The following is a 45,097-nucleotide window of genomic DNA, read 5'->3' as shown; positions in this document are numbered from 1 at the left end:
GGGTGCCTCGCGGCCCGCCGCCCCCAAGCCTGCCCCGCAGGCCCCCGCGCAGCCCGAGGCGCCCGCCGCCTCGGCCGCGCCCTCGCGCCCCGCGGCGCCCCGGCCGGGTGCCCCGACGCCCGGTCCGCGCCCGTCGCGTCCCGCCCCGGCGGACGGCGGTCGCCCCGGTGGCCGTGGTGACCGCGGCGAGCGCGGCGAGCGCTCCGGCCGCCAGGGTGGCGGCCAGCCGCGCCCGGGCAACAACCCGTTCGCCTCGAGCCAGGGGATGCCGCGTCCCGGCGCCCCGCGCCCGGGCAACAACCCGTTCGCGTCCAGCCAGGGCATGCCGCGCCCGGGCCAGCGCCCCGACCGGGGCGAGGCCCCGGCCGCGGCCTCCGGCGAGCGTCCCGGCGGTCCCCGTCCGGGCGGACCCCGTCCCGGCGGGCCGCGTCCTGCGGCGCCGCGTCCGGGCGGCCCGCGCCCGAACCCCGGCATGATGCCCACCCGTTCCTCCATGCCGCGTCCGGGCGAGCGCCCGGCCGGTGCCGGCGGCCGCGGCCGTCCCGGTGGCGGGGGCGGTGGCGGCGGCTTCGCCGGCCGTCCGGGTGGTGGCGGCGGCTTCGCCGGCCGTCCCGGCGGCGGCGGCCGCGGTGGCGCCGGTCGTGGCTCCACGCAGGGCGCCTTCGGGCGCGCCGGCGGTCGTCCGGTCCGCGGGCGCAAGTCGAAGCGTGCGAAGCGGCAGGAGTTCGAGCAGATGCAGGCGCCGTCGCTGGGCGGCGTCACCGTCCCGCGCGGCAACGGCGAGACCGTCGTGCGCCTGCGTCAGGGTGCGTCGCTCAACGACTTCGCCGACAAGATCGACGCGAACCCCGCGTCGCTCGTGACGGTGCTGTTCCACCTGGGCGAGATGGCCACGGCCACGCAGTCGCTCGACGAGGCGACGTTCGGCGTCCTCGGCGAGGAGCTCGGCTACAAGATCGAGATGGTCTCGGCCGAGGAGGAGGACCGCGAGCTGCTCGGGTCCTTCGACATCGACCTGGACGCCGAGCTCGAGGCGGAGTCCGACGAGGACCTCGCCCCGCGCCCGCCGGTCGTCACGGTCATGGGTCACGTCGACCACGGAAAGACGAAGCTCCTCGACGCCGTCCGGTCCACGGACGTCGTCGCGGGCGAGGCCGGCGGCATCACCCAGCACATCGGTGCCTACCAGGTGCGCACGGAGCACGAGGGCGTCGACCGGGCCATCACGTTCATCGACACCCCGGGTCACGAGGCGTTCACCGCCATGCGTGCCCGTGGTGCACAGGTGACGGACATCGCGATCCTCGTGGTCGCGGCGGACGACGGCGTGATGCCCCAGACGATCGAGGCGCTCAACCACGCCCAGGCGGCCAACGTGCCGATCGTGGTCGCGGTGAACAAGGTGGACAAGGAGGGGGCCAACCCCGCCAAGATCCGCCAGCAGCTCACCGAGTACAACCTGGTGGCCGAGGAGTACGGCGGCGACACCATGTTCGTCGACGTCTCCGCCAAGCAGCGGATGGGCATCGACGACCTGCTCTCGGCGGTGCTGCTCACCGCGGACGCCGCGCTCGACCTGCGCGCCAACCCGGACAAGGACGCGCGCGGTGTCGCGGTCGAGGCCAACCTCGACCGCGGCCGCGGTGCCGTGGCCACGGTGCTGGTCCAGTCGGGCACGCTGCACGTCGGCGACGCGATCGTCGCGGGCACGGCCCACGGCCGCGTCCGTGCGATGTTCGACGAGCACGGCAACGCGGTGACCGCCGCCGAGCCGGCCCGCCCGGTCCAGGTGCTGGGTCTGTCCTCGGTGCCGAGCGCCGGCGACACCTTCCTGGTCGCGCCGGACGAGCGCACCGCCCGTCAGATCGCCGAGAAGCGCGAGGCCGCCGAGCGTGCCGCCCTCCTGGCCAAGCGCCGCAAGCGCATCAGCCTCGAGGACTTCACCAAGGCGCTCGAGCAGGGCAAGGTCGAGACCCTCAACCTCGTCATCAAGGGCGACGTGTCCGGTGCCGTCGAGGCGCTCGAGGACTCGCTGCTCAAGATCGACGTGGGCGACGAGGTCCAGCTGCGGGTCATCCACCGCGGCGTCGGCGCCATCACGCAGAACGACGTGAACCTGGCCACGGTGGACAACGCCGTGATCATCGGCTTCAACGTGAAGTTCGGCGAGCGCGTCGAGGACCTGGCCGACCGCGAGGGCGTCGAGGTCAAGTTCTACTCGGTCATCTACCAGGCGATCGAGGACGTCGAGGCCGCGCTCAAGGGCATGCTCAAGCCGGAGTACGAGGAGGTCCAGCTCGGGACCGCGGAGATCCGTCAGGTCTTCCGCTCCTCGAAGTTCGGCAACATCGCCGGTTCGATCATCCGCTCGGGCACCATCCGACGGAACTCGAAGGCGCGCGTCCTGCGGAACGGCACGGTCATCGGGGACAACCTCACGATCGAGTCGCTGCGCCGCGAGAAGGACGACGTCACCGAGGTCCGCGAGGGCTTCGAGTGCGGTATCGGCCTCGGCGCGTACAACGACATCACCGAGGGCGACATCATCGAGACCTTCGAGATGCGCGAGAAGCCGCGCGTCTGACGCCGCCCTGACGCCCCGTGGCCCGGGTGCCCTGCCAGCGGCAGGGCGCCCGGGCCACGGGCGTCCACGACACATCCCCGGGAGGGAACCCACCCATGGCCGAGAACCCGCGCGCCCGCCGGCTGGCGGACCGCATCAAGGTGATCGTCGCGCAGCTGCTCGACACGCGGATCAAGGACCCGCGCCTCGGGTTCGTCACGATCACCGACGTGCGCGTGACCGGCGACCTGCAGAACGCGTCGATCTTCTACACCGTCTACGGCGACGACACGGAGCGGGCCGGCACCGCGGCGGCGCTCGAGAGCGCCAAGGGCCTGGTGCGCTCGGAGGTCGGCAAGCAGACCGGCGTGCGCCTCACCCCGGCGATCGAGTTCCACCTCGACGCCGTGCCCGAGACCGCCGCGCACCTCACGGCCGCGCTGGACGAGGCCCGCCGCCGCGACGCGGAGCTGGCCGCCCTGCGCGAGGGCAAGGCGTACGCGGGCGGGGAGGACCCCTACCGCAAGCCCGCCGAGCCCGGCGACGCGGACGCCGACGAGGACGACCTCGACCTCGAGGACGACCTCGGCGCCGACGACGACCGCCGCGCCTGAGGCCGGCGACGCCGTGCGCACCGACACGCCCGCCACGCCGCGACCGCCGCGCCGGCCCACCGCGCCGGACGGCCTGCTCGTCGTCGACAAGCCCGCCGGGTGGACCAGCCACGACGTCGTCGGGCGGGTCCGGCGGCTCGCCGGCACCCGGAAGGTGGGGCACGCCGGCACGCTCGACCCCATGGCGACCGGCGTGCTCGTCGTCGGCGTGGGCCGGGCCACGCGCCTGCTGACCTACGTCGTCGGGGCGGACAAGGCCTACGACGCCACCGTCCGCCTCGGCGTCGGCACCACCACGGACGACGCCGAGGGCGAGGCGACCGCGCGCCCCGGCGCCGCGGGGCTGACCGACGCGGCGATCGCCGCGGCCGTCGCCGATCTCACCGGGGACATCCACCAGGTGCCCACCGCCGTCTCGGCGATCAAGGTCGATGGCCGGCGCGCCTACGCGCGCGTCCGGGCGGGGGAGGAGGTCGAGCTCGCGGCCCGCCCCGTCACGGTGCGCCGCTTCGAGGTGCTCGCCGCGCGCGCCGGCGACGCCGACGGCGTCCCGGTGCTCGACCTGGATGTCGAGGTCGTCGTGTCGTCGGGCACGTACGTGCGCGCGCTGGCCCGCGACCTCGGCGCGGCGCTGGGCACGGCCGGGCACCTGACGGCGCTGCGCCGCACGCGCGTGGGCGGGCACACGCTCGCGGCGGCGCGCACGCTGGAGCAGCTCGAGGCCCAGGCGGACGCCGACGGCGTGCTCGCCACCCTCCCGCTCGCCGACGCCGCGCGCGCCACCTTCCCCGTGCGCGAGCTCTCCGCGGCCGAGGCCGTCGACCTCGGGTTCGGGCGGTGGGTGGCGCCCACCGGGGCGCCGGGCACCGTGGCTGCGATCTCGCCGGACGGCGAGCTCGTGGCCCTGCTCGAGGACGCCCGGCGCCGCGGGGAGGACCTGGCGCGACCGGTCCTGGTCCTGGCGCCGGCCGGCGGCTGAGCGCCGGGACCGCCCGCACCGGCCCGCCCCGCCGGGCGGGCTACCCTTGACGGTCGACAGCCGGCGCCCGGCCGGACGAGGACGAGGAGCGACGCGCGTGCAGGTGTGGCAGGACCTGGCCCAGGTCCCCGACGACCTCGGGTCGTCCGTCGTGACGATCGGCAACTTCGACGGCGTGCACCGCGGCCACCAGGCGGTGCTCGGCCGCGTCGTGCAGCTCGCCCGGGCCGACGGCCGGGCTGCCGTCGCCCTGACGTTCGACCCGCACCCGGCGCAGGTGCACCGCCCCGAGCAGGCGCCGGAGCTGCTCACCGGCCTCGACGACCGCCTGGAGCTGCTGGCCGCCACGGGCCTCGACGGGGTGCTCCTGGTCCGCTACACCCTGGACCTCGCGGCGCTCACGCCGGAGGAGTTCGTCACGCGCTACCTCGTCGAGGGGCTGCGGGCCCGCACCGTGGTGGTCGGCCACGACGTGCGCTTCGGCAAGGACAACTCCGGCACGCTCGCCACGATGGTCGAGCTCGGCGGCCGGCACGGCTTCGAGGTCGTCGCGGTCGACGATGTCGGCCGCCTCGAGCGGCCCGGCGAGGGCGCCGGCGACCGGGGGAGCGACCGCTGGTCGAGCTCCGCGGCCCGCGCCCTGCTCGCCGAGGGCGACGTCGAGGGGGCCGCCGCCGTGCTCGGCCGGGCCCACCGCGTCCGCGGCGTCGTCGTGCACGGCGACGCGCGGGGGCGCACGCTCGGCTTCCCCACGGCGAACCTCGGGGCGATCCGCGGCATGGTGCCGGCCGACGGCGTCTACGCCGGACGCCTGCTGCGCCCCTCGCTGCCCGCCGACCACCCGGACGCGGCGCTGCCGGCCGCTGTCTCCGTGGGCACCAACCCGACGTTCGACGGCGTGGAGCGCCGCGTCGAGGCGTACGTGCTCGACCGCACCGACCTCGACCTGTACGACGAGGAGGTCGTGCTCGAGCTGGTCGCCCACCTGCGGCCCACGCTGCGGTTCGACGGCGTCGACCCGCTCGTGGCGCAGATGCGCCAGGACGTGGCCCGGGCCCGGGCGATCCTCGGCGCGTGACCCGGCGCTCGTCCCGGCGGGCGCGTCGGCGCTGTTAGACTGCTGGGGCCGTCAGAACGGCCGCGGAACGAGAGCGCCCGGCGGAACAGCCCCGGAGCACCGCGCAACGACACCGAGGAGAGCCATGCCGCTCGACACTGCCACCAAGCAGCGCATCATGACCGAGTACGCGACGCACGAGGGCGACACGGGCTCGCCGGAGGTGCAGATCGCGCTCCTCTCGCAGCGCATCAAGGACCTGACCGAGCACCTCAAGACCCACAAGCACGACCACCACAGCCGCCGCGGGCTGCTGCTGCTGGTCGGCCAGCGCCGTCGTCTGCTGGGCTACCTGCAGAAGATCGACATCCAGCGCTACCGCTCGCTGATCGAGCGCCTCGGCCTTCGCCGCTGACACTCCCGATCCAGCCCGGTCCCTGCTGCAGGGGCCGGGCTGGTCTGGTGAGATAGTCCCGTATACCACCACCGCCGCGCCGGCGCTCGTCCGGTCCTCGGTAGTGGCTCCCCGAACCTCCGCGCGGCCTGCGCGCCGCCGCGGACAGGGCCGACGGCCCGGTGTCGGAGGGCCTCGATCGAAGACCGCCGAGGCCCGGCGCCCTCGCAGAACGGAGGGCACCCCATGGAGGGTCCCGAGATCCAGTTCGCCGAGGCCGTCATCGACAACGGCCGCTTCGGCACCCGCACCGTCCGCTTCGAGACGGGCCGCCTCGCCCGCCAGGCCGCCGGCTCCGTCGCCGCCTACCTGGACGGCGAGACCATGCTCCTGTCGGCCACCACGGCCGGCAAGCAGCCCAAGGACCAGTTCGACTTCTTCCCGCTGACGGTGGACGTCGAGGAGCGCATGTACGCCGCGGGCCGCATCCCCGGCTCGTTCTTCCGCCGCGAGGGCCGCCCCTCGACCGAGGCGATCCTGGCGTGCCGCCTGATCGACCGCCCGCTGCGCCCCCTGTTCGTCAAGGGCCTGCGCAACGAGGTCCAGGTCGTCGTGTCCGTCCTGGCCATCCACCCGGACGACGCCTACGACGTGCTGGCGATCAACGCCGCGTCGCTGTCCACGCAGATCTCCGGCCTGCCGTTCTCCGGCCCCGTCGCCGGCGTGCGCGTCGCCCTGATCGACGGCCAGTGGGTCGCGTTCCCGAAGTTCTCCGACAAGGAGCGCGCCGTCTTCGAGATGGTCGTCGCGGGCCGTGTCGTCGGCGACGACGTGGCCATCGCGATGATCGAGGCCGAGGCCACCGACGACGCGTGGAAGCTCATCAAGGAGGAGGGTGCCCAGGCTCCGACCGAGGAGGTCGTCGCCGAGGGCATCGAGGCCGCCAAGCCGTTCCTGCGCGCGCTGTGCGAGGCGCAGGCCGCGCTCGCCGAGCAGGCCGCCAAGGACGTCCAGGAGTTCCCGCTCTTCCCGGACTACCAGGACGACGCCTACGCCGCCGTCGAGGCCGCCGTGTCGGCCCCGGCCGCCGAGGCCCTGGCCATCGGCGACAAGCAGGCCCGCGAGAGCCGGCTCGACGAGATCAAGGCCGGCCTGCTGGCCGACCTCGGCCCGCAGTTCGAGGGCCGCGAGAAGGAGCTGTCCGCCGCCTTCCGCTCGCTGCAGAAGAAGCTCGTGCGCCAGCGCGTGCTCACCGAGGGCGTGCGCATCGACGGCCGCGGCCTGCGCGACATCCGCACCCTCTCGGCCGAGGTCGAGGTCATCCCGCGCGTGCACGGCTCGGCGCTGTTCGAGCGCGGCGAGACCCAGATCCTGGGCGTCACCACGCTGAACATGCTGCGCATGGAGCAGCAGATCGACTCGCTCGGGCCGGTCACGCGCAAGCGCTACATGCACAACTACAACTTCCCGCCGTTCTCCACGGGCGAGACGGGCCGCGTCGGCTCGCCGAAGCGCCGCGAGATCGGCCACGGCGCCCTCGCCGAGCGCGCCCTCGTGCCGGTGCTGCCGAGCCGCGAGGAGTTCCCCTACGCGATCCGCCAGGTGTCCGAGGCCCTCGGCTCCAACGGCTCGACGTCGATGGGCTCCGTGTGCGCCTCGACGCTGTCGCTGCTCAACGCCGGCGTGCCGCTCAAGGCGCCGGTCGCGGGCATCGCGATGGGCCTCATCTCCGACACCGTCGACGGCGAGACCCGCTACGCGGCGCTCACCGACATCCTCGGTGCGGAGGACGCCTTCGGCGACATGGACTTCAAGGTCGCCGGCACGCGCGAGTTCGTCACCGCCATCCAGCTCGACACCAAGCTCGACGGCATCCCCGCCTCGGTCCTGGCCGGCGCGCTGACCCAGGCCCGTGACGCCCGCCTGACGATCCTCGACGTCATCGCCGAGGCCATCGACACGCCGGACGAGATGTCCCCGAACGCCCCGCGCGTCATCTCCGTGAAGGTGCCGGTCGACAAGATCGGCGAGGTCATCGGGCCCAAGGGCAAGATGATCAACCAGATCCAGGAGGAGACGGGCGCCGACATCACGATCGAGGACGACGGCACCGTCTACATCGGCGCCGTCGACGGCCCGTCGGCCGAGGCCGCGCGCGCCGCGATCAACGCGATCGCGAACCCGCACGTGCCGGAGGTCGGCGAGCGCTTCGTCGGCACCGTCGTCAAGACGACGTCGTTCGGCGCGTTCGTCTCCCTCGCCCCGGGCAAGGACGGTCTGCTGCACATCAGCCAGATCCGCAAGCTCGTGGGCGGCAAGCGCGTCGAGAACGTCGACGACGTGCTGTCCGTGGGCCAGAAGGTCCAGGTGGAGATCGGCGAGATCGACCCGCGCGGCAAGCTCTCGCTCGTCGCCGTGACCGAGGACGACGCGAAGGACGCCGACGCGGCCGACGCGATCGCCACCGAGCCGGCCGACGCCTGAGGCTGATCACCACATGACCTGGCACCTCCCGCTCGTCCCCGCGGGCGAGCCCGGTGCCGAGCTGACCGCCGGGCAGGACGGCGCGACGATCCGTCGCTCCGTCCTGCCCGGCGGCGTCCGCGTGCTCAGCGAGCACATGCCGGGCCTGCGCTCGGCGACCGTGGGCGCCTGGGTCGGCGTCGGCTCCCGGGACGAGACCGACGGGCACCACGGCTCGACGCACTTCCTCGAGCACCTGCTGTTCAAGGGCACCCGGCGGCGCACCGCGATGGACATCGCCGAGGCCTTCGACGCCGTCGGCGGCGAGGCCAACGCGGCCACCGGCAAGGAGCACACGTGCTACTACGCGCGCGTGCTCGACTCCGACCTGCCCATGGCCGTCGACGTCATCGCCGACATGGTGACCTCCGCGCGCCTCGACGCGACCGAGCTCGAGACCGAGCGCGGCGTCATCCTCGAGGAGCTCGCCATGACCGACGACGACCCGGCGGACGTGGTCCACGAGGAGTTCGCGGCCGCCGTGCTCGGCACCCACCCCCTCGGGCGGCCCATCGGCGGCACGCCCGAGACGATCAAGGCAGTGCCGCGCGACGCCGTCTGGGAGCACTACCGCTGGCACTACCGGCCCGAGACCCTCGTGGTCGCCGCGGCCGGCGGCGTCGACCACGACGCCCTGGTCGAGCAGGTGACCGGCGCCCTGCGCGCCGGCGGCTGGGACCTGTCCGGGGCGGTCGTCCCGCGCGAGCGGCGTCCCGAGGTCGTCGCCGACGACGAGGCCGCCGCGATCCCCGCCGAGGGCGTCGAGCTCACCGTGCGCCGCCAGGTGGAGCAGGCGAACGTCATCGTCGGCTCCACGGGCCTGTCGGTCACCGACGAGCGGCGCTTCACGCTCAGCGTCCTGAGCGCCGCGCTGGGCGGCGGCATGAGCTCGCGCCTGTTCCAGGAGATCCGCGAGCGGCGCGGCCTGGCCTACTCCACCTACTCGTTCGCGTCCGGCCACGGCGGGGTGGGCACCTTCGGCCTCTACGCCGGGTGCGCGCCCGCCAAGGTCGACGTCGTCACCGAGCTGCTGCACGCCGAGCTGGACCGGCTCGCCGACGGCGGCATCACCGACGCCGAGCTCGAGCGCTCGGTGGGACAGCTGCAGGGCGGCCTCGTGCTCGGGCTCGAGGACTCCGGCTCGCGCATGTCCCGCCTCGGCAAGGCCGAGCTCGTCTTCGGCGAGCTGCTCAGCCTCGCCGAGTCGCTCGAGCGCATCCGCGCCGTCACCGTCGAGGACGTCCGCGAGCTCGCCGCCGAGCTGGCCGCGCGCCCGCGGTCGGTGGTGCGCGTGGGCCCGTTCGGCGACTGACCACCACCCAGGAGGACACGTGACCGAGCCGATCTCCCCGGGCGCCGCCCCGATCCGCGTCGCCGTGCTCGGCGCCGCCGGGCGCATGGGCGCCACCACCTGCGCGGCGATCGAGGCCGCGGGCGACCTGGAGCTCGTCGCGCGCGTGACGCGGGACGACGACGTCGCCGCCGCGGTGCGCGAGGCCGGCGCGCAGGTAGCCGTCGACTTCACCGTGCCGGGCGCCACCGAGGCCAACGTGCACGCGCTGCTCGACGCCGGCGTGCACGCCGTCGTCGGGGCCACGGGGTGGACCGACGCCTCGCGCGGCCGCGTGAGCGAGCACCTGGCGCGCGCGAACGCCGACCGGCCCGACGACGCCGGGCTGGGCGTCGTCATCGCGCCGAACTTCGGCCTGTCGGCGGTGCTCGCGATGCGGTTCGCGGCGCAGGCGGCGAAGTACTTCGAGTCCGCCGAGATCGTCGAGCTGCACCACCCCGACAAGGTCGACGCGCCGTCCGGGACGGCCCGGCACACCGCGGCCGCGATCGCCGCCGCGCGTGCCGAGGCCGGCCTCGGGCCCATGCCCGACGCGACGGCGGCCGGGCACGAGGCGCGCGGCGCCGACGTCGACGGCGTGCGCGTGCACGCCGTGCGCCTGCGGGGCCTGGTGGCGCACGAGGAGGTGCTGCTCGGCAACCCCGGCGAGCAGCTGGTGATCCGGCAGGACTCGTTCGACCGCGTGTCGTTCATGCCGGGCGTGCTGCTGGCCGTGCGGTCGGTGGTCTCCCGGCCGGGGCTCACGGTGGGCCTCGAGCACCTGCTGGACCTGGGATGAGCGCCCCCCAGACGGGCGCCCGCGGGCGCCGGCGGGTCCCCGCCGGCCTCGTCGGCGCCGTCCTGGTCACCCTGCTGCTCGCCCTGTACGTGTGGCAGGTGGCGGGTCGGGGGGTCGCGATGGTCGCCACCGGCCGGCCGGTCCTCGTGGCCATCGGCCTGGCCGTCCTGGTCATCCCGCTGCTCGTGCTCGGCCTCATCGCCGCCGAGTACCGGCTCGCCACGCGGGTCCAGCGGATGGCGGACACCCTGGCGGCCGACGGGCAGCTGCCGGTCGACGACCTGCCGCGCTCGCCGGGCGGCCGCATCGACCGCGCAGCCGCCGACGCGGCCTTCGGCCCCTACCGCGAGGCGGTGGAGCGCGAGCCGGAGAGCTGGCGGGCGTGGTACCGGCTGGCCTTCGCCTACGACGCCGCGGGGGACCGCCGGCGCGCCCGCGCGGCCCTGCGCAAGGCGTCGAGCCTGTTCTGAGGCGGGCCGCCGGGCAGCGAGGCCCCGCTCAGGCAGGATCGGCGGCGCCGCGCGCCGTCGAGGCCTGCGCGGCCGACCCCTGCACCGCTTCACCGGCGTCGAGCACCGCCGCGACCTCGGTCGCACCGCCGTGCGTCGGCACCCACGTGCGCCACGTGAGCACGACCCCGACGGCGAGCAGCGCCGTCGTGAGCCAGAACGGGTAGGTGCGGTCGATGCCCGAGAGTACGCCGGAGATCCAGCCGAAGGGCGCGGCGGCCAGCATGACGACGGTGCGCTGCAGCGCCATGAGGCGCGAGCGCTCCGCCGGGTCCACGTGCAGCGCCACCAGCGACTCCGAGAGCATGAACATCATGCCGCCGCCGAACGCGTCCAGGAGCAGGCAGACGCCCAGGAACGCGTACGTGCCCGCGGTGGCCGACCCCTCGGCCGCCGGGATCACCGCCAGCAGGAGCTGGCCCAGCAGGTAGACGCCGAAACCCCACAGGGTGGGCCGCTTGAGGTCCACCGCCGTCGTCAGGCGAGGGATGAGGGTGAAGAACAGCAGCACCGAGAGCAGCGAGCGGATCATGGGGAAGACCGGCAGCACGGCGTCGGGCACGTGCAGGCGCTGGCTGACCAACAGCTGCCAGAACGTGCCGTTGACCAGCGTCACCGCCGCCACGAGCGCCATGATGCCGAGCGAGAGCAACGAGCCGCGCGAGCGCAGGAGCATGCCGGCCACGCCCCGGTAGCCGGACAGCAGCGACCACAGGCTGTGGCCTCGGGTGGCAGCGATGCGCAAGGCGCCCTGCCGGGTCTCGTGCGACCAGGCGTACAGCCAGACGACCTTCGTGGCCATGACCACCGCGGCGTTGACGAACAGGATGCGCACCGCCACCTCGAGGCCGAGCTGCGCGACGAGCACCGCGGCGATGGGGGCGAAGAGCGCCGAGCAGTCTCCGGCCACCTTGACCAGCGAGTAGATCCGGGTGAGCTGGCCCCGCTCGGCGTCCTCGACCATCAGGGCGTCCCAGGAGTTCTGCGTCACCTGCAGGGCGCCGTTGACCACGGACGCGGCCAGGAAGAACCAGAAGTCCTGCGCGAGCGACCACAGCACACAGGGGATCACCCAGGCGACCACGTCGAACCACGCGGTGGTCGGCCGGCGCCCGAGGCGGTCGGTGATGATCCCGCCGGCGAGGCCGAATCCCACCTGGGCGACCATGCCCACGGTGGCGATCAGACCGATCTGGGCGTCGTGCACGCCGAGGGTCAGCATGTACACCGACAGGTAGGGCAGCACCAGGGCCATCGACAGGCCCCAGAGCGGCTCGGTCCACACGCAGGCGCGCGGGTTGCCGCGCAGGTGCACGAGGGTCTGCCAGAGCGATTCGTGGGCCACCGGCCAAGTCAAGCAGAGCGGTGGCCTCGTCCGCCGCGACGCGGCCTCAGAGACGCGGCATCAGAGCAGGGCGGACCATCGGCGCTCGACGACGCTGCGCACGCCGTCCTCGTCCATGCCGACGGCCAGGGCGCGCTCCGCGCCGTCAGGGCCGAGCCCGGCCTCGCCCAGGAAGCGCTCGCGGCCGTCGTCGCCCTCCAGCACCCAGGTGACCATGTCGTCCGCGCCGTCGGCGCGCAGCCGGTCCACGGCGGCGGCCAGCAGGCGCGACCCGTGCCCGCCCCGGCGGTGCTCGGGGTCGACCTCCAGGACCAGCAGGGTCCCGGGGGCGACCGCGGCGAAGCCGACGACCGCAGGCCCGGCCAGCGCCACCAGGACCGCGAACCCGGGGCCCGGGGGAGCGGTGATGGCGTCCCGCCAGCGCCGGCGCACGGCGTCGGGGTCCACGAGGTCCACGACGGCGTCACCCAGCGCGCGGGCCCCTCGCCAGGCCGCGAGCTGCACGCGCGTGACGGCGTCCTCGTCGCCGGGGACGGCGGGGCGCACGGAGACGTCGGCGCTCGCACCGTCGGAGGAGCTGAACAGGGCCACGCCGCCAACCTAGCGCCGACCGGCCGGCCTAGCCCCAGCCGAGCGCCCGCAGGCCCGCCGCCGTCGCGGCGGCCAGCACCACGACGAGCACGAACGGAGCCCGCAGCGCCAGCGCCACCGCCGCCACGGCGAGCGCCGGGAGCCGCGCGTCGACCGTCAGGCCCTGCCCGTCGCCCACCGTCTGGGTGACGACCAGCGACGCGAGCAGCGCGACGGTCACCAGCGAGCTGAGTCGTGCGACCCGCGGGTCGGCGAGCCAGTGCTCCGGCACCAGGTGCCCGGCGATCTTCAGCGCCAGGCACGCCAAGGACGCCAGCACCACCGTTCCCCACAGGACGCCCGTCGTCATGCCTCCCCCTCTCGCGTCAGCACCTGCCGCACACGCGTCGCCTCACCGGGACCGGCGCGCCGCCCGGCCCACAGCCCGACGACGATCGCGGAGGCCGCCGCGGCCAGCACCGGCACCCCCGGCGGGACCACGGGGATCAGCGCGGCCGAGACGACGACGGCCACCGCTGCGGCCACCTGCGCCGTGCGGGGCGCCAGGCGCGGCCACACCAGGCCGAGGAACGCGGCCGCGGCCGCGGCGTCGAGTCCCCAGCGGCGGGGGTCGCCGAGCGCGTCCCCGGCCAGGGCGCCCGCGAGCGTGAACAGGTTCCACAGGACGAAGACGCCGATGCCGGTCGTCCAGAACCCCACCCGGGCGGCCTGCCGGTCGGGCTGGGCGACGCCGACTGCCGTCGACTCGTCGATGGTCACGTGGGCGGCCGCGAGGCGCAGGGGCCCGCGCGCGCCCAGCAGCGGCGAGACCACCGTCCCGTACAGCGTGTTGCGCGCCCCGAGCAGCGCCGACGTCGCCACGGCGGCCAGCGGGGAGCCGCCGGCCGCGACCACGCCGACGAGCGCGAACTGCGAGCCGCCGGAGAACATCAGCAGGCTCAGCACCATGGTGGGAAGCACGCCGATGCCCGCCGCGACGGACAGCGCGCCGAACGAGACGCCGTACAGGCCGGTGGCCACCGCGACCGAGACACCCTGGCGGGTCGCCGCCCGGACGGCCGGGGAGGGGGTGGTGCGGGTCATCCGGCCACTGCACCACAGCCCGAGGCCGCGGCGCACGCACGTCTCAGCGGGCCGGCCCCTCACAGGGCCACGTACACCGTCTCCAGGTACTCCTCGAGCCCGGCCTCCCCGCCCTCGCGGCCCAGGCCGGACTGCTTGAGCCCGCCGAACGGCGCGCTGGCGTCGGACACCATGCCGCGGTTGATCCCGATCATCCCGGCCTCGAGCTCCTCCGAGAGCCGCACGGCGCGGTCCAGCGACGTCGTGTAGGCGTAGGCCGCCAGGCCGTACTCGGTGCCGTTGGCCAGCTCGATCGCCTCGTCGTCGTCGCCGAACGCGACGACCGGCGCCACCGGCCCGAAGATCTCCTCGGTGACGACGCGGGCGTCCCGGTCGACGCCGGACAGCACGGTGGGCCGGTAGAAGTAGCCCTTGCGGCCGGGTCGCTCGCCGCCGGTGAGCACCTGGGCGCCGTGGTCGGCGGCGTCGGCGACGAGCTCGTCGACCTTGTCGACGGCCTTCGGCTCGATCAGCGGCCCGAGGTCGACGCCGTCCTCGGCCCCGTGGCCGAGGCGCAGCGCCGCGAAGCGGTCGGCCAGGCGGTGGGCGAACGCGCGGGCCAGGGACTCGTGGACCACGAACCGGTTGGCCGCGACGCAGGACTGGCCGGCGTTGCGCAGCTTGGCCACCATCGCGCCCTCGACCGCCGCGTCCAGGTCGGCGTCCGCCATGACCACGAACGGCGCGTTGCCACCGAGCTCCATGGAGGCCTTGAGCACCTGGCCGGCCGCCTGCTCCAGCAGGGTGCGCCCCACGGCGGTCGAGCCGGTGAACGAGACCTTGCGCAGCCGCGGGTCGGCCAGCAGGGGAGAGGTCACGTCGGCCGCCCGGGCGGTCGGCACCACGTTGACGACGCCGGCGGGCAGCCCGCGGTCCTCGAGCTCGGAGCGGATCACCTCGGCCACGAGCATCGTGGTCATCGGCGTCAGGTGCGCCGGCTTGATCACCACCGGGCAGCCCGCCGCGAGCGCGGGGCCGATCTTGCGCGTGGCCATCGCGATCGGGAAGTTCCAGGGCGTGATGAGCAGCGCGGGGCCGACCGGTCGGCGGTGCACGAGCTGCCGGTTGCCGCCGGCGGGCGCCGTGCGCGCCAGACCGTCGAAGCGGACCGCCTGCTCGGCGTACCAGCGCAGGAAGTCGGCGCCGTAGAGCACCTCGGCGCGGGCCTCCGCCCGGGTCTTGCCGCACTCGGCGGTGATCAGCGCCGCGACGTCGTCGGCGCGGGCCACGAGCCGCTCGTAGACGGCGCGCAGCAGCTCGGAGCGCTCGCGCGGCGCGGTGGCGCGCCAGGCGGGCGCGGCCTGCGCCGCCGCGGCCAGCGCGCGGCGGCCGTCCTCGGGCGTGGCGTCGGCGACGTCGAACAGCACCTCCTCGGTGGCCGGGTCGACCACCTCGAACGTGCGGCCTCCCGTGGCCGGGCCCCAGTGGCCGTCCACGAGCATCCCGGTCGGCAGGTGGGACACGAGGGCGGGGGAGAGCGTCGTCGCAGTCATGGTCCGAGCATGCCCCGCGTCCTGCACGCTCGAAAGCCCGCAGCCGGTACGGTGGTGCCATGGCACTCCCCTCCACCCCGGCTCGTCCGTTCGGCGCGGTCCTCACCGCGATGATCACCCCGATGACGGCGGACGGCGAGGTGGACCTGGCGGCGGCGCAGCGCCTGGCCACGTGGCTCGTGGACCACGGCAACGACGGCCTGGTGCTGAACGGCACGACGGGCGAGGCGCCCACCACGCACGCGCCGGAGAAGGCAGCGCTGGTGCGCGCCGTCGTCGAGGCGGTGGGCGACCGCGCCGCGGTCCTGGCCGGCGCGGGCTCCAACGACACCGCGCACGCCGCCCGCATGGCCGAGCAGGCCGCAGAGGCCGGCGCCGACGGGCTGCTCGTCGTGGCGCCCTACTACTCCCGGCCCTCGCAGGAGGGCCTGGCCCGGCACGTGGAGACCGTCGCGGACGCCGCCGGCCTGCCGGTGATGCTCTACGACGTGCCCGGCCGCACCGGCGTGCGGATCGCGCCCGACACCTACGAGCGCCTGGCCCGCCACCCGCGGATCGTGGCGACCAAGGACGCCACCGGGGACGTCGCCGCGGCCGCGGGCCTCGCCGCCCGCACGGGCCTGGCCTGGTACTCGGGCGACGACGCGCTGCTGCTGCCGTTCCTCGCCCACGGCGGCGCCGGGGTCGTGTCCGTGGCCGCGCACGCGGTCCCGGACGCCTTCGCCCAGGCCGTCGCCGCCTGGGACGCGGGCGACCACGCCCGCGCCCTCGAGATCTTCCGCACCACCCTGCCCGCGATCGCCGCCCTCAACGGCGCCGGCTTCCAGGCCGTCATGGCCAAGGCCGCCGCCGAGGCCCTCGGCGTCGTCCCGGGCCGCGCGGTGCGCCTGCCGCTCGTCGCGGCGTCCGACGACGAGGCCGCCGCCGTGCGCGCGGGCCTCGTCGCCGCCGGTGTCCTCGCGGGCACCCCCACCCACTGACCCTGTACCCCCTGGCCATGGAGACCGTGTGAGCCACCCCCACCCTGAGCTGACCCTGCCCCCCGCGCTGCCCGCCGGAGGGCTGCGGATCGTCGCCCTCGGCGGCCTCGGCGAGGTCGGCCGCAACATGGCCGTCCTCGAGCACGAGGGCCGTCTGCTCGTCATCGACTGCGGCGTGCTGTTCCCGGAGGAGCACCAGCCCGGCGTCGACCTGATCCTGCCGGACTTCGAGTACATCAAGGACCGCCTCGACGACATCGAGGCGATCGTGCTCACGCACGGGCACGAGGACCACATCGGCGCGGTCCCGTACCTGCTGCGCCTGCGCCGCGACATCCCGCTGGTGGGCTCGCAGCTGACGCTCGCGTTCGTCGAGGCCAAGCTCAAGGAGCACCGCATCACCCCGGTCACCCTGGCGGTGAAGGAGGGGCAGGTCGAGCGGCTCGGCGTCTTCGAGTGCGAGTTCGTCGCCGTCAACCACTCCATCCCGGACGCGCTCGCGGTCGCCGTGACCACCAAGGCCGGCACGGTGCTGCACACCGGCGACTTCAAGATGGACCAGCTGCCGCTGGACGGCCGCATCACCGACCTGCGCGCCTTCGCGCGGCTGGGCGAGAAGGGCGTCGACCTGTTCATGGTCGACTCCACCAACGCCGAGGTGCCGGGCTTCGTCACGCCGGAGGTCGAGATCGGCCCGGTGCTGGACAACGTCTTCGCCCAGGCGGACAAGCGCATCATCGTCGCGTCGTTCTCCTCGCACGTGCACCGCGTGCAGCAGGTGCTCAACGCCGCGCACAACCACGGCCGCAAGGTCGCGCTGGTCGGGCGCTCGATGGTCCGCAACATGGCGATCGCCGCCGAGCTCGGCTATCTCAAGGTGCCGGACGGCGTGCTCGTCGACCTCAAGCGCGCCCAGGACCTGCCGGACGACCGGATCGTGTACATGTCGACCGGCTCGCAGGGCGAGCCGATGGCGGCGCTGTCGCGCATGGCGAACGGCGACCACCAGGTGCGCGTCGGCGCCGGCGACACGGTGATCCTGGCGTCGTCGCTGATCCCGGGCAACGAGAACTCCGTGTTCCGCGTCATCAACGGGCTGACCCGCCTGGGCGCGCGCGTCGTGCACTCGGGCAACGCCAAGGTGCACGTCTCCGGTCACGCCAGCGCCGGCGAGCTGCTGTACTGCTACAACGTGCTCAAGCCGCGCAACGTCATGCCCGTGCACGGCGAGGTGCGCCACCTCGTCGCCAACGGGGCGCTCGCGGTGCGCACCGGCGTGCCGGCCGACCGCGTCGTGCTCGCCGAGGACGGCGTCGTCGTCGACCTCGTGGACGGCAAGGCGTCCGTCGTCGGTGCCGTCCCGTGCGGGTACGTGTACGTCGACGGCTCGTCGGTCGGCGAGATCACCGACGCCGAGCTCAAGGACCGGCGCGTGCTCGGCGAGGAGGGCTTCGTCTCCGTCTTCGCCGTGGTCGACTCGGCCACCGGCAAGGTCCTGGCGGGCCCGCAGATCCTGGCCCGCGGCATGGCCGAGGACGACGCCGTCTTCGAGCAGGTGCTGCCCGACGTCGTCAAGGCGCTCGAGGACGCGATCGCCGGCGGCGCGACGGACACCTACCAGCTGCAGCAGGTCATGCGCCGGGTCATCGGCCAGTGGGTCAACCGCCGGCTGCGGCGCCGCCCGATGATCGTCCCCGTCGTCGTGGAGGCCTGACCCGGAGCGCAGCGACGGTGGGGGCGGAGCGAAGCGAGGCACCCGCCGGGCGCGGAGCGCAGGGGCGGGCCGACCGGGAACACCGGGCCTGACCCGGAGCGCAGCGACGGTGGGGGGCCGAGCGCGGTCTCCCCAGCAGGGCCCGCCCTCCTCAGCCGAGGAGGGCGGGCCCCGCCGCTTCCAGGGCGGCGCGGTAGCGGGCGGCCCGCGCGGCGTCGTTGCCGGGTGCCAGCCCCGCCAGGTCGAGGCTGACCAGGCCGTGCACCAGGCCCCACAGCGCGAGCGCGGCGTCCTGCGCCCGCGCGGCCGGCGCGTCCGGCCCCAGGGTGCGCGCGACGGCGTCGCGCAGCACGCCGAAGGTGGCGTGCTCGGTCGAGGGCCCGTGGCGGCCCGCGGGCGCCACGGCGCGCTCGAACATCACGCGGTAGAAGTGCGGTGCGGCCAGCGCGCTGTCGCGGTAGGCGAGGCCGAGCGCCAGCAGGTCGGCTCCGGGGTCGGCCGTGCGGGGGACGGCGGCGAGCCGCTGCCCGAAGCGCCGGAAGCCCTCGGCGCTCACCTCGGCGACGAGCGCCTCCCGGGACCCGAACAGCGCGTACACCGCCGACGCGCTCGTGCCGGCGGCGGCGGCCACGCCGCGCACGGTCACGGCGCCCTCGCCCTCGGCCGCGATGACCTCGGAGGTCACCTCCAGCAGCCGGGTCCGCAGGGCGTCGTCGTGCACGCGGGGTCGAGCCATGCGAGCAGCCTAGACGCTTGACGCGGGTTCTGTGACGGTGTTCTATAACACTGTTACGAAACGTCGTGAGGCGAGCTGCCGACGCGAGGCGTCGAGGGAGAGGGGACCTGCCGTGCTGGAGCTGACCGAGGCTGCCCGCGTCACCGCGGGGATCGTGTTGCTGACCGTGGTGACCATCGAGTCCGGCGGCGCGTTCCTGCTGCGCGTGGCCGCGGGCGGCGTGCCCACCACCGAGTTCCAGAAGTCGTTCTACCGCGCCGGGCACGCCCACGCGGGCGTGCTGGTCACCCTGGGCCTGGTGTGCGTGCTGCTCGCCGAGGCCACCGACCTGGGCGGCTTCGCCCGCTGGCTCGCCGCGACCGGCGTCCTGGTGGGCGCCATCCTGCTGCCGGCGGGGTTCTTCTTCTCCGCCATGGGCCGCGGGCGCACGCGGCCCGGCCGCGCCGCGGTGCTGTTCCCGCTGGGCGGCCTGGCGATCGCCGCCGGCGTCGTCACGCTCGGCGTCGGTCTGCTGCGCGGCTGACCGGCCGCCCGGGGGGACCGGCCGCGCGCCGGCGCCCGCCCGGGCGGCGGCTCAGCCTGCGCGGCGCTCGCGCAGGTGCCGCACCTGCCGGGCGTGCTCGGCGGCGACCCAGGGATCCGCCAGCCGCGGGTCCGCGGCGGCGGGCCCGCCGGCCGCCTCGCGCTCGAGGGCGTCGAGGTAGGCCCGGTCGGCCGCAACCAGGTCGGCGAGGGCCGCGCGGCCGCGCACCAGCGGCCCGTGGCCGGGCACGACGAGCGCGACGCCGTGTGCCGCGGCGAAGGCCTCGAGCCGGTCCAGCGCGGCGCGGTAGTCGCCCACCGGGTCCGCCGGCGCCGGGCGGGCCTCGCCGTCGTGGCCCACGTCGAGCAGCGGCACCTCGCGCGGCGACAGCATGTCGCCGGCCAGCAGCACCCCGCGCACCGCGAGCGCGAGGTGGCCGGGGGCGTGCGCGTCGTGGACGAGCACGGCGCAGCCGGCGGGCGCGGGGACGGGCAGCTCCCGAGCGCCGGAGGGCAGCGGCGTGAGGACCCCGAACACCGCCTCGTCGAGAGCGGGGTCGACGTCGGCGGCGTCGCCCCAGGCCCGTCGCCGGTCGGCCGCGAGCGTGGCGACGGCCCTCGGCGCGGCGAGGCGGGGCGCAGGGCCGAGGCCGGTGTGCCACAGCGCGTGGTCCCAGTGTGGGTGGGTGCTCGCGCCGGCGACGACGCGCCAGCCGCGCGCAGCCACTTCCGCGGCCAGGCCGGCGAGCTCGGCCGCGGTGACCCCCGGGTCCACGACCAGCGCGTCCCCGGCCCCGGGGCATTGCGAGCCCGTGGTGGTCACGACGACGGTGTTCGAGGCCAACACCTGCGACGTCGCGACGTGGACCCCCGGCGCCACCGCCACGAGCGGCCGCGCCCCGGGCGTCGCGGGGGCGGGTGCGGTGGAGCCGGCGCCGGCGCCGGCGGGGGTGGCGGCAGGGTCCTCGGGAACGGGCACGCGACGATCGTGCCACTGTCGGGCGCGCCGCTCCCGCCGCGACGGATCTCACACCAGCCGCCCGGGCCGCGCGCCTTCCGGGCGGCGCCGGGCCGGGTGGTTACGGTGGGAGCATCATGGCCACCCGTCCCCAGCGCGCCGCCTCGGGCGCCACCGCCCGCGGCGGCTCCGGCGCGTCCGGGCGCACCCCGACGCGCGTCGCGCCGGTGCGCACGGCCAACCGCGCCCAGGCCACGGCCGCGCGGCCGGCCCGCACCACCAGCCGGGCCACGGGCACGAAGGCGCCGGCGCGGTCGCCCGCCAAGTCCTCCGCCAAGTCCTCGGCCAGGACCCCCGCGAGGTCGTCCGCCGGCGGGCGCGGTGGCGGCCGGTCCGCCGGGCGCGCGCCGGCGCGGGGTCGGACGCCGTCGTGGCCCGTGCGCGCGGTGCGTGGGCTGTGGCTGGGCGTGGCCCACGGCGTCGGCGGCGCCATCCGCACGATCTTCAGAGGAGCGAGAGACCTGGAACCCGAGCACCGTCGTGACGGCGTCGCCTTCTTCCTCGTCGCGCTGGCGATCGTCGTCGCCGCGCGCGAGTGGTGGGGGATCCCCGGCGTCTTCGGGACCGTCGTGCACGCCGTCGTCGCCGGGACCGTCGGGCTCGCCGGCGTCGCCGTCCCGGTGCTGCTGCTGTGGCTCGGCGTGCGGATCATGCGACACCCCGAGCGCCAGCAGGCCAACTCCCGCGTCGCCATCGGCACCACGCTCATCGTGATGAGCGTGTGCGCGCTGGTGGCGATCGCCGAGGGCCTGCCGAGCCCGCGCGACGGGTTCGCCCGGGTGCAGGACGCCGGCGGCATCGTCGGCTACCTCGTCGCCACCCCCGTAGTCACCGGCGTGACCGCGTGGGGGGCCGTGCCGCTGTTCCTGCTGCTGGGCTTCTTCGGGCTGCTGGTGGTCACCGCCACGCCGGTGCACCGCGTGCCGGACCGGCTGCGCGCCGGCTACGACCGCCTCACCGGCAACCACCGGCCCGAGCTCGACGCCGACGACGACACCCTGGAGCTCGCCGAGGGCGTCTCGCGCCACGACGGCAGCGAGGAGGCGCCGCGCAGACGACGCCGCAAGACCAAGGCCGAGAGGGAGGCGGAGCGCGCGGCGCTCGCGCGGCCCGACGGCGGGTTCTCCGGCGACGAGGCGTTCGAGACGGCCGCCGAGGTGGAGAAGCCGGCGGCGCCGGGCCGCTCCGGGCGCGCGCGCAAGGCGGCGTCCGCCCCGACGGAGGCGCTCGCCGGCCCGGTGCCGCCTCCGCCGCCGGCGGCCTCGGAGCTCGAGGGCGCCGACCCGGAGACCTCGCCCGCGGCGTCGTCGCGCGACCTCGCGCCGGTGCCGCCGCCCGCGCCGGCGGGCCGGCCCGTGCAGCCGATGCTCGAGGGCGACACCGTCTACCTCATGCCCGAGGAGGACCTGCTCGTCAAGGGCGCGCCGCACAAGACGCGCTCGGCCGCCAACGACCGCGTGGTCGAGGCGCTGACGGGGGTCTTCGAGCAGTTCGAGGTCGACGCCAAGGTCACCGGCTTCACCCGCGGCCCGACGGTCACGCGCTACGAGGTCGAGGTCGGCGCCAAGACCAAGGTCGAGAAGATCACGAACCTCTCGAACAACATCGCGTACGCGGTGGCCAGCGCCGACGTGCGCATCCTGTCGCCGATCCCCGGCAAGTCCGCCATCGGCATCGAGATCCCCAACACCGACCGCGAGACCGTGGTGCTGGGCGACGTGCTGCGCTCGTCCGCGGCGCGGCGCACCGAGCACCCCATGGTCGTCGGCATCGGCAAGGACGTCGAGGGCGGCTACGTGGTGGCCAACCTCGCCAAGATGCCGCACATCCTCGTCGCGGGCGCCACCGGTGCCGGAAAGTCGAGCTTCATCAACTCGATGATCGTCTCGGTCATGATGCGGGCCACGCCCGAGCAGGTCCGGATGATCCTGGTCGACCCCAAGCGTGTCGAGCTGACGATCTACGAGGGCATCCCGCACCTGATCACGCCGATCATCACCAACCCGAAGAAGGCCGCCGAGGCCCTCGACTGGGTGGTGCGGGAGATGGACGCCCGCTACGACGACCTGGCGGCGTTCGGGTTCAAGCACATCGACGACTTCAACGCCGCGGTGCGGGCCGGCAAGGTCAAGCCGCTGCCGGGCTCGGAGCGCAAGATCGCGCCGTACCCGTACCTGCTCGTGGTGGTCGACGAGCTCGCCGACCTCATGATGGTCGCCCCGCGCGACGTCGAGGCGTCCATCCAGCGCATCACCCAGCTCGCGCGTGCCGCCGGCATCCACCTGGTGCTGGCCACGCAGCGACCGTCGGTCGACGTCGTCACCGGTCTCATCAAGGCGAACGTGCCCTCGCGCCTGGCGTTCGCGACGTCGTCGCTCGCCGACTCCCGCGTCGTGCTCGACCAGCCGGGCGCGGAGAAGCTCATCGGCCAGGGTGACGCCCTGTTCCTGCCGATGGGCGCCGCCAAGCCGATGCGCGTGCAGGGCGCGTGGGTCAGCGAGTCCGAGGTGCACCAGGTCGTCGAGCACGTCAAGGAGCAGCTCAAGCCGGTCTACCGCGAGGACGTGACCGCGCCCGCGGCGGCGAAGAAGCAGATCGACGACGACATCGGCGACGACCTGGACCTGCTGCTGCAGGCCGCCGAGCTCGTGGTCACCACCCAGTTCGGGTCGACGTCGATGCTGCAGCGCAAGCTGCGCGTCGGCTTCGCCAAGGCCGGCCGCCTCATGGACCTGCTGGAGTCGCGCGAGATCGTGGGGCCCTCCGAGGGGTCCAAGGCCCGCGAGGTGCTGGTCCAGCCGGACGACCTGCCGTCGGCGCTCGCCCTCATCCGCGGCGAGACCCCGCCGGTCTACGACCAGGACGCGGCCGAGCCGGCGGACGGCGGCGCCGCCCACGACTACTCCGAGGGCGTCGACGGCCACCTGCCGCCCGTCGCGAAGGACTACCACGACGGGGCGGACGAGGCCGAGAGCTGGCGCTGACGGCGCCCTGTGGGGAGCCCTGTGGGGGCCCCTGGGGGGCCGTCAGGGGCGGGTCCGCGGGCGTCCCCGTCAGGAGCGCGGCACCACCACCGGCTCCGGCCCGGTCGGCACCGGGGGTGCTGTGCGCTCCGGGGCCTGCGGCCCGACGGCGTCGCGCACCCGCTGGTGGCGCGTGCGCAGCTCGTCGGCGTCGAGCGTGCCGCTCGCGCCGCCGGCCGCTGCGCCGGCGAGCACCCGCACCCGGTGGCCGGCCTCGCGGTCGACGGTCGTGGCGGCCCAGGCGACCCCCGCGACGCGCGGCGCCCGCGCGCCCCGCCACCGGACGTCGGCCACGAGCAGCACCCCGTCGGAGGTGGCGGCCGCGCAGCACGCGGCGTCCTGGTTCGACAGGTGGTTGCCCAGACCGTAGGCGACCCACATGCCGGCCCCGTCCGGACCGCCGGGCAGCCGCTCGATCGGCTGCGGCACGTGGGCGTGGTGCCCGATCACCAGGTCCACCTGGCCCGACGCTGCCAGCGCGGTGGCGACCTCGCGCTGCTGCGGCGTCGGCGCCGTCGCGTACTCCGTCCCGGCGTGCACGCTCACCACGACGACGTCGGCGCCGTCCTCGCGCGCGGTGCGCGCCGCGGCCACCAGCCCGTCGACGTCGAGCAGCCCCACCGCCCAGGGCGCACCGGCGGGCGGCGCCAGGCCGTTGAGGTGCTCCGTGGCCGACAGGTGCGCCACGTGCACGGTCCGGCCGTCGCGCACCACGTCGTAGCGCTGGGCGGCCGCGGCCTCCGCCGCGTCGCGCGCCGTGCCCGCGTGCCCGAGGTCGGCGGCGTCGAGCGCGTCCAGCGTGGCGACCACGCCGGGCAGGCCGCGGTCGAGCGCGTGGTTGGACGCGGTGGAGCAGCCGTCCCAGCCCTGCTCGGCCAGGTCGCGGACGATCTCGCCGGGCACGCCGAACAGGGGGTAGGAGGACGGCGCCTCGCCGGGCGGGACCACCGGCGTCTCCAGGTGGCACAGCGCGAGGTCGGCGCCCTGCACCCACGCGTCGGTGCCGGCGAGCAGGGGGGAGTAGTCGATCCCGCCCGCCGTGGTCGCCGAGTCGGTCACCGGGCGGTGGAGCAGCACGTCGCCCGCCGCGAGCACGGTCACGGCCTGCTCCGGCGCGGGTGGCGGCGGCGCCTGCCGCTGCGCCGCGACGGACGCCGGGACGGCGGCGACCGGCGCGGGCGGCTCCTGCGCCTCGCGCCACCGGCCGAGCGTCGCCCCGGCCCCCGCGCCCAGGCCGGCGCCCAGGCCCGCGGCGACGGCGAGCACGGCGGCAGCGCCGGCGGTCCGGCGACGGCGTCGGGCCGCCGCGGCCCGACGGCGCCGGCCGGCCACGGGGGTGGTCATGGCGCCACGGTAGGCGGACGCGGGGCCCGGGAGGGGCGCTCCGGGGGACGCGTCGGGCCCGCCGCCGTCCGGCGAGCGCGTTTTCACCCTCTAGGCTGGACACGTGGTCGACGCAGCCCCCTCCCCGTGGAACGCCGCGAACGCGGTCACGATCGCGCGCATCGCGCTCGTGCCCGTGTTCGCCTGGGCGCTCCTCGTCGACGGAGGGCAGACGGTGGGGTGGCGCCTGGTCGCCACGGCGGTCTTCGTGCTCGCTGCGGCGAGCGACCGCCTGGACGGGTACCTGGCGCGCAGCCGGGGTCTGGTGACCGACCTTGGCAAGCTGCTGGACCCCATCGCCGACAAGGCGCTCATCGGCACCGCGCTGGTGCTGCTGTGGTGGCCGCTCGGCGAGCTGCCCTGGTGGGTGCCCGTCGTGATCCTGGCCCGCGAGCTCGGCATCACCGCGATGCGCATGGCGGTGCTCAAGTACGCGGTCATGCCCGCCTCCCGCGGCGGCAAGCTCAAGACGGTGCTGCAGTCGGTCGCCGTCACCCTGTTCCTGCTGCCGCTCGAGCACCTGCCCGGGGTCGTCGCCGTCGTGGCCTGGGTGGTGCTGGCCGCCGCCGTCGCCGTCACCGTCGTCACCGGCGTCGAGTACGCCGTCCAGGGCTGGCGGCTGCGCCGCGAGGCGCGGCGCGCGGCCCGGCTGGCGTGAGCGCCGGGCGCGCCGGCGGCGCGGCAGAGTCCCGGGTCCTGGCCGCCGCGGCGGCGCGCGGGCTCACCGTGGGCGTCGCGGAGTCGCTCACCGGCGGTCTGGTGGCCGCCGCGCTGGTCGGCGTGCCGGGCGCGTCGGCGGTGCTGCGCGGCGGCGTCGTCGCGTACGCGACGGACCTCAAGGCGGCGCTGCTGGGCGTGGACGCCGACCTGCTCGCCGCGCGCGGCGCCGTGGACCCGGACGTCGCCGCCCAGATGGCGCTCGGGATACGCCGGGCGACCGGTGCCGACGTCGGCCTCGCCACCACCGGGGTCGCCGGCCCGGACCCGCAGGACGGCCACCCTCCCGGGCTCGTCTACGTCGCCGTGGCGGCGCCGCGCCCGGCCGCCGGCGCCGGGGTGGAGGTCGTCACGCGCCGCCTCGACCTGACGGGGGATCGCCCCGCGGTCCGCGCAGGCGCGGTGGCGGCGGTGCTGGCGCTCGCGGTGGAAATGCTGTGACGGGGGCGTGCGTGCGCTGGCGTGCGCCTGCGCCCCGTGGGAGGTTCGAGGCATGGGCCACGGTGGGGGTCGTCACTGCCGGGGCCTGGCGGGAACAAGCGTTCGCACGCGGGCGTTCAGATGGACGTGATGACCACCAGGCCTACGGGACGACCCGAGGCGCGTCAGGGCCGACAGGACGCGGCGCGCGCAGGGTACGGTAGGGCAACCCCCGATCGCGGGGGACGGATGACAGGACGGACGAGGCCGGCGACGGCGCACGATGTCCGGCCCGCGGGGTCGGACGCAGGAAGGGGGCGCGAGATGGTCGTTCTTCGACGCGAGATCGGCGACGTGCTGCGCGACGCGCGGCAGCGCCAGGGGCGCACCCTGCGTGAGGTCTCCTCGGCCGCCCGGGTCTCGCTGGGCTACCTCAGCGAGGTCGAGCGGGGCCAGAAGGAGGCCTCCTCGGAGCTGCTCGCCTCGATCTGCGAGGCGCTGGACGTGCCGATGTCGCTGGTGCTGCGCGAGGTCAGCGACCGCATCGCGGTCGCCGAGGGTCTCGCCATCCCCGACACGATCCCGGCGGACTTCGTCGCCGGGCTCCTGGCCCGCGGCGGCGACGCCCGGCCCTGGCCGGGTCGCGGCGTGACGACGGAGGACGCGGAGCTGCAGCCGGTCGGCTGACGCGCACTGCGCCGACACGGACCTGGCGACGGGCGTCCCACCTGCGGGTGGGGCGCCCGTCGCCGTTGCGGCGTCAGGCGGCCGGCGGGGCCTGGCACACGGGGCACCAGTAGATCGCGCGCTCCGCGCCGTCGGGGCGCTGGCCGGGCCCGGCGGTGCTGCCGAGCGCGATCGGCGTGCGGCACCGTCGGCACGGCTTGTGGTGGCGGCCGTGCACGGCCGGCTCGACGGCGCCGAGGCCCGACCGGCGGCCCACGAGCACGGACCGGCCGATGAGGCGCCGCGCGGTCAGCAGCAGCGCCCGGCGCTCGTCCTCGGGCAGGTCGCCCGCCGGCAGCCACGGCCACAGGCGTCGCGCGAACAGCGACTCCGCCGTCCAGATGGTGCCGAGCCCGGCCACCGCGCGCTGGTCGAGCAGGGCTGCGCACAGCGGCCGGCGAGGGTCGGCGGTGAGCCGCGCCGCGGCCTCGTCGATCCGGTCGGGGAAGTCGTCGGCCAGGACGTCCGGGCCCAGGTGGCCCAGCAGGCGCGGCTCGTCCCGCGTGCGCAGCACGTCGAGCATGCCGAGGTGCCAGCCCAGGCAGGTCCACTGCTCGGTGGCCAGCACCGCCCGCACCGCGGCGGACCGCCCGGCCGCCGCGGGGGTGCCCGTGCGGTGCACGCGCCAGTACCCCTCCATGCGCTGGTGGGCGTGGACCGTCCGGCCGTCGTCGAACCGCAGGAGCAGGTGCTTGCCGTACGCCACGCCCTCGCGCAGCGACGCGCCGACCAGGTCGACGCCCGCCGCCGACGGCCAGCGCAGCTCGGCGCGCACCAGCGGCACCCCGCGCAGCGCGGCGTCCAGCCGCTCGGCGGTCAGGCGCAGGACGTCTCCCTCGGGCACTCCGGCAGCCTAGGCGCTTGCGCCCGGCGAGGGGTGGCGGGCGGCCCGACCGCCCAGCCGGCGCCGCTCGGCGCCCCTCCTCCGGCGCTCCTCGACGCCCCTCCGGCGCCAGGTCCTGGCGGGGCCCGCTCGCCGGTTCCGGGCCGGGTCCGGGCCGTGTCCTGCCCGCGTCCTGCCCGCGTCCGTGCTGGGTTCCGCCCGGTCCCGCCTGCGGTGCTGGCCGGCCCTGCACAGGATCTCCCGAGAACCCGACCGAGCGCCGCCGGCGCCGGACGCTCGTGCGCGGCGCGGTGCCCCTAGGGTCGAGCCGTGGCCGAGAACCTGACCTCGCAGATCGCCGACTGGGCGGTGAGCCTGATGGAGGCCCTGGGCGCGCCCGGGGCGGGCATCGCCGTGGCGCTCGAGAACATCTTCCCGCCGCTGCCGAGCGAGGTGATCCTGCCGCTGGCCGGGTTCACGGCCTCCCAGGGCAGCCTGCAGCTGGTGCCCGTGCTCGTCTGGACCACCGTCGGGTCGGTGGTCGGGGCGCTGGCGCTGTACACGCTCGGCGCCGTGCTCGGCCGCGACCGGCTGCGCCGCCTGGTGGCGAAGGTGCGCTTCATCCCGCTGGAGGACGTGGACAAGGCCGAGGCGTGGTTCGCCCGGCACGGCGACAAGGCGGTGCTGATCGGCCGGCTGGTGCCGATCGTGCGGTCGCTGGTGTCCATCCCGGCCGGCGTGGAGCGCATGCGCCTGGGCCGGTTCGTGCTGCTGACCCTGGTCGGCAGCGGCATCTGGAACACCGTGCTGGTGGGCGCCGGGTACCTGCTGGGCGACCAGTGGCACCGGATCGAGTCCTGGGTCGGCACGTTCCAGACCGTCGTGATCGTCGTCGTGGTCGCCGCCCTGGCCTGGTGGGTGGTCAGCCTCGTGCGCCGCGCCCGCCGCCGTAGGCGCGACCAGGCTGCCACCCCCGCCGACGCAGCGCCCGCCGCCGCCCGCCGGCCCGACGTCAGCCGGCCCGACGTCAGCCGGCGGGCCGCAGACCCCGGGGCGTGACCGCGAACCCGGCCCCGAGCAGCGCGGCGGCGGCCGGCGTCCGGTCCCGCGCGGCCGCGAGGGCCGGGACGCCGTCCACCCGCTGCACGGTGACGCGGCCGAGCCGGCCCGCCCGGGCGGCCGCGGCCAGCGCAGCCGCCCCCGCGGCGAGCCGCGCAGGGTCGCCGCCGTCGCCGCGGCCGAACGACAGCACGGTGCGGCCGCCGCGCTCGACGAACAGGGCCAGCTCGCCGTCCACGAGCACCACCACCGCGCCGGCCTTGCGCCCCGGGCGGTGCGCCGGGGCGCCGTCGCCGTCCGCGCCGTCGGCCCCGCCGACCCCGGAGGTGCGCGGCCACGCGAGCGCCGCGCCGTAGGGGTTGGCGGGGTCGGTGGCCGCGAGCAGCACCGCGCCCGGCTCGCCGCGCCGCGTGGTCCCGAGGCTCGCGCCGGCGTCGTCGACCAGCGCCTCGAGCGCCCGGGAGCGGTCGGCGGCGTCGGTGCGCAGCTGGTCGACGGCGCCGGGGACCGCGAACTGCGACCCGCCCAGCCCCTCGACGAAGTAGCCGCGGCGCACCGCGCCGCGCTCCTCCAGCTCGCGCAGCACCCGGTAGACAGCGCGGAACTCGGGCGTCACGCCCTCCGACGGCGCCACCGCACGGGTGAGCACGCCGTGCCGGTCCAGCAGCACCTGGGTCAGGGCGTGCGCCCGCACCGTCGGGTCCTGCTCCACGGCCGGCAGCGCCGACCACCGGCCGCCCCCGGTGCGCGGGGTGGCGGCGGCCGCCGTCGGGCGCACCAGCCCGAACCGGGACGGGCGTACCGGCCGGGCCCGGCCCGGGGCGGCCGGGGCGCGGTGCGCGCCGCCGCCCTGACGGCCGGAGCCGCCGAGGGCCTCGCGCAGCGGGCCGAGCCGGTCGTTGGTCACCCAGCCGGCCCAGACCAGGTCCCACAGCACGTCGAGCGTCGCGGCCTGCGAGGCCCCGGCCACCTCGGCGAGCCGGGGCAGGAAGTAGCCGCCCGAGCCCGTGAGCAGGTCGAGCACGGCGCGGTGCAGGTCGGTGTCGAGCGGGCCGCCGTCCTCGACGGGGTCGGGGCGCTTGAGCGTCAGCGGAGCGCCGTCGGCCAGGTGCAGGCTGACCATGCCGTCGCCGCCACCCGAGCCGGGCAGCCGCCCGTGGCCGCACCACAGGACCTCGCCCGCCGTGGTCAGCTCGTCCAGCAGGGCGGGGGAGTAGTCGGTGACACGGGCGGGCAGCACCAGCGTCTCGAGGGCCGACGCGGGCACTGCCGCGCCCGCGAGCTGCTCGACGGCGCGCAGCAGGCCGTCCGCGCCGCGCAGCGTGCCGCCCGCCGAGCCGGTCCCGCCCACGCGCACGCCCACGCCGTGCCAGCGCGGCAGGAACACTCCGAGCGTCTCGGGCTCCACGGGCTCGACCTCGGCGCGCAGCGCCGCGAGCGACCGGCGGCGCAGCGTGCGCAGCACCTCGGGGTCGCACCACTCGTCGCCGGTCCCGCCGAGCGACGACGGGCGCAGCGCCCCGCGCACCAGCGCTCCGAGCGCCTCGAGCCGGGCGAGGGCCTGCTGCACGACGGCGATGCCCAGCCCGAACCGGCGTGCGACGTCGGCCGCGGGGAACGGCCCGTGCGTGCGGGCATGTCGCCGCACGAGGTCGCCCAGCGGGTCGGCGGCCGGCTCGGTGAACGTCTCGGGCACGCCGACCGGCAGCGCCACGCCGAGCGCGTCGCGCAGCCGGCCGGCGTCCTCGACGACCGCCCACTGCTCCGGGTCGGTCGCCTGGGGTCCGCCGACCCGCACGCGGATGACGCGGCGCGCGGCCTCCAGGTCGGTGAGCCAGCCGGCGACGTCGTCCCGCGCGCCCTCGCGCGTGCGCGCCTGCAGCGCCGCGAGCGGGTGGGGGCCGGTGCGACGCAGCACGTCCCACAGCCCCTCGGCGTCCTTGGCCTGCCGCGTCTCGGCGTGCGCCTGCAGCTCCGCCTCGGTGCGCTCCACCGCCTCCGGGTCCAGCAGGTCGGCCAGCGGGGTGGCGCCCTGCTCGCCCAGCAGCTCGGCCAGCAGGTCCGGGTCGAGCGACAGCGCCGCGGCCCGGCGCTCGGCCAGGGGCGCGTCGCCGTCGTAGAGGAACTGCGCGGTGTAGCCGAACAGCAGGGCCTGGGCGAACGGGGACGGCGAGGAGGTCGTCACCTCGACGAGGCGGACCCGCCCGGCCGCCACGTCGGCCATCAGGCCGGACAGCGCCGCGACGTCGAAGTCGTCCTGGAGGCACTCGCGCGCCGCCTCGAGGGTGATCGGGAAGTCCGGGAACTGCGCCGCGACCTGCAGCAGCTGGGCCGCGCGCTGGCGCTGCTGCCACAGCGGCTGGCGCCGGTCGGGCCGGCGGCGCGGCAGGAGCAGCGCCCGGGCCGCCGCCTCGCGGAAGCGCGCGGCGAACAGCACCGAGGAGCCGAGCTCGTCGCGCACCGCGCCGAGCACCTCGTCCGGCTCGAGCAGCAGGTCCTCGGCGGTGACCGACGGCGCGTCCGCGGCCCGGCCGTCGCCGTCGACGCCGCCGTCCCCGCCGCGGGCCGGCAGCCGGCCGTCCCAGCCGGCGTCCCACCCCCCGGGGTCGGGCAGCCGCAGCACGATGCCGTCGTCGGCGTGCATCGCCGCGACGTCGAGCCCGTACCGCTCCCGCAGCCGGGCGGCGACGACCAGCGCCCACGGGGCGTGCACCGGGGCGCCGAACGGCGAGTGGATCACCACGCGCCAGTCGCCCAGCTCGTCGCGGAACCGCTCGACGACGATGGTGCGGTCGTCGGGCACGCGGCCCGTCGCCTCGCGCTGCTCGCGCAGGTAGGCCGTGAGGTTGTCCGCCGCCCAGTCGTCCAGGCCCTCCTCGCGCAGCCGCGCGCGGGCGCCCGCGGGGTCCTGGGCGAGCTGCGCGTCCGTGGTGCGCACGAACTCGCCGACGGCGCGACCGAGCTCGACGGGCCGGCCGGGCGAGTCGCCCTTCCAGAACGGCAGCCGCCCGGGCAGGCCCGGTGCGGGGGAGACGAGCACCCGGTCCGGGGTGATCTCCTCGATCCGCCAGGTGGAGGAGCCGAGGGTGAACGTGTCGCCCACCCGGGACTCGTAGACCATCTCCTCGTCGAGCTCGCCGACGCGCTTGCCGCCGCGCTGTCCCTCGCCGTCGGCGCCCACGAGGTAGACACCGTACAGGCCGCGGTCGGGGATGGTGCCGCCGCTGGTGGCGGCCAGGCGCAGCGCACCGGGCCGGGCGGACAGCCGGCCGGTGGCGCGGTACCACACGATGCGGGCGCGCAGCTCGCCGAAGTCCTCGCTGGGGTAGCGCCCGGCCAGCATGTCGAGGACCGCCCGCCACGTGGCGTCGCCGAGCCCCGCGTACGGGTGCGCGCGGCGGAACAGGGCCAGCAGCTCGTCGGCGTCCCAGTCGTCGGTGGCGAGCGCCGCGACGACCTGCTGGGCCAGCACGTCCAGCGGGTTGGTCGGCACGTGCAGCGACTCGATCTGCCCCTCGCGCATGCGCCGGGTCACCACGGTGGCCGGCACGAGGTCGCCGCGGAACGTGGGGAACACGACGCCGTGCGAGACGGCACCCACCTGGTGGCCGGCCCGCCCGATGCGCTGCAGACCGCTCGCGACCGACGGGGGAGCGCCCACCTGGACGACGAGGTCGACCGCGCCCATGTCGATGCCCAGCTCCAGGGAGCTGGTCGCCACGACGGCGGGCAGGCGCCCCTCCTTGAGCTCGGTCTCGGTGCGGGTGCGCTGGGCGCGGCTCATCGACCCGTGGTGGGCGCGGGCCAGCACGAGGGTGCTGTCGGCGGGGGAGCCGTCCGTGGTGACGTCGGTCGGCGACCCGGTGCCGGCGGGGCCTGGGGCGCCGTCGGCCCCGGGGACGACGTCAGCACCGCGGGCGCTCGCGGGCACCGGGAGCGCCGTGGGGAGGGCCGCGGCGGTGCCCGACTGGCCCGGCGCGTGCGCGGCCCACACCCCGCCCGGGTCGTCGACCGCGAGGCCGAGCCGCTGCGCCCACGTCTCGTTCATCCGCGCGGTGAGCCGCTCGGCGCTGCGGCGGGAGTTGGCGAAGACGAGGGTGGAGCGGTGCGCCGCGACGAGGTCGACCACGCGCTCCTCGACGTGCGGCCAGACCGACGCGCGGCGCAGCGGGGACGTCGCGTCGCCGGTGAGGTCGGGCACGCCCGGCACGCCGGCCGGGTCGGACGCGCCGCCGCCGTCGTCGGGGCCGCTGCGCGCGACGGCGGCGTCGAGGTCGGCGAGGTCGGGGACGGGCACGACGACGTCGATGTCCCAGCGCTTCTCGGCCGGCGGCTGCACGACGACGACCTCCCGGCCCCCGTCGGCCGCGCTGCGGTGGCCGCCCAGGAAGGACGCGACCGCCTCGACGGGGCGGACCGTCGCCGAGAGCCCGACGCGCTGGGCGGGCCGGTCCAGCAGGGCGTCGAGCCGCTCGAGCGTCAGGGCCAGGTGCGCGCCGCGCTTGGTGCCGGCCACGGCGTGGATCTCGTCGACGATCACGGTCTCGACCCCGAGCAGGCCGGCGCGCGCCTGCGAGGTCAGCACCAGGAAGAGCGACTCGGGGGTGGTGACCAGCACGTCCGGCGGGCGCGTGGCGAAGGACCGGCGCTCGGCGGTCGGGGTGTCGCCCGTGCGCATGCCGACGGTGATCTCGGGCGTCTCGAGCCCGAGGCGGGCGGCGGCCTGCCGGATCCCCGTGAGCGGGGAGCGCAGATTGCGCTGCACGTCGGCGGCCAGCGCCTTGAGCGGGGAGACGTACAGCACCCGGCACCGGCGCGAGCGGTCCTCCGGCACGGGCTCGTGGTGCAGCCGGTCGATCGCCCAGAGGAAGGCGGCCAGCGTCTTGCCCGAGCCGGTCGGCGCCACGACCAGGGCGTGCCGGTCCGCGGCGACGGCGTCCCACGCGCCGGCCTGGGCCGCCGTCGGGCCCTCGAACGCGCCGCGGAACCACTCGCGCGTGGCGGGGCCGAACCGGGCGAGCGGGTCGGGCGCGTCGGGCGTGTCGGGCGTGGTCACCCGGTCATTCTGCCGCCGGCCACCGACAGGCGCGGGGTGGGCGCCGCCGGGCCGCCTTGACCGTCGTGCGAGGCTGGGGGCGTGCGCGAGCGGGAGTTCTGGCAGCTGGTCGACGAGGTCTTCGGGCCGGCGTACGGGCGCTCGCTCGTGCGTGAGCAGGTGCTGCCCCGGCTCGGCGACCGCACCCCCGTGCAGGCGCTCGAGGCGGGCCTGCAGCCCCGCGACGTCTGGCACGCGCTGTGCGACGCCCTCGACGTGCCGGACGCCGAGCGCTGGGGCCGGGGGATCGAGCGGCAGGCGCCGCCGCCCAGCCGCTGACCGCCGCCGCGTCCGGCGGCGGGCCCCGTGCCGACCCCCTGCCGCCCCTGGCCCCCGTCGACGCGGTGGCCACGTGCCGACCTCGCCGGGTCCACGTCGCATCCCCGTCGCAGGCCCGCAGTGCGCGCGTGGCGCCACCGGTGTCCGGCACGACACACCTGGCAGACCCCTGTCGATCGAACAGATGTTCGGCTAGAGTGGTGCACAGGCACGGGTTCTGGAACCTCGTCGACAGGCGGGGGCCGGAGCAGGCGCTCGTGTCGGTGGCTGCGCGTACGGTCCTGAACCGATGAGCTCGCAGACACAGAAGCCGGCGCGGACCCGCCGCGCCCCGAACGCAAAGGTGAGTGACATGCCCGCACCGGCAGACCGCGACAAGGCCCTCGAGGCCGCGCTCGCCCAGATCGACCGCAGCTTCGGCAAGGGCTCGGTCATGCGGCTCGGCGACGAGACCCGCGCCCCCGTCGAGGTGATCCCCACCGGGTCCATCGCGCTCGACGTCGCCCTCGGCATCGGCGGCCTGCCCCGCGGCCGCATCATCGAGGTCTACGGCCCCGAGTCCTCCGGCAAGACGACGGTCGCCCTGCACGCGGTCGCCAGCGCGCAGCGCGCCGGCGGCATCGCGGCGTTCATCGACGCCGAGCACGCGCTCGACCCGGAGTACGCCAAGAAGCTCGGGGTGGACACCGACGCGCTGCTGGTCTCCCAGCCGGACACCGGCGAGCAGGCGCTCGAGATCGCGGACATGCTGATCCGCTCGGGCGCGCTCGACATCATCGTCATCGACTCGGTCGCGGCCCTGGTGCCCAAGGCCGAGATCGAGGGCGAGATGGGCGACAGCCACGTGGGCCTCCAGGCTCGCCTCATGTCCCAGGCGCTGCGCAAGATCACCGGCGCGCTCAACGCCTCGGGCACCACCGCGATCTTCATCAACCAGCTGCGCGAGAAGATCGGCGTCTTCTTCGGCTCGCCGGAGACGACGACGGGTGGCAAGGCGCTGAAGTTCTACGCCTCGGTGCGCATGGACATCCGCCGCATCGAGACCCTCAAGGAGGGCACCGACGCGGTCGGCAACCGCACCCGCGTCAAGGTCGTCAAGAACAAGATGGCCCCGCCGTTCAAGCAGGCGGAGTTCGACATCCTCTACGGCGTCGGCATCTCCCGCGAGGGCGGCCTCATCGACATGGGCGTGGAGCACGGCCTGGTCCGCAAGTCCGGATCGTGGTTCACCTACGAGGGCGACCAGCTGGGCCAGGGCAAGGAGAACGCCCGCAAGTTCCTGCGCGACAACCCCGACCTCGCCAACGAGATCGAGAAGCGCATCAAGGAGAAGCTCGGCGTCGGCGCGCGGGTCGACGCGCCCGCCGACGAGGTCGCGGCCGGCGCCCCGGCGCCCGCCGACGCTGCGGCCGCGCCCGTGCCGGTCGGCGCTGGTGCCGGCAAGGGCAAGAAGGCGCCGTTCTGACGGACGGGCGCGACATGACGGACGAGCCTTTCGGGCCGGACGAGCAGGACGACCGGGGCGGTCGCGGCGTGGGGAAGCGTCGCGGCCGCCCCGGTCGTCGTGGCGACGACGAGCGCGGGCACCGCGCTCCGCGCGCGCCGCGGCGCACGGTCGCCGAGAAGCTGGAGGCCGGCGAGATCAGCGCTGACGAGGCGGCGGAGCTTGCCCGCGAGACGGTGCTGCGGATCCTCACCGCGGCGCCCAAGAGCCGCCACGAGCTCGAGCAGTCGCTCGCGCGCAAGGGGTACCCCGAGCAGGTCGTCGGACCGTTGCTGGACCGGTTCGACGAGGTCGGCCTCGTGGACGACACGGGCTACGCGCACCTCATCGTGCGCACGCGCCACGCCGAGCGGGGCCTCGCGCGCCGGGCCATCGCCGTCGAGCTGCGCCGGCGCGGCATCGACGACGACACCGCCGCTGAGGCGCTCGAGCAGGTGGAGCCGGAGGACGAGCGCGTCACGGCGGAGGCGCTCGCCCGCCGGCTCGTCGCACGCACCCGCGGGCTGGACCGCGACGTGCGCGTGCGCCGCGCCGCGGCCGCGCTCGCCCGCAAGGGCTACGGCGCGGGCGTCGCGTTCGCCGCGGTGCGCGAGGCGCTGGCGGCCGAGGGCGAGGACACCGAGGACCTCGCCGACCTGGAGTGATCGGCTCGATCGCCGTGCCCGGTCCCGCGCCGGCCGGTGAGCGGGGCTGCGGACGTCCGAGGGCCTCCGACCGGCGTGCGGTCGGAGGCCCTCGGCGCGCTGCCCGCCGGGCCGGTCAGGTCTGAGGGATCCCGCCGCCGGCGCGCATCGCGATGCTGGGGCCGATGCCCGGGCCCTCGTCCGTGCGGCCGGAGGTGCGGCTCGACAGGCGCCGCGCCAGGCGGTGTGCCACCCACGACAGCAGGGCGTTGAGCAGGATGAACAGCACCGCGGCGACGAACAGCGTCTGCAGCGGGTTGCCGGATCCCGACTGCAGCACCTGGGCGGAGCGCAGCAGCTCGCCGTAGGCGATGAGCTGGCCGAGCGCCGAGTCCTTGAGCACGACGACGAGCTGGGAGACCACCGCGGGCAGCATGGCGATGAGCGCCTGGGGGAGCTGCACCGAGCGCAGCGTCTGACCGCGGGTCAGCCCGATCGACAGGCCCGCCTCGCCCTGGCCCCGGGGCAGGTTGTTGACGCCCGAGCGGACCAGCTCGGCGATGACCGACCCGTTGTAGAGGATCAGCGCCACCACCACGGCGGTGAACGCCGGCTCGGCCACGACCTCGCGGAAGAAGAAACCGAACAGGGCGTTGAAGAAGATCATCATCATCAGCACCGGGACGGCGCGGAAGAACTCCACGGCGACCGAGGAGACCCACCGAACGGCGCGCAGGTGCGACAGCCTGCCCATGCCGAAGACGATGCCGAAGACCACCGCCCCGACGGTGGCGAAGGCTGCCGCCCGCAGCGTGTTGACGAGGCCGGGCACGTAGTACGACTGCCAGGCGCGCGCGTCGAGCGCGGGCTGCCACAGGTCGGCCGAGAACTGACCCTTGGTGTTCAGCACGACGAGCATCCAGGCCAGGACGCCGAGCACCACCACGACACCGACGACGTTGCCGACGGTCTGACGCCGGCGGCCGCGCGGGCCCGGCGCGTCGAAGAGGACCGAGGAGCTCATCGCTTCACCGCCAGACGGTTGGACATCCAGGTGGTCAGCAGGCCGATCGGGATCACGAGGATCACGTAGCCGATCGCGAAGGTCAGGAAGATCTCCCAGATGTAGTTCGGCTGGAACTCGATCATCGTCTTCATGACGCTCGAGGTCTCCCACGTGACCGACGCCGCGGCCGCGACCGTCGAGTTCTTCAGCAGGGCGATGAGGGTGTTGCCGAGCGGGGCGATCGCACCGCGGAAGGCCTGCGGCAGGATCACCAGGCGCGCGGCCGACAGGAACGGCAGGCCGATCGCGCGCGCCGCCTCGGCCTGGCCCACGGGGACGGTGTTGACGCCGGCGCGGATCGCCTCGCAGACGAACGACGCGTGGTAGAAGCCCAGGCCCACCACCCCGAACCAGAAGAAGTTCCAGGTGAAGTTCGTCGAGAGGCTGAGGCCGAGCTGGGTCCACGCCCCGAGCACGAGGAACGTCATGATGACCGTCAGCGGCGTGTTGCGCACGATGTTGACATAGGCGCCGCCCGCCCACGCGAGCGAGGGCAGCGGGGAGATGCGCATCACGGCCAGGACGGTGCCGACCACGAGCGCGAGCAGTGCGCCGAAGAAGGTCAGCTGGATGTTCGTCCAGAAGGCGCCGAGCACGTCGTACTGGACGAGCAGCGCCGTGAATCCGGACAGGTAGTCGTCGTCCACCGGTCACCTTTCGACGGGGTGGAGGGGGGCGGGCTGGAGGGGACGCAGGCCGCGGCGGGACGCCCGCTGGGGCGGCCCGCCGCGGTGCGACGTCAGGCGCAGGCGTCCTGCGACGGCGGGTTCATCTCCGCGTTGGGGGTGTAGCCGGTGCCCTCGGTGTTCTTGGACACGGCCTCCTCCCAGGAGCCGTCCTCGATCATCGCGGCGATGGCCTCGTTGATGGCCTCGCACCGGTCGGAGTCCTTCGGGATGCCGACGCCGTAGCGCTCCTCCGAGAACGGGTTGCCCACGACCTTGAGCTTGCCCTGGTTGGCCGGCGTGGCCGCGAGGCCGGCCAGGATGATGTCGTCGGTCGTGACGGCGTCGACCTGGCCGCCGGTGAGGGCGGTGACGCACTCGGAGTAGCCCGGCCGCTCGACCAGGTTGACGCCCTCGGCGTACTCGTCCTTGATCCGCTGGGCGGACGTCGAACCCGTGACGGAGCACAGGTTCTTGCCGTTGAGCGACTCCGGCCCCGTGATGTCGGTGTTGTCGGCCGCGACGAGCAGGTCCTGGCCGGCGACGAAGTACGGCCCGGCGAAGTTGACGACCTGCTTGCGCTCGTCGGTGATGGAGTAGGTCGCGAAGATCATGTCGACCTGGCCCGTCTGCAGCATCTGCTCGCGCTGGGCCGACGGCGACTCGACGAACTCGATCTGGTCGGCCGAGTAGCCGAGCTTCTCGGCGACGTAGGTGGCCACGTCGACGTCGAAGCCCGTGTACTGGTCGCCGTCCTGGTAGCCCAGGCCCGGCTGGTCGAACTTGATGCCGATGCGGATGGTGTCGCCGCCGGCCGAGCCCGACGCCGAGGCGTCGCCGCCGCCGGAGCCGCCGACCTCGGCGCCGGAACAGGCGGACAGGGTCAGAGCGGCCGTGGCCGCGAGGGCCAGCAGGCCCGTGGTGCGCTTTCGCATGATGGGTCCCCTTCGAGCTGTCATGGTGCGGGAAAACAGGTGGGGCAGGGTCGGGGGACCCCGCCGTCGCGGGCGCTGCCCGAGGTCAGTGGACGAGGATCTTCGACAGGAAGTCCTTCGCGCGGTCGCTGCGCGGCGCGGTGAAGAACGTGTCGGGGTCGGCCTCCTCGACGATCTGGCCGTCGGCCATGAAGACGACGCGGTCCGCGGCCTTGCGGGCGAAGCCCATCTCGTGGGTGACCACGATCATCGTCATGCCCTCGCGGGCGAGGGCCACCATCGCGTCGAGCACCTCGTTGACCATCTCCGGGTCGAGGGCGGAGGTCGGCTCGTCGAACAGCATGACCTTCGGGTGCATCGCCAGGGCGCGCGCGATCGCGACGCGCTGCTGCTGGCCGCCCGAGAGCTGCGCCGGCATCTTGCGGGCCTGGTTCTTCACGCCCACCCGGTCGAGCAGGTCGAGCGCCTCCTGCTCGGCCGCCGCCTTCGCCGTGCCGCGGACCTTGCGCGGGCCGAGCGTGACGTTGTCGAGCACGGTCTTGTGCGCGAAGAGGTTGAACGACTGGAAGACCATGCCGACCTCGGCGCGCAGCCGGGCCAGCTCCTTGCCCTCGGCGGGCAGCGGCTTGCCGTCGACCCGGATCTCGCCGGCGTCGATCGTCTCCAGGCGGTTGATGGCGCGGCAGAGCGTCGACTTGCCCGAGCCCGACGGGCCGATGACGACCAGCACCTCGCCCTTGCGCACCGTCAGGTCGATGTCGCGCAGCACGTGCAGGTCGCCGAAGTGCTTGTTGACGCCCTTGAGCTCCACGAGGGCGGGCGCGCCGGTTTCCATACGTTCAACCTCATCAGTCGGTGATCGGCCGCGGGCCATGATGCCCTCATCATGTTTCGCGAAAGGGCACCTGGCGTGACGCGGTTGGCATCGTTCCGGTAACGATATGCCCTGGGTCACAGCCACAGGCGCCGGCCCTCGGCCGTCCGTACCGCTGAGCCCGGGAACGTACCCTAGGAACGATGTCCACGCCCACCGCATCCCAGCCCCTGACGTACGTCGTGCGCACCCTCGGGTGCCAGATGAACGTGCACGACTCCGAGCACATGGCCGGTCTGCTCGAGCAGGCCGGCTATGTCCGCGCCACCAAGGAGGACGAGGCGGCGAGCCGCGCCGACGTCGTGGTCATCAACACCTGCGCCGTGCGCGAGAACGCCGCCACACGGCTGTACGGCAACCTCGGCCAGCTCGCCTCGATCAAGGCCGAGCGGCCCGGCATGCAGATCGCCGTCGGCGGCTGCCTCGCGCAGAAGGACCGCGGCGAGATCGTCGGCAAGGCGCCCTGGGTCGACGTCGTGTTCGGCACCCACAACCTCGACGCGCTGCCCGTGCTGCTGGAGCGGGCGCGGCACAACGCCGAGGCGCAGGTGGAGATCGCGGAGTCGCTGCAGGTGTTCCCGTCGACGCTGCCGACCCGGCGCGAGAGCGTCTACGCCGGGTGGGTGTCCATCTCGGTGGGCTGCAACAACACCTGCACGTTCTGCATCGTGCCGCACCTGCGCGGCAAGGAGCGCGACCGGCGACCCGGGGAGATCCTCGCCGAGGTCGAGGCGCTCGTCGCCGCCGGCGCCGTCGAGGTGACCCTGCTGGGGCAGAACGTCAACAGCTACGGCGTCGAGTTCGGCGACCGCGGCGCGTTCGCCAAGCTGCTGCGCGCGTGCGGGCGGATCGAGGGCCTGGAGCGGGTGCGCTTCACCAGCCCGCACCCCGCGGCGTTCACCGACGACGTGATCGCGGCGATGGCCGAGACGCCGAACGTCATGCCCCAGCTGCACATGCCGCTGCAGTCGGGCTCGGACCGCGTCCTGCGCGCGATGCGCCGCTCGTACCGGTCGGCCAAGTTCCTCGGCATCCTCGAGCGGGTGCGCGAGGCGATCCCCGACGCCGCGATCACCACCGACATCATCGTGGGCTTCCCGGGCGAGACCGAGGAGGACTTCCTCGAGACGATGCGCGTGGTCGAGGCCTCGCGGTTCAGCTCGGCGTTCATGTTCCAGTACTCGCCGCGCCCCGGCACGCCCGCCGCGACCATGGAGGGCCAGCTGCCCAAGGAGGTCGTCCAGGAGCGGTTCGAGCGCCTGCTGGCCCTCCAGGAGCGCATCTCCGCGGAGGAGGCGCACGCGCAGGTCGGCCGCACCGTCGAGGTGCTCGTGGCCGAGGGCTCCGGCAAGAAGGACGACGAGACGCGCCGCCTGTCGGGCCGTGCGCCCGACAACCGCCTGGTGCACTTCGCCCTGCCCGCCGGCACGCTGCCGCACGGGGTCGCCGAGGCGCCCGAGTCGCTGGCCGACCCGCGCCTCGGCCCGGCCGCCGACCTCGACCCCCGTCTGCCCCGGCCGGGCGACATGGTGACGGTCGAGGTCACGCACGCCGCGCCGCACCACCTTCTGGCCGACTCGGCGCTCGGCGGCGGCACGTTCCGCGTGCGCCGTACGCGGTCGGGCGACGCGTGGGCGGCGCGGGAGGTGGCGCGCCTCGGTGGCGGCGAGGACGAGCACGGCCACGGCCACGGCGCGGCGCCGTCCGGCCCTGTCGTGCTCGGCATGCCCTCGCTGCGGCGCTGACCCGGCGCACGACCGGACACGACGCGGCCCGCACCCCTCGGGGTGCGGGCCGCGTCGTGTGCGGGGGATCACTCCCCGGCGTCGTCGAGGTCGTCCAGGTCGGGCCCGTCGAGCCCGGCGCCGGGCGTCAGGGCCGCCACGGTCGCGAAGAACTGGCTGGCGGTCACCAGCCCGCACGAGACGGTCGCGGCGAGCTGGTCGTCGGTCGCGCCGTGCTCGAAGTCCACCGAGACCTCGGCGTACAGCGCCATGCCGCCGCCCTCCTCGCGCGCGTAGACCTTGGGCCAGATGCGCTCGCGGTTCCAGTCGTTGGCGGCCTGCAGCACGGCCAGCCGCGCGCTCGGGGGGACGAGGCCCGCCCAGCGGCCGCGGACCTGGAGGATCTCGCGGTGGTCGCCGAGGAGCAGGAACCAGAACCGGTTGCCGTCCCAGGTGCCGGTGACGTCGCCGTCGGAGTCGATGCGGAACCGGTAGCCGCGCCGGGCGAGGTCGTCGCCCACGCGCTCCGTCGACAGCGGCCGCGGCCGCTGCACGACGACGGGCTCGCCGACCGGCCGCGCGGCACGTCCGCGCAGCCCGAGGGCGCGCAGACGCGTGCGCCACGGGGTGCGTGCGCTCACGGCGCCTCCCGCAGCGGGTCGGGGTACCGGGCGTCGAGGTGCTCGAAGAACATCGTCCCCGTGGTCAGCCCGCACTGCAGCAGCTGGTCGAGCTGGTCGTCCGTGGCGCCGTGCTCGACGTCGACGGTCACGTCGGCGCAGACGACGACGGAGCCGTTGTCGCGGACCCGCACGTACGTCTTGGGCCAGATGCGCTCGGCGTTCCAGGTGTTGCAGATGTCGAGCACCTCCTCGAGGCGCTCGATGCTGAGCTCCCGGTGCCACTGGCCGCGCACCTGGAGCACCTCGTCGTCCTGGCCGAGCACGAGGAAGTAGAACAGCCAGCCGTGCCACAGCCCGCCCACGTCGCCGTCCGAGTCGACGAAGTAGGCGAAGCCCGCCTCCTGAAGCCAGCGCTCGATGCGGTCGCGCGACAGGGGAGCGGGGACCTCGGCGGGATCCAGGTGCTGAGGGCCCGGAGCCGTGCGAGGTGAGCCGACCACCCGCAGGAGCAGGCCCTCGACCCGGTCCCGCAGCTCGTCGTCGTCGACACCCTCGCCGGTCGGTTCCCTGTGGCCGGCCGCGCCGGGGCGTGCGCCCCGCGGCCCGTCAGACCGGCGTGACCCGAAGAACCTCACCCGGCCACACTACCTGCCGCCGCCGACGGCCCGCCCACCGTGCCCGTGGGCGGCTAGGGTCGGCGCCGTGCCCGAGCCCGCCGCAGCCGCCGCCACACCCGCCGCCGCAGCCGGCGCCCCCGCCCCGGCCCCCGCCCGCGCCGTCGTCGTGCCCGCCACGCCGCTGCTCGTCGCCGGCGCCGCGGGCGAGGCCGACGTGCTCGTGGCCGTCCGCGCGGCGGTGCGCCGCGCCCTGCGCGAGCTCGCCGCGGGCGGGGCGACGCCCGCGGTCCTGGCGCACGGGGCGGTGGCACGCGCCGGCAGCCTGCGGCCGTCGCTCGCTGCCGCCGGCGTGGCGGACCGGTGGGTCCCGCTGCTCGCGGAGCGCCCCGGCGCGGCGACCGGACCGGCCGGCGGTGCGGACGGCACGGCCGGCGTCGCGGCGTCGGTGGCGCTGCTCGCGCTCGCCGACGCGGGGCTCGCCGCCGGCGTGACCGTCGAGGTGCCGGCCGACGCCGGGGCGGACGACGTCGCGGCGGCCGCCGGGGCGCTGGGGGCCGGCCCCGTCGTCGTGGCCGGCGGGGGAGTGCCGGGCGGAGCGGACGGGGGGCCGGACGCGCTCGCGCCCGGCGTGGCCGCGGTGCTCGCATCGCTTGCCGCGGCGGGCGCCTGGCAGGCCGAGACCGCCGTCGTGCCGGCGCACCACGAGCACCTGCCCACCGCCTACCACGTGACGGTCTACCGGGCCGGCGCCCACTAGGGTCGTCGGGTGAGCGCAGCACAGGGGCCGGGTGTGGTCGTGGCCGTGGTCGGGCCCACCGCGACCGGCAAGTCGGACCTCGCCCTCGACCTGGCCGCGGCCCTGTCGCCCGGCGGGGTGCAGCCGGGCACGGCGCGCGCCGCCGCCGAGATCGTCAACGCCGACGCCTACCAGCTCTACCGAGGCATGGACGTCGGCACCGCCAAGGTGCTGCCCCACGAGCGGCGCGGCGTCGTCCACCACCAGGTCGACGTGCTCGACCCGCACGAGGACGCCTCCGTGGCCCGGTACCAGCAGGCCGCGCGTGCCGATCTCGACGCGATCGCCGGCCGCGGTGGGCGCGCCGTCGTCGTCGGCGGCTCGGGCCTGTACGTGCGGGCGCTGCTGGACCACATGGACTTCCCGGGCACCGACCCGCGGCTGCGCGCCGAGCTCGAGGCCCGCGCCGAGCGCGAGGGGCGCCGGGCGCTGCACGCCGAGCTGGAGCGGCGCGACCCGGCCGCCGCCGCCAGCATCGGCCCGCACAACACGCGCCGCATCGTGCGGGCCCTCGAGGTCATCGCCCTGACCGGCCGGCCGTACACCGCCAACCTCCCGCGCCAGGAGTACGTGCGCCCGGCGGTGCAGATCGGCCTGGACTGCGACCGGGCCACGCTGGACGCGCGGGTCGCCGGCCGGGTCGAGCGCATGTGGGACGCCGGCCTGGTGGCCGAGGTGCGCGCCCTGGCGAGCCCGGAGCAGGGCGGCGACGGCGCCGGGCTCGGCACGACGGCGGCCCGCGCCGTCGGCTACGCCGAGGTGCTCGCGTTCCTGCGCGGCGAGACGACCGAGGACGAGGCGCGGGCGGCGGTGGTCGCGAACACCCGGCGGCTCGCGCGCAAGCAGATGGGCTGGTTCGGCCGCGACCCGCGGGTGCAGTGGCTCGACGCCGCGTCGCCGACCCTCCTCGAGGACGCGCTCGCCGTGGTGGCGGCGGCGGACGCCGGGACGCTGCCCGAGACCACGACGGGCGTCACCCGCCGGTCGCTGGGCGTGACCGCGACCGGGCGCGCGGGCTCGGGCGGCGCGGGCACGTAGGGTGATGCCATGACCCACGGCGCACCGACCGGCATCCGGTTCACCAAGGGGCACGGCACCCAGAACGACTTCGTCCTCGTCGCGGACACCCGCGGCGACCTCGACCTGACCCCCGAGCAGGTGCGCCGCCTGGCGGACCGCCGCGCGGGCGTCGGCGGCGACGGCGTCATCCGCCTCGCCCCCACGGCGGCGATCGCCCGTGCCGGGGAGACGGTGGCCGACGACGTGCTGGCCGAGGAGCCCCGCGCCATCTGGTTCATGGACTACCGCAACGCCGACGGCTCGATCGCGGAGATGTGCGGCAACGGCGTGCGGGTGTTCACGGCGTTCGCCGAGTCCCTGGGGCTGGCCGACCTGGACGACGCCGACGGCTTCGCGCTCGGCACCCGCGCCGGCGTCAAGCGCGTGCGCCGGGTCGCCGCGCCCGACGGGTCCGGCACCTGGTACGCCGTCGACATGGGCCCGTGGTTCCTGCCGGGCGGCCAGGAGGCCGCCGCGACCGGCGCCGACGCCGCCGTGGCCGTGCGCGGCTGGGACGCGCCCCGCCCCGCGCTGTCGGTCGACCTCGGCAACCCGCACACGGTCGTGGCCCTGGCCGAGGCGGACGAGCTCGAGCGGCTCGACCTGACCGTCGCCCCCGACGTGGCGCCCGTGCCGCCGCGGGGCACCAACGTCGAGCTGGTCGTGCCGCTCGGCGAGGAGCGCACCGCCGCCGGCGAGGTCGTGGGCCGGGCGCGCATGCGCGTGCACGAGCGCGGCGTGGGGGAGACCCGGTCGTGCGGCACGGGGGCGTGCGCGGCGGCGCTCGCGGTGCGCAC

General features: G+C 75.7%; 40 protein-coding genes (1 of these 40 only partly in view). 24 read left to right on the top strand and 16 right to left on the bottom strand.

Features of this window, described 5'->3' with window-relative positions:
• The 9 genes from infB to GSF02_RS05110 all read left to right on the top strand — a co-directional run.
• A partial coding sequence (gene infB, locus GSF02_RS05150; protein ID WP_159793395.1) for a translation initiation factor IF-2 occupies positions 1 to 2,584 on the top strand: 2,584 nt, incomplete at its 5' end.
• Between the two features lie 95 nt (positions 2,585 to 2,679).
• Positions 2,680 to 3,177, top strand: a complete 498-nt coding sequence (gene rbfA, locus GSF02_RS05145; RefSeq protein ID WP_159793393.1) for a 30S ribosome-binding factor RbfA — start codon at positions 2,680 to 2,682, stop codon at positions 3,175 to 3,177.
• 13 nt (positions 3,178 to 3,190) lie between these two features.
• A complete protein-coding gene (gene truB / locus GSF02_RS05140; RefSeq protein ID WP_159793391.1) occupies positions 3,191 to 4,156 on the top strand; it encodes a tRNA pseudouridine(55) synthase TruB in 966 nt (321 codons plus the stop codon).
• A gap of 97 nt (positions 4,157 to 4,253) precedes the next feature.
• The gene (locus GSF02_RS05135; RefSeq protein WP_159793389.1) at positions 4,254 to 5,234 is read left to right on the top strand and encodes a bifunctional riboflavin kinase/FAD synthetase; all 981 of its coding nucleotides are present in this window, start codon (positions 4,254 to 4,256) and stop codon (positions 5,232 to 5,234) included.
• Positions 5,235 to 5,358: 124 nt separating this feature from the next.
• On the top strand, positions 5,359 to 5,628 hold the full coding sequence (rpsO, locus tag GSF02_RS05130; RefSeq protein ID WP_159793387.1) for a 30S ribosomal protein S15: 270 nt from the start codon (positions 5,359 to 5,361) through the stop codon (positions 5,626 to 5,628).
• Positions 5,629 to 5,853: 225 nt separating this feature from the next.
• Positions 5,854 to 8,091, top strand: a complete 2,238-nt coding sequence (locus tag GSF02_RS05125) for a polyribonucleotide nucleotidyltransferase (protein ID WP_159793385.1) — start codon at positions 5,854 to 5,856, stop codon at positions 8,089 to 8,091.
• Positions 8,092 to 8,104: 13 nt separating this feature from the next.
• The gene (locus GSF02_RS05120; protein WP_159793383.1) at positions 8,105 to 9,442 is read left to right on the top strand and encodes a M16 family metallopeptidase; all 1,338 of its coding nucleotides are present in this window, start codon (positions 8,105 to 8,107) and stop codon (positions 9,440 to 9,442) included.
• Between the two features lie 19 nt (positions 9,443 to 9,461).
• On the top strand, positions 9,462 to 10,259 hold the full coding sequence (gene dapB / locus GSF02_RS05115) for a 4-hydroxy-tetrahydrodipicolinate reductase (protein WP_268892847.1): 798 nt from the start codon (positions 9,462 to 9,464) through the stop codon (positions 10,257 to 10,259).
• Complete coding sequence (locus GSF02_RS05110) at positions 10,256 to 10,729, top strand: tetratricopeptide repeat protein (RefSeq protein ID WP_159793381.1); 474 nt, start codon at positions 10,256 to 10,258, stop codon at positions 10,727 to 10,729. Before dapB ends, GSF02_RS05110 begins: the two co-directional genes overlap by 4 nt.
• A 28-nt stretch (positions 10,730 to 10,757) precedes the next feature.
• On the opposite strand, the gene GSF02_RS05105 is transcribed toward GSF02_RS05110, so the two are convergent.
• The 5 genes from GSF02_RS05105 to GSF02_RS05085 are packed head-to-tail and all read right to left on the bottom strand — an operon-like array spanning position 10,758 to position 15,319.
• Positions 10,758 to 12,113: an MFS transporter gene (locus tag GSF02_RS05105; protein ID WP_159793379.1), complete on the bottom strand. Its 1,356-nt coding sequence runs from the start codon at positions 12,111 to 12,113 to the stop codon at positions 10,758 to 10,760.
• A 60-nt stretch (positions 12,114 to 12,173) separates the two neighbouring features.
• Positions 12,174 to 12,704 carry a GNAT family N-acetyltransferase gene (locus GSF02_RS05100; protein WP_159793377.1) on the bottom strand — a complete coding sequence of 177 codons (531 nt, stop codon included), beginning with the start codon at positions 12,702 to 12,704 and terminating at the stop codon, positions 12,174 to 12,176.
• Positions 12,705 to 12,732: 28 nt separating this feature from the next.
• Entirely contained in the window at positions 12,733 to 13,053 is a 321-nt protein-coding gene (locus GSF02_RS05095) for an AzlD domain-containing protein (RefSeq protein ID WP_159793375.1), read from the bottom strand.
• On the bottom strand, positions 13,050 to 13,787 hold the full coding sequence (locus tag GSF02_RS05090) for an AzlC family ABC transporter permease (RefSeq protein WP_159793373.1): 738 nt from the start codon (positions 13,785 to 13,787) through the stop codon (positions 13,050 to 13,052). The genes GSF02_RS05095 and GSF02_RS05090 overlap by 4 nt, the downstream gene beginning before the upstream one ends.
• Before the next feature lie 59 nt (positions 13,788 to 13,846).
• Positions 13,847 to 15,319 carry an NAD-dependent succinate-semialdehyde dehydrogenase gene (locus GSF02_RS05085; protein ID WP_159793354.1) on the bottom strand — a complete coding sequence of 491 codons (1,473 nt, stop codon included), beginning with the start codon at positions 15,317 to 15,319 and terminating at the stop codon, positions 13,847 to 13,849.
• A 59-nt stretch (positions 15,320 to 15,378) separates the two neighbouring features.
• Between GSF02_RS05085 and dapA the strand changes: the two genes are divergently transcribed.
• A complete protein-coding gene (gene dapA, locus GSF02_RS05080) occupies positions 15,379 to 16,299 on the top strand; it encodes a 4-hydroxy-tetrahydrodipicolinate synthase (protein WP_159793352.1) in 921 nt (306 codons plus the stop codon).
• 28 nt (positions 16,300 to 16,327) lie between these two features.
• Positions 16,328 to 18,013, top strand: a complete 1,686-nt coding sequence (locus tag GSF02_RS05075) for a ribonuclease J (protein WP_159793350.1) — start codon at positions 16,328 to 16,330, stop codon at positions 18,011 to 18,013.
• 151 nt (positions 18,014 to 18,164) lie between these two features.
• Here the strand turns inward: GSF02_RS05075 and GSF02_RS05070 are convergent, their stop codons facing one another.
• A complete protein-coding gene (locus GSF02_RS05070; RefSeq protein WP_159793348.1) occupies positions 18,165 to 18,749 on the bottom strand; it encodes a TetR/AcrR family transcriptional regulator in 585 nt (194 codons plus the stop codon).
• A gap of 112 nt (positions 18,750 to 18,861) precedes the next feature.
• Between GSF02_RS05070 and GSF02_RS05065 the strand changes: the two genes are divergently transcribed.
• Positions 18,862 to 19,272 carry a hypothetical protein gene (locus GSF02_RS05065; protein WP_159793346.1) on the top strand — a complete coding sequence of 137 codons (411 nt, stop codon included), beginning with the start codon at positions 18,862 to 18,864 and terminating at the stop codon, positions 19,270 to 19,272.
• A 51-nt stretch (positions 19,273 to 19,323) separates the two neighbouring features.
• Here the strand turns inward: GSF02_RS05065 and GSF02_RS05060 are convergent, their stop codons facing one another.
• On the bottom strand, positions 19,324 to 20,250 hold the full coding sequence (locus tag GSF02_RS05060; RefSeq protein WP_159793344.1) for an MBL fold metallo-hydrolase: 927 nt from the start codon (positions 20,248 to 20,250) through the stop codon (positions 19,324 to 19,326).
• A gap of 116 nt (positions 20,251 to 20,366) precedes the next feature.
• Here GSF02_RS05060 and GSF02_RS05055 point away from each other — a divergent pair, with 116 nt between their 5' ends.
• Positions 20,367 to 23,273: an FtsK/SpoIIIE family DNA translocase gene (locus GSF02_RS05055; RefSeq protein WP_235915375.1), complete on the top strand. Its 2,907-nt coding sequence runs from the start codon at positions 20,367 to 20,369 to the stop codon at positions 23,271 to 23,273.
• 69 nt (positions 23,274 to 23,342) lie between these two features.
• Here the strand turns inward: GSF02_RS05055 and GSF02_RS05050 are convergent, their stop codons facing one another.
• Positions 23,343 to 24,656, bottom strand: coding sequence for a CapA family protein (locus GSF02_RS05050; RefSeq protein WP_159793342.1), 1,314 nt, complete (start codon positions 24,654 to 24,656; stop codon positions 23,343 to 23,345).
• Positions 24,657 to 24,759: 103 nt separating this feature from the next.
• Between GSF02_RS05050 and pgsA the strand changes: the two genes are divergently transcribed.
• The 3 genes from pgsA to GSF02_RS05035 all read left to right on the top strand — a co-directional run bounded on the left by pgsA (position 24,760) and on the right by GSF02_RS05035 (position 26,519).
• Positions 24,760 to 25,353: a CDP-diacylglycerol--glycerol-3-phosphate 3-phosphatidyltransferase gene (gene pgsA, locus GSF02_RS05045; RefSeq protein ID WP_159793340.1), complete on the top strand. Its 594-nt coding sequence runs from the start codon at positions 24,760 to 24,762 to the stop codon at positions 25,351 to 25,353.
• The gene (locus tag GSF02_RS05040) at positions 25,350 to 25,853 is read left to right on the top strand and encodes a CinA family protein (protein WP_159793338.1); all 504 of its coding nucleotides are present in this window, start codon (positions 25,350 to 25,352) and stop codon (positions 25,851 to 25,853) included. The genes pgsA and GSF02_RS05040 overlap by 4 nt, the downstream gene beginning before the upstream one ends.
• Positions 25,854 to 26,156: 303 nt before the next feature.
• Complete coding sequence (locus GSF02_RS05035) at positions 26,157 to 26,519, top strand: helix-turn-helix domain-containing protein (protein WP_159793336.1); 363 nt, start codon at positions 26,157 to 26,159, stop codon at positions 26,517 to 26,519.
• A 73-nt stretch (positions 26,520 to 26,592) separates the two neighbouring features.
• Here GSF02_RS05035 and GSF02_RS05030 read toward each other — a convergent pair whose 3' ends face one another.
• Positions 26,593 to 27,402 carry a DNA-formamidopyrimidine glycosylase family protein gene (locus GSF02_RS05030; protein WP_159793334.1) on the bottom strand — a complete coding sequence of 270 codons (810 nt, stop codon included), beginning with the start codon at positions 27,400 to 27,402 and terminating at the stop codon, positions 26,593 to 26,595.
• A gap of 309 nt (positions 27,403 to 27,711) precedes the next feature.
• Between GSF02_RS05030 and GSF02_RS05025 the strand changes: the two genes are divergently transcribed.
• The gene (locus GSF02_RS05025; protein WP_328798998.1) at positions 27,712 to 28,440 is read left to right on the top strand and encodes a DedA family protein; all 729 of its coding nucleotides are present in this window, start codon (positions 27,712 to 27,714) and stop codon (positions 28,438 to 28,440) included.
• On the opposite strand, the gene GSF02_RS05020 is transcribed toward GSF02_RS05025, so the two are convergent.
• A complete protein-coding gene (locus tag GSF02_RS05020) occupies positions 28,409 to 33,496 on the bottom strand; it encodes an Lhr family helicase (protein WP_159793332.1) in 5,088 nt (1,695 codons plus the stop codon). The genes GSF02_RS05025 and GSF02_RS05020 overlap by 32 nt on opposite strands.
• 81 nt (positions 33,497 to 33,577) lie before the next feature.
• Here GSF02_RS05020 and GSF02_RS05015 point away from each other — a divergent pair, with 81 nt between their 5' ends.
• The 3 genes from GSF02_RS05015 to GSF02_RS05005 all read left to right on the top strand — a co-directional run bounded on the left by GSF02_RS05015 (position 33,578) and on the right by GSF02_RS05005 (position 35,962).
• A complete protein-coding gene (locus GSF02_RS05015; RefSeq protein WP_159793330.1) occupies positions 33,578 to 33,814 on the top strand; it encodes a DUF3046 domain-containing protein in 237 nt (78 codons plus the stop codon).
• A 352-nt stretch (positions 33,815 to 34,166) separates the two neighbouring features.
• The gene (gene recA, locus GSF02_RS05010) at positions 34,167 to 35,279 is read left to right on the top strand and encodes a recombinase RecA (RefSeq protein ID WP_159793328.1); all 1,113 of its coding nucleotides are present in this window, start codon (positions 34,167 to 34,169) and stop codon (positions 35,277 to 35,279) included.
• 14 nt (positions 35,280 to 35,293) lie between these two features.
• Positions 35,294 to 35,962: a regulatory protein RecX gene (locus GSF02_RS05005; protein ID WP_159793326.1), complete on the top strand. Its 669-nt coding sequence runs from the start codon at positions 35,294 to 35,296 to the stop codon at positions 35,960 to 35,962.
• A gap of 115 nt (positions 35,963 to 36,077) precedes the next feature.
• Here the strand turns inward: GSF02_RS05005 and GSF02_RS05000 are convergent, their stop codons facing one another.
• From GSF02_RS05000 to GSF02_RS04985, 4 genes are all read right to left on the bottom strand, one after another.
• Positions 36,078 to 36,965, bottom strand: coding sequence for an amino acid ABC transporter permease (locus GSF02_RS05000; protein ID WP_159793324.1), 888 nt, complete (start codon positions 36,963 to 36,965; stop codon positions 36,078 to 36,080).
• Positions 36,962 to 37,654: an amino acid ABC transporter permease gene (locus tag GSF02_RS04995; RefSeq protein ID WP_235915374.1), complete on the bottom strand. Its 693-nt coding sequence runs from the start codon at positions 37,652 to 37,654 to the stop codon at positions 36,962 to 36,964. Before GSF02_RS04995 ends, GSF02_RS05000 begins: the two co-directional genes overlap by 4 nt.
• Before the next feature lie 92 nt (positions 37,655 to 37,746).
• Positions 37,747 to 38,607 carry a glutamate ABC transporter substrate-binding protein gene (locus GSF02_RS04990; protein ID WP_159793321.1) on the bottom strand — a complete coding sequence of 287 codons (861 nt, stop codon included), beginning with the start codon at positions 38,605 to 38,607 and terminating at the stop codon, positions 37,747 to 37,749.
• 85 nt (positions 38,608 to 38,692) lie between these two features.
• Entirely contained in the window at positions 38,693 to 39,442 is a 750-nt protein-coding gene (locus GSF02_RS04985) for an amino acid ABC transporter ATP-binding protein (RefSeq protein ID WP_159793319.1), read from the bottom strand.
• A 182-nt stretch (positions 39,443 to 39,624) separates the two neighbouring features.
• Between GSF02_RS04985 and miaB the strand changes: the two genes are divergently transcribed.
• A complete protein-coding gene (gene miaB, locus GSF02_RS04980; RefSeq protein WP_159793317.1) occupies positions 39,625 to 41,226 on the top strand; it encodes a tRNA (N6-isopentenyl adenosine(37)-C2)-methylthiotransferase MiaB in 1,602 nt (533 codons plus the stop codon).
• A 68-nt stretch (positions 41,227 to 41,294) separates the two neighbouring features.
• On the opposite strand, the gene GSF02_RS04975 is transcribed toward miaB, so the two are convergent.
• Both GSF02_RS04975 and GSF02_RS04970 read right to left on the bottom strand, forming a co-directional pair.
• On the bottom strand, positions 41,295 to 41,846 hold the full coding sequence (locus GSF02_RS04975) for a type III secretion system chaperone family protein (RefSeq protein ID WP_408003858.1): 552 nt from the start codon (positions 41,844 to 41,846) through the stop codon (positions 41,295 to 41,297).
• Positions 41,843 to 42,463 (bottom strand): YbjN domain-containing protein, encoded by a 621-nt coding sequence (locus GSF02_RS04970; protein WP_159793315.1) that lies wholly within the window; start codon positions 42,461 to 42,463, stop codon positions 41,843 to 41,845. The genes GSF02_RS04975 and GSF02_RS04970 overlap by 4 nt, the downstream gene beginning before the upstream one ends.
• 67 nt (positions 42,464 to 42,530) lie before the next feature.
• On the opposite strand from GSF02_RS04970, the gene GSF02_RS04965 reads away from it, so the two are divergent.
• The 3 genes in view from GSF02_RS04965 to dapF are tightly spaced (at most 9 nt apart) and all read left to right on the top strand, a layout consistent with a single transcriptional unit that may run on beyond the window.
• Positions 42,531 to 43,202, top strand: a complete 672-nt coding sequence (locus GSF02_RS04965; RefSeq protein ID WP_159793313.1) for a hypothetical protein — start codon at positions 42,531 to 42,533, stop codon at positions 43,200 to 43,202.
• 9 nt (positions 43,203 to 43,211) lie between these two features.
• Positions 43,212 to 44,279, top strand: coding sequence for a tRNA (adenosine(37)-N6)-dimethylallyltransferase MiaA (gene miaA / locus GSF02_RS04960; RefSeq protein ID WP_159793311.1), 1,068 nt, complete (start codon positions 43,212 to 43,214; stop codon positions 44,277 to 44,279).
• Positions 44,280 to 44,288: 9 nt separating this feature from the next.
• A protein-coding gene (dapF, locus tag GSF02_RS04955) for a diaminopimelate epimerase (RefSeq protein ID WP_159793309.1) crosses the window boundary here: on the top strand, positions 44,289 to 45,097 show its 5' portion. Its footprint extends 151 nt past the window's final position; the window shows 809 of its 960 coding nt (coding positions 1–809); it begins with the start codon at positions 44,289 to 44,291; the stop codon falls past the right edge of the window.

This window comes from Puerhibacterium puerhi (genome assembly GCF_009846865.1).
GTDB lineage: Bacteria > Actinomycetota > Actinomycetes > Actinomycetales > Cellulomonadaceae > Puerhibacterium > Puerhibacterium puerhi.
Note: the sequence above shows the minus strand (reverse complement) of the source record. Positions and strands in the feature narration are given on the sequence as shown.

Coding starts and splice junctions, on each gene's coding strand:
- dapA (WP_159793352.1), top strand. CDS start 15,379: ATGGCACTCCCCTCCACCCCGGCTCGTCCGTTCGGCGCGGTCCTCACC.
- GSF02_RS05120 (WP_159793383.1), top strand. CDS start 8,105: ATGACCTGGCACCTCCCGCTCGTCCCCGCGGGCGAGCCCGGTGCCGAG.
- GSF02_RS04985 (WP_159793319.1), bottom strand. CDS start 39,442: ATGGAAACCGGCGCGCCCGCCCTCGTGGAGCTCAAGGGCGTCAACAAG.
- GSF02_RS05125 (WP_159793385.1), top strand. CDS start 5,854: ATGGAGGGTCCCGAGATCCAGTTCGCCGAGGCCGTCATCGACAACGGC.
- GSF02_RS05070 (WP_159793348.1), bottom strand. CDS start 18,749: ATGGCTCGACCCCGCGTGCACGACGACGCCCTGCGGACCCGGCTGCTG.
- GSF02_RS05095 (WP_159793375.1), bottom strand. CDS start 13,053: ATGACGACGGGCGTCCTGTGGGGAACGGTGGTGCTGGCGTCCTTGGCG.
- recA (WP_159793328.1), top strand. CDS start 34,167: ATGCCCGCACCGGCAGACCGCGACAAGGCCCTCGAGGCCGCGCTCGCC.
- GSF02_RS04990 (WP_159793321.1), bottom strand. CDS start 38,607: ATGCGAAAGCGCACCACGGGCCTGCTGGCCCTCGCGGCCACGGCCGCT.
- GSF02_RS05110 (WP_159793381.1), top strand. CDS start 10,256: ATGAGCGCCCCCCAGACGGGCGCCCGCGGGCGCCGGCGGGTCCCCGCC.
- miaB (WP_159793317.1), top strand. CDS start 39,625: ATGTCCACGCCCACCGCATCCCAGCCCCTGACGTACGTCGTGCGCACC.
- GSF02_RS05005 (WP_159793326.1), top strand. CDS start 35,294: ATGACGGACGAGCCTTTCGGGCCGGACGAGCAGGACGACCGGGGCGGT.
- rbfA (WP_159793393.1), top strand. CDS start 2,680: ATGGCCGAGAACCCGCGCGCCCGCCGGCTGGCGGACCGCATCAAGGTG.
- rpsO (WP_159793387.1), top strand. CDS start 5,359: ATGCCGCTCGACACTGCCACCAAGCAGCGCATCATGACCGAGTACGCG.
- GSF02_RS05090 (WP_159793373.1), bottom strand. CDS start 13,787: ATGACCCGCACCACCCCCTCCCCGGCCGTCCGGGCGGCGACCCGCCAG.
- GSF02_RS05050 (WP_159793342.1), bottom strand. CDS start 24,656: ATGACCACCCCCGTGGCCGGCCGGCGCCGTCGGGCCGCGGCGGCCCGA.
- GSF02_RS05000 (WP_159793324.1), bottom strand. CDS start 36,965: ATGAGCTCCTCGGTCCTCTTCGACGCGCCGGGCCCGCGCGGCCGCCGG.
- GSF02_RS05035 (WP_159793336.1), top strand. CDS start 26,157: ATGGTCGTTCTTCGACGCGAGATCGGCGACGTGCTGCGCGACGCGCGG.
- GSF02_RS05085 (WP_159793354.1), bottom strand. CDS start 15,319: ATGACTGCGACGACGCTCTCCCCCGCCCTCGTGTCCCACCTGCCGACC.
- GSF02_RS05055 (WP_235915375.1), top strand. CDS start 20,367: ATGGCCACCCGTCCCCAGCGCGCCGCCTCGGGCGCCACCGCCCGCGGC.